The organism is Nocardia sp. NPDC005978 (genome assembly GCF_040614455.1).
Taxonomy (GTDB): Bacteria; Actinomycetota; Actinomycetes; order Mycobacteriales; family Mycobacteriaceae; genus Nocardia.
The window spans coordinates 1-57,671 of record NZ_JBEXUS010000003.1 but is presented as its reverse complement, the minus strand read 5'-3'; the positions used below and the strand labels follow the sequence as shown (position 1 = coordinate 57,671).

The following is a 57,671-nucleotide window of genomic DNA, read 5'->3' as shown; positions in this document are numbered from 1 at the left end:
GGCGGCGCGCTCGGCGCCCGCGGCCGGATCCAGGGCCAGCACGGTGCCCTTCGCGGCGGCGTCCTTGCGCTCGACCTGCACCACTACGAAGCCTGCCGCCTCCAATTTCGCCTTCGCCGCGGCGATCAGCGCGCCCACCACATCCGGCACGGTCACCGTGGGCGGTTTGGCGGGGCTGTAGGAGGTGGTCGTGGTGGTGGGGGTCGGGCGGTAGCTGGTCGCGGTGACTTCCACCGTGGTGGTCGGCGGCGCGTCCGTCGTGCTCGACTCGTAGGTGACGCTGCTGACCGTGGTGGTGGTCGGCAGCGTCCGCGTCGTCGAATCCGACTGCCGGGACTGGAGATACGCCAGGGCCACCACCACGATCAGCACCGCGACCAGCGGCGGCACCCAGACCGCCTTGTTCCGTACGCGGGTCGCGCGCGGCGGCGGGTCGTGCGAATCCGGCGGTTCCGCCGCGGCGGCGGTATCGAGCAGCGTGGGCGGGGAATCCGCCGCGGCGAACCGCGGAACGGGCTCGACCCGCGGCGCCTCGCGCTCGATCTGCGGCAGCTGGCGAGTGGGCGGCAGCGGCCGGCGATTCGGCCCCGACACCTGACCGGCGGCGGGCGCGGCCGGACGGGCCGGTGCCGCGGTCGAACCCGCGCGGCCGGCCGAGGCACCCGGCCCTACAGGTTGCGGCCCCTGCCGATTCGGCTGCGCGGCGTCCCCGGCGTGCTGCGCGCCGGGCTGTTTCGCGGGGGCGACCGTGCCGGTGTACTGCACCCCCTGCCTGTTCGCTGCCACGGTCGTGGGCGGTCCCTGCCGCGTCGCCGGGGTAGCCGAACCGCCGGACGGCGCACCCTGCCGAGTCGCGGGTTCGGCGGGCAACGCGCGCTGCGCCCCTTGCTGATTCGCGGGTGCGGCCGCGCCGGTGAGCTGCGGGGACGGGGTCGGGCGGGCCGCGATGCCGGTGGGCTGTGGGGCCTGGCGGGGCGGGTGTGAGGTCGCGCCCGGGAACTGGGGGCCGGATGGATGGTGTCCGGTCGGTGGTGACTTCGGGAGGGTGGGCTGGGAGCGGGGGTCCGTGACCGGGGTGCCGGAACCCTTGGGCGAGGGCGTGATCGGGTCCGGGCGAGCGGTCGTGCCCGCGGGAGATTGGCCGGGGTGGGAGGTCGGGCCGGAGGTCGGGTGGACCGGCTGCGCGGTCGTGCCGGGGTGGGCGGCCGGGCCTGCGGGAGGTTGGCCGGACTGGGCGGTCGTGCCGGGGTGGGCGGCCGAGCCTGCGGGGGGCCGGCCGGGGCGAGAGGTGGTGCCGGGGTGGAGGGTCGGGACGGAGGTCGGGTGGGCGGGTTGCGGGGTGGCGGCGCTCGTGGGGGTTGGCTGGGCACGGTTGGGGTGGCGGGGTGCGTCTTTGGGGGCGGGGGCGGCGCTGAGCAGGTCGGTGCGGGGCTGGGTGGGGTAGCGGGGGTGTGAGGGCTCGCGGAGGGATTGCAGGGCCGCGCGGGCCAGCTGGGTGCAGTTCTCGTAGCGGCCGGCGGGGTCCTTGTGCAGGGCGCGGGCGATGACCTCGTCGAAACCCGTTGGCAGGGTGGGGATGTGGCGGGTCGGCCGGGGGATCTCGCCGTAGGCGTGGTTGTACAGCAGCTGGCCGACGCTCTTGCCGGGGAAGGGCAGTCGGCCGGTGAGCATGTGGTAGAGCGTGCAGCCGAGGGAGTAGACGTCCGCGCGGTGGTCGGCGTCGCCCGGACCCGTCCAGCGCTCGGGCGCGGCGTAGTGGAAGCTGGCCAGCACCTCGCCGATGTCGGTCAGCTGCCGGCTCTCGTCCAGCGTCTTGGCGATGCCGAAGTCGGTGAGCAGCACCCGTTCCGGCTGTCCGCGGGTCAGCAGGATGTTGGCCGGCTTCACATCCCGGTGCAGGATCCCGGCCGCGTGCGCGTGGTCCAGCGCGCCCGCGGTCTCGGTGATGATCCGCACCGCGCGCCCCGGGTTGAGCGGGCCCCCGCGCAGCGCCACCGACACGTCCTCGCCGTCGACGTAGGTCATGGCGATCCAGAGCCGGTCATCGTCCTGCCCGCGCGCGTACACGGTCACGATGTTCGGATGATCCAGCCGCGCAACGGCATCGGCCTCGCGCCGGAATCGCGCGTGATGCTCGGCCCCGCCCCCGCCCGGCACGGTCAGCAGTTTCAGCGCCACGAAGCGCGGCAGATCCCGGTCCCGGGCCTTGTACACCGCGCCCATCCCGCCGGCGCCCAGCGCCTGCACGATCTCGTACCCGGCGAATTCGTCACCCGCCCTGAGCGACCCTGCCACCTGCGATTCCCCCTCGGCGCCATGGACCTTCGCCCTGCCTGCCCGCGCTGTGCGACCAGCCGTAACCATTCCGCCTGCACGTCGGGACACGATGCGGACACTGGTTCATCGACACGACCCCCCGAAAGGGTTAACAACCCCATCATCCACCACTACCAGGACAGCTCCCGGCAGTGGTTCGCCTCATCGGGCCCCTCGGTCTGCAGGGTCGCGTGATCGATGTGGAATCGGCTGGACAGCAACTCCTGTGCGGCGCGCAGCACCGGGCCCGTCGGGTGCGGCGGTGTCACGGTGAGGTGCGCCGACGCCACCTCCATGCCCGAGGTCAGGGTCCACACGTGCAGATCGTGGATGTCCGCCACCCCGGGTATCGCCCGCAGGGCGGCGGTCATCTCGTCCACGTCGAGCCCTTCGGGACTGTGCTGGAACAGGATTCGCAACGAGCGCTTGGCCAGCACATAGGTGCGCGGCAGCACCCACACGCCGATCGCCACGCCGATGATCATGTCGGCGTACCGCCATCCGGTGGCCAGGGTGATGGCCGCGGAGAGCAACACGCCCACCGAGCCGATGAGGTCGGCGAACACCTCGAGGTACGCGCCGCGGATGTTGAGGCTCTCCTGCGCGCCCGAACGCAGCAGCAGGAACGAGACGATATTGGCGATCAGCCCCAGCGCGCCCACGATCAGCACCGGCCACCCCGGCACCTCCGGCGGCTCCCCCAGCCGGGCGATGGCCTCGTACAGCACGTAGATCGCCACGCCGAACAGCAGCAGCGCGTTCGCCAGGGCCGCCAGCACCTCCGCGCGGTAGTAGCCGAAGGTTCGCGTCGCGGTCGGCCGACTGCGCCGCGCCAGCAGAATCGCCGACAGCGCCATGGAGATGCCGACCACATCGGTGAGCATGTGCGTGGCGTCGGAGAGCAGGGCCAGGGACGAGGTGGCGATCGCCACCACGAACTCGACCAGCATGAATATCAGGGCGATGGCGAGTGCGAGCACCAGGCGGGGCAGGTATTTGCCCGAGGCGCTGGACGGCGTGACGCCGTGCGAATGATCATGTCCCACGCCGACCAATATATGCACGAATGCGCATGAATGCAATCAGCTGTGTGGGGATGTCGTGGAGGTATCCCCGGGTCCGGCCGCACACACGGCAGACTGGTGTGCGTGACCGATTCGTCCCAGACCCGCGCCGCCGCGACCGGCCCCCCGCCGCCCGCGGGCGCGCTGCGCCCCATCGAACTCGCGACCGGCGCGGTCCTGGGCGGCGCGACCGTCGGATTGGTGACCGTCGGTTCGCTGGTTCCGTTCGCCGCCGCGCTGCAACTGGTGGCGGCCGTGCCGATCGGACTGCTCGCGCATCGGCACCGCCTGCGCGCCCTGATCACCGCGACCATCGCCGCGACCCTGGTGACCTTCGTGGCCGGCGGACTCGTGCCCGCCGTGAACCTGGTCGGCGTCGCGGTGGTCGGCGGCATCATCGGCATCGTCAAACGACGGCACGGCGGCCTGCTCGCGGTGCTCGGACTCTCCCTGCTGACCGGCCTGCTGGGTGCATCGTTCTCCGTCGGAATGCTGTTGCTGTTCTCCCGGGCGCGCCAACTGCTGTTCGACAGTATCGCCAACACGGCCAAGGGCCTGGAGAACATCGCGGCGCGCCAGTCGGCGCTCGAGCCGCTGGGCCGGGGCATCGCCGAGGCCACCGAGTACGTCCTGCGCTGGTGGTGGCTGTTCGCCGGCGGCGGCGTGGTTTTCGCGATGCTCGCCAGCGGCGTCATCTCCTGGTTCGTACTCGGCTCGGTGCTGGACCGGCTGGCCTGGCTGCCCGGCCGCGACGACCTGCTCGACGCGCCCGCCGACGACCGCCCCATCGCACCGCTGCCGATCACGTTGCGCGAGGTCGCGTTCCGCTATCCGAACGCGCGCACCGACGCCCTGCACGGCATCGACCTGACCGTCCGCAGCGGCGAGTTCATCGCCGTCGTCGGCCACAACGGCTCCGGAAAGTCCACGCTCACCCGGATTCTCGCGGGCCGCCCGCCGACCGGCGGCACGGTCACCCGCCCCGGCGCGGCCGGACTCGGCCTGCGCGGCGGCACCGCCATGGTGCTGCAGCGCCCCGAGAGCCAGACCCTGGGCGTCCTGGTTCGCGACGACGTGGTGTGGGGCCTGCCCACCGGCCACGCCGCCGAGGTCGACATCGACGGGCTGCTGCGCGAGGTCGGCCTCGAGGACATGGGCGGGCGCGAGACCGCCACCCTGTCCGGCGGGCAACAGCAGCGTCTGGCGGTGGCCGCGGCCCTGGCCCGCAAACCCACGCTGCTGCTCGCCGACGAAGCCACCTCGATGATCGACCCGGAGGGCCGCCGCGACCTGGTCGCACTGCTCGCGGATCTGCCGCGCCGCCACGACATGGCGGTGGTGCTGGTGACCCACCACGAAGCCGACGCCGCCGCCGCGGACCGGGTGATCCACCTGCGCGGCGGGCGCACCGTCGACCAGCTCCCAGCCTGGCCGCGGCCGGTCCGCGATCAGCGCCGGCGGCCCATGGGCAACCCCGTGCTGGAACTGCGCGACGTCCGGCACACCTACAACAGCGGCACCTCGTGGGAGGCGCCCGCCCTGCACGGGGTCGACCTGAGCGTGCGGCGCGGGGAGGCGCTGCTCATCGTGGGCGGCAACGGTTCGGGCAAATCCACCCTGGCCTGGATCATGGCCGGGCTCACCCTGCCCAGCTCCGGCAGCTGCGAACTGCGCGAACTCACCGGCAGCAAGCCGGTGCACAAGCGAATTCGCGCCGTGCAGTTGGCCTTTCAGCATTCCCGGCTGCAGTTGCAGCGCCAGACCGTCGGTACCGAGATCGAGGACTGGGGCGGCAACGGCACCGCCGCGGTCGCCCGGGCGCTGGACGCGGTGGGGCTGGACCGGGCGCTGGCCTCGCGGTCCATCGAGGAACTCAGCGGCGGTCAGGCCAAACGCGTGGTGCTGGCCGCGATGGTCGCCAGCCGCCCGCAGGTGGTCGTCCTGGACGAGCCGCTGGCCGGACTCGACCCCGAAGGCCGCGCCGGAGTCGTGGAACTCATTGCCCGGCTGCGGGATTCGGGCCTCACCCTGATCGTCATCTCGCACGACATAGCCGACGTCGCCGCCGTGTGCGACCGCATCGTGCACCTGCGCGCGGGCCGCATCGCCGAGAGCGACACCGTCGCCGCGCCGCCCGCCACCCACGATTTCACCGGAGGATTCCGATGAGCAGCGTCGTACTGCGCGAAGTGCCGGTCGACAGCCCGGTGCACCGGCTCTGGGCCGGCACCAAGATGATCGGCGCGTTCGCGGTGAGCGTGCTGCTCATGTTCGTGCCGTCCTGGCCGCTGATCGCCATCGCCGTCGCCTTCCTGGTGCTGGTGTGGGTGCTGGCGAAACTTCCGCTGGGCACCCTGCCGCGCTTCCCGTGGTGGTTCTGGGCGGGCATCGCGCTCGGCGCGCTCATCAACGCGCCGGTGGGGATGACCGCGGTGCTGTCGTACACCAAGGTCGTCATCTTCGGTTTCATCCTGCTCGGGGCCTCGTTCCTGATCGCCTGGACCACCCCGATGGGCGAGGTCGCGCCCGCGCTGGCCAAACTCGCCGCGCCACTGCGCCGGATCGGCTGGACCCGGCGCGGGGTGCGGCACCGGATCCCGGTGGACGAATGGGCGGTGGTCATCGCGCTGACCCTGCGCGGCCTGCCACTGCTGCTCGAGGAGATGCGCATCCTGCGCGCGGCGCGCCGGCTGCGCCCCCGCGATTCGGTGATGAAGATGGCCGAGCAGAACCCGCTCGTCGACATCCTGACCGCCGCCATGGCCGTATCCAGCCGCCGGGCGGGCGAACTCGGCGAGGCCATCACCACCCGCGGCGGCACCGGCGAACTCACAGCACGCCCGGGCGCGCCGGGCCGCGCCGACGTGGTGGCCTTCGCGATCATCGCGGCGGTATACGTCCTGGGATTCGGTATCGACCTGCTCATTTGACCAACACCGGTCCCGAAAATGATTCGACGTGTCGGTCCGGCACGCTAACGTGGTGTCCAAGAACGCGGGGTAGCGCAAAAGCACGGGGGCTCAACATATTTCCGGCTGGAACGGAATTGTTCGTGTTGGGCGTGCGTTGGCCCGGAAACCTGATGAAGATTGGACACAACACAATGCTGCGCAAATTCACCGCTGTCGCCGCACCCGTCGTGACCGCCGTCGCCATCGCGGGGGCGGGGATCGCACAGGCCGAGCCGGGTACGCCCGACATCGGCTACGAGGCACGCCTGGTCGGCAACACCGTGGTCACCACCCTCACCGACGGCGAGTTCGAATACGCCGGAAACACCGTGAACATCAAGGACACCGCGGGCAACACGGTGGTGGCCCTGCCGCTGTCGTTCGTCGCGGACGGCCTGGTCCACCCGCTGCCGAGCACCATCAGCGACGACGCCCGGACCCTGTCGCTGACCGCGGTCAAGGACGCGGCCGCGACCCGGCCCGCCGCCGTGCAGGAGATCGCCTCGCCGATCGAGAACCAGAAGGCGATGGCGAACTTCTCCAGCCAGTTCGGCATCGCCACCGCGGTCGGGGCCTTCATCGGCACCGCCGTCGGCGCCCTGATCGGCGCGCTGATCAGCTCCCCGACCGGTCCGGGCATCGTGGCCGGGCTGATCACCGGTGCGGCGGTCGGCAGCATCATCGGCTCGCTCGCGGTGGGTGGTCCGACGCTGTTCGTCGCCGGTATCGAACTGATCTCCACCCTGGCGGCCGCCCCGGGCACCACCAAGTGGGCGAGCGTCAGCGAGTACTAGCGATTACTCCGAATCACTTGGGGCGCGGTTGATTCCGGCCGCCCCCGAGGGTTCGCGACGCGGGTCCCGATGATCACCGGCCCGGGAGGTGTCAGCCCACACCGACCCGGGCGGGTGCGTCGGGAGCCGAAACACACGGGGGGATCAGCGCACGTTGCAGCCCGGCGTGGCCGGAATCCCCGCGAACCGGTCCGACAGATAGCCCAGGACGCCCAGAGATTCGACGACCGCGGCGGGATTGTGGCCGGAGATGCCCGAATGCACCGCGGTCAGGTTCGCGCCCTGGGTGCAGTAGTTCTCCACCAGGCCGCTGAAGCCCTCGACCGGGATCACGTCGTCCTCGACGCTGTGATAGAGGTACAGCGGCACGTCGGGTGCGTTGCCGCCCAGTTCCTGACGCAGGGTCGCGGTGCGAAATGCCGGGTGCCACAGCAGATTCGGGGTGTCGGAGTAGTCGTCGAGCTGTCGATTGACATATCTGGCGACCAGATCCGCTCCGCACGCGTTCGCCTCCCGCACCAGCAGGTCGCGGCCGTTCTGATTCAGCGCGTCGTACAGGCCGGAGCCGGGATCGTTGCGCGCCAGCGCCACCAGGATCAGCACCGCCAGACCGGCCTGCCCCTGACCGTTCACCCGCTGCGCGATGGCGGCGATGTCGGCGGGCACCCCGCCCGCGGCCACGCCCGCGAACCACAGGTCCGGGGCATAGCTCGCGCGCTGCTGCATGGCCCACAGGGTCGCGAACGCGCCACCCGAATAGCCCCACGCCCCGATCGGGCTGGCATCGGTGATCCCCAGCGGTGGAAAGGATTTGGCGGCGCGGACGCCGTCCAGGACGCCGCGCCCGGAGTTCACGCCGTCGAAGAAGCGCGATTGCGGACCCTCGTAGTCCGAGACCACGATCGCCCAGCCGCGGCGCAGCATCTCGGTCAGGAACGGCACGTCCAGCAGGGTGTTGACGATGGAGAAATCACGGCCGCCGCGCAGCGCGTACGAAGGCGCGCAGCGGGTGCCGAGACTGTCCTCGGCGACCTGATAGGACAGCAGCGGGCGGGTGCCCGGGCCGAACCAGGGCAGCAGCGGGGCCAGCACGGTCGCCATGTCCGCTACGGCCGCACCGGCGGAATCGGTGCTGCGGTACTGCACCTGCCAGCCCGCGACCGGCAGCGGCAGGCCGAACACCGAGATGGGGCGCGAGTTCAGTACGGCGCCGTTGTCCGCGGCCCCGAGCCCGGCCGGCGCGGCGTAGAACGGATCGTCATCGGGGAACGGGACGTTCGCGTGCGTGAGCGGCATCGCCACCGCGGCCGCGACCATCGCCACCAGCGCGACCAGGACGATCCGGCCCCACATTCGCACTCTGTCCGCACCCCTTCGCGCGCTGTTCGAGATTCCCCTGACCGATGCGACATCCCACCGCATATACACGCCTCCAGCGTCCCTTTCGCCGACGCTCGGGGCACGAGAAGACGCGCGTCACGCCGTCCTCCATATTCCAGCGCATCGGAGTTTCAAACGTACTGCCCGGAATACCCGCAGGTCAACGTGCTCCCGCGCGTCGCAGCTACGGCGAGGCGACCGAAATACACTGCCTCACAGGCGGATCGAACGGCCCGTTCGGAGCGCACCACACGCACCCCACCGTCGCGCGATTCATACCTATTGCCCCGGTTCACACACTCACCGAAACTCGCAAACCGGACATCCGTCGTCAGAGTACGACGCCGCGGCGCCCGGCCTCCGGCGACACAGCGACACAGCGACCCGATCGGTATCGACTCGAATCGATGCGCCGCCCCGGCGGCTCGGATCGCGACACCGCCGCCTCCCCCGCGGGCGAGCGTCCCGGTCCGGCCGTCCGCCCCGCCGCGGATCCGATGCCGGTCGGCCTAGCCGAGTGGCAGTCGCCGGTTATCCACAGTCTTCCCGGGGTGTGGACCGGGGGTTGTGGATCAATGAAGGGTCCAGATGCGGGTTACTGGATATTTATCCACAGGCCAGTGGGCGGGATGATGGGCCGATGCTGTTACGCCGGGTGATCGCCCTCTACGTCGGGTTGTGGTGGTACGGGCTGTCTATGGCGATCATGCTGCGGGCGGCGCTGGGCCTGGACCCCTGGGACGTGTTCCACCAGGGCGTCGCCGACCACGTGCCGCTGAGTTTCGGGACCGTGGTCGCCATTACCGGTGCGGTGGTGTTGCTGGCCTGGATTCCGCTGCGGCAGCGGCCCGGACTGGGCACCGTCAGCAATGTCGTGGTCATCGGCATCGCGGTGGACACCGGGCTGTGGCTGCTCCCGGAGGTGGACGGCTTGCCCGCCCGGATCGCGGCCATGGTCGCGGCCGTCGTGCTCAACGCCGCCGCCACCGTGCTCTACATCGGTGCGGGCATGGGGCCGGGTCCGCGCGATGGCCTGATGACTGGACTGGTCCGGCGGACCGGCCGCCCGGTGTGGCTGGTGCGGAGCGGCCTGGAGGTCACCGTGCTGAGTATCGGCTGGCTGCTCGGCGGCAGCATCGGCGTCGGCACCCTGGTCTACGCCTTCGGCATCGGGCCGCTCATCCACCTGATGATCCCGTTCGCCGATCGCTTCCTGCCCGGATTCCATCCCGAGCCCGCACCCGCGGCCACCGCGCCCGGCCCGGCCGCCCCGGCCCCGGCCTGACCTGGACCGCGTTCGCGCGCGACCGGACACGCGTAGGGTGGGCGGGCGAAAGTTGTTGTGGGAGCTATCGATAGCGGAGAGCGATGCGGCACGGTAACGGTGTTGAGATTCCGGAGACGCTCGAGGACGTGTGCGCGCCCGAGCGCATGGCGCTGATCGTCTACGACATGCAGGTGGGGGTGCTCGGGCAACTCGAGCACGGGCCGCAGATCATCGAACGCGTGGTGCGGGTGGTCGAGGCGGCGCGCCGCGGCGGATACCCGATCATCTTCCTGCGGCACATGTTCCTGCCGAAACGGCTGATGGGCGCCTTCGCGCTGCGCATGGCCATGAGCTGGCAGCAGGTCGACTCGGTCGAGGCCGTCGTGCCGATCCTGCAGCGCGACACCCCGGGCTTCCAGCTGGTGCCCGAACTGCAACCGCGCGCGGGCGAGATCGTCTTCGACAAGACCTCCATGTCGGCCTTCGAGGGCACGCCCCTCGCCTCCACCCTGCGTGATCTGGGCATCGGCGCGTACGCCATCACCGGCGTCGCCCTCGAGATCGGCATCGCGCCGACCGTGACGCACTCCACCGACCTCGGGTTCGTCCCGATCGTGGTGCGCGACGCCGTCGGCGGCAAGGACGAGGCCGGATTGGCCCGCGCCTGGGACGAATTCGCCTTCCAGGGCCATGTCATCGAGACCGATGTGGACACCATCGCACCGCTGCTGGAGAAGTCCGGCTAGCGCTCGCCGTCCGGCGGTGCGCTCGGCGTGAAGATCCAGGCCTGCCCGTGCTTGCCGGGCAGGTAGACCGAGTCCCGCCGTTTGGCGATCACCCCGGGCGCGTCGTCCGCGCGGGCGCGGGCCAGGGCCTGCGCGCCGGAGCCCCGCAGGGGCGCCGGGACCACCAGGACGGCCGCCGCGCCGGTCAGTGCTTCCAGTACCCGCCGGCGATCGTCATAGCGCTTGCGCAGCAGTGACGTGCCGTTCAGGAACAGGATGTCGGTGGCCACGAACACGGCCCGGCTCGGATCCGCCCGCAACAGTGCGGAATCGGCGCGGCCCTGCTCGTCGAAGACGACGGCCGCGCCGTCGAGCACGACGCGATGTCCGGCCAGCGCGGGACCGAGTTCCGCCAGGGCCGGGTACTTTCCGGTGACGGTGCGCCCGGTGCGGCCGCGCAATCGCACCGTGCCGTCCTCGATCTCGGCGATCAGCCGCACGCCGTCGCGCACGAGGTCGAAACTCCAGTGCGCGGCGTCCAGTTCCGAGACGTCACCGTCGGTGGCGCGCATGGGGAGCAGATCGCGCGGCAGCGCCGCGCCTCCCGGTGAATCATGTTGCCCGCCAGCATCTTTCGAGACACCCGCGGACTGATCCTTCATCAGGTGCATGAGCCACTGTTTACCCTCGGTCCGGATCAGCGCGTAGCGCCCGTTCAGCCGTTGCCCGCTGAACCGTACGATGACCTCGTCGTCCCGCCACTTCTCGGTCTCGTAGGTCCCCGAATCCCAGATGCCCATCTCCCCCGCGCCGTACTCGCCGCGCGGGATGGAGCCGTGAAAATCCAGGTATTCGAGCGGATGATCCTCGGTGTGCACCGCGAGCCGGTTCTCGTGCGTATCGACCGGCGGCCCCTTCGGCACCGCCCAGGACACCAGGACGCCGTCCCGCTCCAGGCGCACGTCCCAGTGCAGCCGGCGGGCGTGATGTTCTTGCACCACATAGCGATTCCCGGCACTCGGGGCGGGCGGCGACGCGGGGACCGGTTCCGGCGTGCGCGCGGCATCCCGCATGGAACGGTAGGTGTGCAGCCGATCCGGCTGCGCGGCAACGGAATCCGTTTCCAGCGGCGGGTCCAGTTCGGCGAGCGGATCACCGTCGCTCGCGAAGCGGCGCAGTACTTCCTCGAAGCGCAAATGCCGCAGCTTCTTCCGATCCGCTATCTCGTCCCACTCGCGCGGCGCGGCCACCCACGGCTCCTCGCGCCCGCGCAGGGAGTAGGGCGCGATGGTGGTCTTGGCCGGATTGTTCTGGCTCCAGTCCAGGAAGACCTTGTCCGCGCGCGCGGCCTTGGCCATGGTCGCGGTCACCAGTTTCGGGCGCAGCTGTTGCAGGTTCGTCGCCACCTGCTTGGCCACCGCCGACGCCCCGTCCGGACCCAATTCCCGGTCCAGGGGCACATAGATGTGAATCCCCTTGGAGCCGCTGGTCACCGGGAACGCCCGCAGGCCCACCTCGGCCACCACATCGCGCAGGATCAGCGCCACCTCGGCGCACTGCGCCAGCCCCGCACCCGGTCCCGGATCCAGATCGAAGACCAGCCGGGTGGCCGGTCCCCGGGCCGTCCCCGCGAAACGCCATTGCGGCACATGCACTTCCAGCGCGGCCTGCTGGCCCAGCCACGCCATGCCCGCCACCGAATCGATGAGCGGATAGACCACATCGCGGTCGGAGTGCGCCAGGGACCGCCGCTCGATCCACTTCGGCGCGTGCTCGGGCAGATTCTTCTCGAAGAACGCAGTCTCGCGAACCCCGTTCGGCCAGCGCTTGCGGGTCACGGGGCGCTGCGCGATATGCGGCAGCAGGGCCGGGGCGATGGCGGTGAAATAGTCGATGACCTCGCCCTTGGTGGTCCCGGTCGCCGGGTACAGCACTTTGTCGAGGTTGGTGAGCCCAACCTCGACGCCCCCGAAATCCCGCCGGGACCTCATGGGGTGCAGTCTAGGGCCGGGCCGCGCGAATTCCGGGCACCCGGCAGCGATCGAGCGTCCGGCCCGGCATGCGGCCCGGCGACAACGCCGACGGGCCGCTCGGTCACCGGCGGCGCAGCGCGATCCGCCGGACCCGAACGGCCCGTGAGATGTGCGGCGGCGGACTAGGCCGGCGGCTGGTTCTTCGGCGCCTCGTCCGCGGCGGGCGGCACGGGATCCGGCGCCGGCGCGGGCTCCGGTTCGGCCACGGCCTCGGTGGGGGCGGGGGTCGCGGCGGGCTCGGGAGCCGCTTCCGGGGCGGGAGCCGGGGCATCGGCTCCGGCCGCGGCGTCGGCCGGAATCGCGTTCTTGACGGCCTCGGAACCCTTTTCGATCTGCGAGGAGTACTTTCCCCCGGTCTTGCCGTCGATGAACGTACCGGCCTTGTCTACCGCGTTCTCAATTTTATCGGCGTTCTGGGCCGCCACTTCCTTGCCCTTGCCGACCAATCCCTTGAGCGTGTCAATCAGACTCACAGCTGCTGCACTCCTTCACTCTCGGTCTTCGGTCATTCGCGCACATCCTCCCACCACGAATCCCGTGGTGGGAGGCCAATCGGGTCGATCCGCTGACCCGGTTTGGGCACGGCGACCTCGGTACCGGCCTCCTGCGCCGCCGCGACCAGCCGCCGGACGGGCTCCGACCAGCCGTGGAACGCCAGATTGAAGGTGGCCCAGTGAATCGGCACCAGCAGGCCGTATCCGGCGTCCCCGACGCACAGATCGGCGTGCGATCGGACCGCCTCCTCCGGATTCATGTGCACATCCGGCCAATGCCGATCGTAGGCGCCGATCGGCAGCAGCGTCAGATCGAAAGGTCCCAGGCGCGCGCCCGCCTCCGCGAACGCCTTGGTGTAGCCGGTGTCGCCGCCGAAGTAGACGCGGCGGGTCGGACCGGCGATCGACCAGGACGCCCACAGCGTGGTGTTGCGCACCAGACCGCGGCCGGAGAAATGCCTGGCCTCGGAGCAAGTGATCACCAGGTCGGTGCCGTCGTCGCGATTGCGGTTCAGATCCGAGAGGGCGACCGAAGCGGCCCAATCCAATTCGACGACCCGATCCTGGGGCACGCCCCACTGGCGCAGGTGCGCGCCGATGCCGATGGGCACGATGAAGACCGCGTCCTGCCCGGTGACGAGGGCGTCGACGGTCTCGCGATCCAGATGGTCGTAGTGGTCGTGCGAGATCAGCACCGCGTCCACCGGCGGCAGCGCCTCGATCGGGGTCGGCACCGGATGCAGCCGGGCCGGGCCGACCAGCGGCGAGGGCGAGACGCGCTCGCTCCACACCGGATCGGTCAGCACGCGGTAGCCGTCCACCTCCACCAGGCAGGTGGCGTGGCCGTACCAGGTCACCGCCAGATCCGCGGCCTGTTCGGGCAGCGCGGGCGTCTGCACCGGGATGCGGCCCGGCGGGCGGCCCGAATTGCGTTGGGTCAGAAGTTGATACAGCAGTTCCAGACCCGAGCCGGTGAGCTGACTGCTCGGCTCGGTGTTGTGGAACTGCCCTTTGCGATAGGTCGCCGCACCCGTGGCGGTCGGGGCGATGGCCGACATCGACGCACCGATGGCGGAGGGAATGCCCCACGCCGCCCGCACCAACCAGGAGATACCGAAAGCACCAGCTGCCATACCCACCAGTTTCCGCGAATTCGCGGTCATGCGCCCCCCGTTCATCGGCCCTGGAATTTCGCGGGACGCTTCTCCATCCGTGCCACTCGCGCCTCCTGCGCATCTTCGCTGGTCCAGGCTGCGCGCAGGGCATCGGCCTGCGCGTTGGTGTCCTCGCCGCGGGTGGCGTCGTCGTTGAAGACGAGCTTCATGTGCCGCAGCGAGAGCGGGGCGAGCTCGGCGATGTGCTTCGCCCACATCTGGGCGTCCGCGAGCGTGCCGATCTTGTTGGCGAATCCGAACGTGTAGGCGTCCTGCGCCGAGATCCGTTCCGCACCCAGCAGCACCGTGCGGGCCGGGCTCGAGCCGATCAGCGACGATAGTCGGCGCACGGTCCAGCGATCAACGGAGATACCGAGTTTCGCCGCGGGTACCGCGATGAACGAATCCGAGGTCATGACCCGCAGATCCGAGGCCAGGGCCAGCTGCACCCCGGCGCCGAAGGCCCCGCCGTTGATCGCCGAGATCACCGGCACCGGCACGGTCTCGATGGCGTGCAGCATGGCGAGCAGGCCGGACAAGAAACTGTCCGAGTAGACACCGTCCAGATCCGCGCCGGCACTGAAGAGCGGGCCCTGGCCGGTCAGCACGATTACCCGCGACGTGGCCGCGGCCTCGTCGATCGCGGCGTGCAACAAGCCCACCAGCTCTTCGTTGAGTGCGTTCCGCCGTTGCGGACGCTGCAGTTCGATGGTGACGACCTCGCCATCGCGGCTGACTCCGAGCATTTGTCCTTCCCCACTGAGCTGCGTACCCGTGCTTTGCTTCACTCTAAGCGGGCGTACCGTCGGGTCCGTGACAGCAACACCCGATGTCGACATCCTGGTGATAGGCGCCGGGCAGGCCGGATTGTCGGTCGGCTATCACCTGCGCCGCCTCGGATTGACGCCCGAACGGGACTTCCTCATCGTCGACCACTCCCCCGCGCCGGGCGGGGCGTGGCAATTCCGGTGGCCGTCACTGACATTGAGCACCGTGAATCGGGTGCACGATCTGCCGGGCATGTCATTCGCGGAGACATTGGCCGCCGATGCGGTGGGCGCGGGCGACGTTCAGGCCGCGACGGCCGTGCCGCACTATTTCGCGCTCTACGAGAAGCGGTTCGATCTGCGCGTGCTGCGACCGCGCTCGGTGCGTGTGGTCTGCGACCGCGCGACGGGCGCGACCTGCCCCGATGCCGAAGTGGACGGGTTGCTGCACGCCGAGACCCGGGCGGGCGGTGCGAACTCGGGCGCGAATTCAGACCAAACAGTTTCTATTGGCGGCGCGGACAGGACCATTCGCGCGCGCGGTCTCGTCAATGCCACGGGCACCTGGGACAAACCCTTCATTCCCTATTACCGGGGCGCGGATACCTTCGCGGGACGGCAATTACACGCGCACGACTACCGCGACGCCGCCGAATTCGCCGGCAAGCACGTGATCGTGGTGGGCGGCGGCATCACCGCCGTCCAACTGCTCGACGAGATATCCGCGGTGACCAAGACCACATGGGTGACCAGGCGCGAACCGGTGTTCCGGGACGGCGCGTTCGCACCCGAGGACGGGCGCGCGGCCGTGGCGCTGGTCGAGGACCGCGTCCGGCGCGGCCTGCCGCCCGGGTCGGTGGTGTCGGTGACCGGCCTGCTCGAGACCGATCGGGTGCGCGCGGCCCGCGCCCGCGGGGTCATGGACCGCAAACCCATGTTCGACCACATCGAACCCGGCGGCGTGCGCTGGGCGGACGGCGAGTTCCAGGCCGCCGAGGTGATCCTGTGGGCCACCGGATTCCGCAGCGCCCTGGACCATCTGGCGCCGCTGCGCCTGCGCGGGCCGGGGGGCGGCATCACCATGACCGGGCGGCTGGCGACCCAGGTCGCCGCCGATCCGCGCATTCACCTCATCGGGTACGGGCCCTCTGCCAGCACCATCGGCGCGAATCGCGCCGGGCGGGCGGCGGCCGCGGAGATCACCGAATACCTTGGCCTGCCGGTGAATTGACGCCGCAGGCTGGTCCGGCGCGCCAAAGGTCGAAGGCCCCTGCGGCGCGCCGGCGCCGCAGGCTACTCGGGCGCGCCCGCGTCGAAGGTGTCCGGATCCGGGCCGAGGCGGGAGCCGCGGTCCAGGCCGGTGATCCGCGCGACCTGCGCACCGGTGAGCTCGAAATCGAAGATCTCGAAGTTCTCCGCGATACGAGAAGGCGTGGCCGACTTGGGAATCGCCACGTTGCCCAGTTGCATGTGCCAGCGCAACACCACCTGTGCGGGGGTGCGGCCGGTCTCCTGCGCGATCGCCAGGATCTCCGGATCCTCGAACTCCGCGCCCCGGCCCAGCGGGCTCCACGCCTCGGTGATGATGCTCTGCTCGGCGTGGAACTTGCGCAGCTCGTTCTGGGTCAGATAGGGGTGCAATTCGATCTGATTCACCACCGGGGTCTCCCCCGTCTCACCGATCACACGCTCGAGATGTGCGCGCTGGAAGTTCGAGACCCCGATGGAGGTGACCCGGCCCTGCGCCTTCAACGCCTGCAGGGCGCGGAAGGTGTCGACGTACAGATTGGACCCGGCAATCGGCCAGTGAATCAGATACAGATCCAGCACATCGAGCCCGAGCCGCTCCATGCTGGCGTCGAACGCGCGCAGGGTCGCGTCGTACCCCTGCTCGGAATTCCAGAGCTTGGTCGTGACGAACACCTCGTCCCGCGCCAGCCCCGACTTCCCGATGGCCCGCCCCACCTCGGCCTCGTTGCCGTACACCGCCGCGGTGTCGATGCTCCGATACCCCACCCCCAGAGCGGCGCTCACGATCTCCACCGTCTCGTCGGCGTCGACCTTGAACACCCCGAATCCGAGCTTGGGCATGATCTGCCCGTCCCCCAGGACGATAGACGGCACTGCGCTGGTCTCGCTCCGGTAAGTCACCATTCCGACGGTAGGAGCCCTTTCCGCGCACGTCAACCACGCTCCCCGGCGTGTTAGCCCTGGCAGAGGCTTTGTGAAGTAGCTAACTTTCAGCTTCCACGGTTCGCGTCGGCAGGCCGACTACCGGGGGTCCAAGCAGATGGGACCCAGAATCGGCGGGTCGAGCTGGCATCGGGTGAAGGACCCGGAATCAATGAGGAACTCCCGAAATCCGGGGATGACCCCGCCCGACGGACCGGAGCCCACTGCCAGCAGATCCAGGAGGAGTTTCGTTTCGAGGGTGCCCGAACCCGAGGAGCTACCCGCCGATCCCGACCCCGCCACTTCCGCGGGCGCGGTGTCAGCCGACGCAGCGACGGAACCGCTCATGAGTGCCGCGGTGGCGATCGTGCCGATCATGAGTAAACGAGCTGTCGAACGCATTGGGCCTCCAGGTAATTCGTTGCAAGTGCTGGTTCGAGTAGCGGCCGGCTGCGCGGAGCCGGCCGACGGTTTACTGGGTGCCCAGGCAAGGGAACGTTCTCGGCGGGTCGAGCTGGCATCGGGTGAAGGAGCCGGAATCGACGAGGAGTTCCCGCAATCCGGCGATGGCCTGGTCGCCGCCCGGGCCGGAACCCGCTTGCAGCAACCGCAGGAGGTCTCCCACGACCAAGGCGACCGATGCTTGCGACGAGCCGGCGGCCGATCCCGAATCCGCCACCTCCGCGGGCCGGGTGTCGGCCGACGCCACGGCGCCGCCGCTCGCGAACGCCGCAGCGGCGATCGTGCCTATCAGGAGTAGACGAGCTGTGGTGCGCATGGGAGAACCTCCGTGATTCGACTGCGGCGTGACCCCCTGGCGCACGCGGGTAATTGCTGTCACGGAGGAAATTAGTGCGGGACAGCGAGTTCGGGGAGCCCCCGAAGTCGGTGGCGGCAACAATCCCGGCGGGGGCGTCAGGGGGTGAGCAGGCCCAGGCGGCGGTAGCGGTTGCGGCGCAGGGACTGGAGCTCGGGGACCGGCTTCGTGGTCAGGTCGGCCAGGGCGGCGGCTATCGCGGACACCGTGCGCAGGGCGAAGTCGACGGGTTCGTCGGCGGCGTCGGGGTATTCGGGGATTATCGCGTCGACTATGCCGTTCGCAAGGAGGTCCTTCGACCGAATGCCCTGGGCGGCGGCGAGTTCGGGGGCGTGCAGGGTGTCGCGGTAGACGATCGCGCTCGCGCCCTCGGGCGGGAGGGGGGCGAGCCAGCCGTTGGCGGCGGCCAGCACGCGGTCGGCCGGCAGCAGGGCCAGGGCGCCGCCGCCGCTGCCCTGACCGAGCAGGACCGAGACCGTGGGGGTGTCGAGGGTGACGAGATCGGCCAGGCAGCGGGCGATTTCGGGAGCGAGACCGCGTTCCTCGGCCTCGCGCGAGAGCGACGCGCCGATGGTGTCGATCACCAGGACCAGGGGAACGCGCAGTTCGGCGGCCAGGTGCATGGCGCGCCGGGCCTCGCGCAGGGCGGCGGGACCCATGGTCTGATCGGCGGATTGGCCCGCGCGATCGTGGCCGAACAGGATGCAGGGCTGACCGCGCAGCGAGCCCAGGGCGTGCACCACGGTGCGATCGGCCTCGCCCTGCCCGGTACCCGAGAGCGGGACCCGATCGGTGGCGTGCCGCAACAACTCTCGGACGCCGGGCCGATCACCCCGGCGCGAGACCAGCACCGACTGCCAGGCGGGCATGTCATCGGCGCCGCGCAGCGCGGGCCCGTACAGCTCGCTCCCGGCGCGCAGAACCCCGATGCCGGTGTCGAATTCCCTGGCGTCGCCCTGATGTTCGGGCAACGCGGCGGCCGGCCCGCACAGCACGTTCAGCGCGCGATGCGCGATGCGGCGGAAGACACGCACCGGCACCACACCGTCGATGACCCCGTTGCGATAGAGGTTCTCGGCCGTCTGCACCCCGTCCGGGAAGTCCCGGCCGTACAGCGCCCTGTAGACGCGCGGCCCCAGGAACCCGATCAGCGCTCCGGGTTCGGCGAATGTCATGTGCCCCAGCGATCCCCACGAGGCGAACACGCCACCCATGGTCGGATTGCGGAGATACACCAGATACGGATGCCCGGCCGCTCGATGCGCCGCGACAGCTCCGGCGATCTTCACCATCTGCACGAAAGCGACTGTGCCCTCCTGCATTCGGGTGCCACCCGAGGTCGGCGAGACGACCAGCGGCAAGCCGAGCTCGGTCGCGCGCTCCACCGCGACGGTGATCCGCTCGGCCGCGGCGACGCCGATAGAGCCTGCGAGAAACCCGAACTCACACGCGATCACGGCGACCAGCCGCCCGCGCAGCAACCCGGAACCGGTGAGCACCGACTCGTCGGTGCCCGCCGACCGCTCCGCCTGCGCCAGTTCGGCCCGGTACCCGGGCGCGGCGTCGACGGCCACCGGCGGTCGATCCCAGCTCTCGAAAGAACCGGGATCGAGCATGTCGCCGAGCCACTCGCGCGCCGAGATCTTCACGCGCGCGAGCATAGTTGACCCCGACGTCGCTGCGGTCAACGTCGGCGGTCGCGTCCCGCTAGTACCCCTGCACGACCTTGCGCAGGGCGTATTCGGTCACCGCGACGAGCGCCTGCTTCACCGGCTCCCGGCGACGGGCGTCCATCGACAGGATCGGGGTGTCCGCCGGCACCGCCAGCGCCTGGCGGATGTCCTCGACCGGATACCGTGGCGCGTCGTCGAATTCGTTGATCGCCACCAGGAAGGGTAGGTTCCGCGCCTCGAAGTAATCGACCGCGGCGAAACTGTCCTCCAGCCGGCGGGTGTCGACCAGCACCACCGCGCCGATGGCGCCGCGGATGAGGTCGTCCCACATGAACCAGAAGCGGTACTGGCCAGGTGTACCGAACAGGTACAGCACCAGATCGTCGGCGAGGCTGATGCGACCGAAATCCATGGCCACCGTGGTGGTGGCCTTGGACGGCACTCCGGTCAAACTGTCAACGCCCACACTGGCATTGGTCACCAAAGCTTCGGTGCGCAGCGGAACGATCTCCGAGACGGCACCTACCAGGGTCGTCTTGCCCACACCGAAGCCGCCGGCGACCACGATCTTGGCCGACGTGGGCTTGCTGGTGCGCGTATCGACCTGTGTCGTCGAATCAAATACGCCGGAGTCCACTGAGAACCCTTTCGATCAGCTCGCGACGTTCATCGTCGCTGGAATCGTCTTTCAATGTCGCCGAAACCCGCACATGGCCGGCTTCGATGAGGTCGGCGACCAGCACCCGGGCGACCCCGATGGGAATGCCCAGGCGCGCTGCCACCTCCGCGACAGACGGCGATTCTCTGCACAACTCCACGATGGACGTTTCGATGTTGGTGAGTTCGAACTGCCGCTCGAGGGCGACCGGATGCGATGCGACGAGCGCCTCCAACGCCAATTCCACCTTCGGCCGCGTGCGACCGGCGGTCAGCGAATAAGGGCGAACCAGGCTGGGTTCGGCGCTCCCAACGCGTTCGTTGTCTATGTCCATCCCGCCATCAGGAACCCATCGTGACGCGAGGTGTGGCCTGAACCGTCTGGCCCACTCGCTCGACCAACAACGCCATCTCGTAACCCACCTGACCGATGTCACACGAGGTATTCGTGAGCACCGCGAGGTACGAGCCGTCGCCGACTGCCATGAGCAGCAGGTAGCCGTGTTCCATCTCCACGACGGACTGCAGCACCGTGCCGCCCTCGAACAGATTCGACACACCCACCGACAGGCTCGCGAGGCCCGCGGTTACAGCGGACAGCTGCTCGGCACGGTCCACGGGCAGCTGCGCGCTCGCGGCCATCAATAGGCCGTCGGCCGACACGAGAACCGCGTGCGCAACGCCGGGAACCTCATTGGCGAAGTTCGAAACCAGCCAATCCAGCTGACGCTTCGTACCACCTAGATCGGGGTTCATCGGTCTCCTTTATCTCCGGTTAGGTTCATTTCTTTCATTGCGCGGCCATCCCGGACACCTTGCTGATGCCTTGCCAAACTCGACCTGATGGATTCTGGGTCGCGATGGGCGGCCTTGTCAGCGTTTCCGTTGACACCGCCCGGCACGAGTCGGTTGCCCGGATCACGTTGCGGCAGACCCGCGGCGGTACGCCGCTGCGGTTCGGCCTGCACCGCGCGCTGTGCGGCCTGCCAACCCTCATCACCGGGTGATTCGAAGGAGGAGGCCACTTGGGACCGGTCCGCACTCGGATCCGACAGCCACGCCGACATCATCTCAGCGAAGATCGGCGTACCCATCGACGCCTCGGACTCCCCGGCCGGCTGCAGCCGGGTCTGGAAGAACGAAGCGGCCTTCTGCGGATTGGAACGGAAGCTGTGGCGTCCGCGATCCTTCGGATCACCGGACTCCTCGCCCTGGGACAAACCGGACGCGGCCGGATCCCGCTGCGGCAGACCGACACCCGGCAGCGGCGCCGGACGCTGCGGCAGACCCGCCCCCGGCTCCCGCTGGGGCAGACCGCCACCGGGGGCGCGCTGGGGCAACCCGCCGGACGCCGGATCCCGCTGCGGTAGACCGCCGGTCGCGCCACGCTGCGGCAGACCACCCGGAGCCTCGCCACGCTGGGGCAGACCGGGAGCACCGGCCTCGCCACGCTGGGGCAGACCGCCGAAGGGGTCCGGCTGCGCGCCGGGGGCGCCGCGCCGCGGCAGACCGCCCGCGTTCGGATCCCGCTGCGGCAGACCGGAAGCACCGGCGTCACCGCGCTGCGGGAGACCGTTCTCACGCTGCGGCAGGCCGTTCTCGCGCTGCGGCAGACCACCGTCGCGCGGCGGCAGGCCGTTGCCGGGCTCACGCCGGGCCGGGCCCGAATCACGCTGCGGCAGACCACCGGCGGCGTCGCCGCGCTGCGGCAGGCCGTTCGGGGCCTCGCCACGCTGCGGCAGCCCACCCGGGCCGCGCTGCGGCAACCCGTTCGGCTCACCGTCACGTGGCGCCGGGACATCACGCTGCGGCAGGCCCGGGGCACCGGCCTCGCCGCGCTGCGGGAGACCACCGTCCCGCTGCGGCAATCCGTCACGTGCGGGCAGCCCGCCCTGCGGGGCGCCGTTCTGACCGGCCTCGCGCTGCGGGAGCCCGGAGGGACCCTGCGGGGCGGCGCCGCGCTGCGGCAGTCCGCCCTCGCGCGGCGGCAGGTTGCCACCGGCGCCGGGGCCCTGCGGGCCGCCCAGCGCGGAATCACGCTGCGGCGCACCGTTCTTGCCCGGATCACGCTGCGGGAGCCCGCCCGCGGCCGAACGCTGCGGCGGCAGACCCACACTCGGCTCCCGCGACGGGGCGCCGTTGGAACCGGGCTGCCGCTGGGGCAGACCACCCGTACCGGGGTCCCGCGGAGCGAGCCCGCCGGCGGACGGATCGCGCTGCGGCAGCCCGCCCGGGCCGTCGCCGCGCGGTGCGAGACCGCTGGGATCACGCTGCTGCGGCGGCACGGGGCCGCGCTGCTGCAGACCGCCCGGCTCGCCCGGACCGCCGGGCGCACCCGGACCGGCCGGACGCTGGGGCATACCGCCGGGAGCGCCCTGGCGGCGCATCATGTTCGCGGCCAGACCGCCGCCCGGGCGGGCCGGACCATCGCCCGGCTGCCGCGGCGGCAGGGACGCGCCCGGCTGTGCGTCGGCGCCGGGAGGAATCTGCGCGCCCGGCGCGCGCTGGGGTAGGCCGCCCGGCGCACCCGCGCCGGGAGCCGCCACCGAATGCTTCATGGTCGGGCCGTTGGTACCCGGCTGCCGCTGCGGCAGACCGCCGCCGCCGGGCTGGCCGGTACCGGCCAGGCCGGCCGGAATCTGGGTGCCCGGGCTGCGCTGCGGCAGTCCGCCGGTGTTCTTGGCAGCCGCCGGAGCCGGGGCGGCCGGGGCCGGCGCCGGGCCCTGGCCGGCCGGAATCGGCCCGCTCACACCCGGATCCACGGTGACCATGACGTTGCCGGTCGCGGTACGGGTGACCGCGCGCATCTGCATGGAAGCGGGGGTGCCGCCCTGGTTGCCCGCGCCCTGCGGGGCCGGAGCCTGCTGATTCGGCTGCGGCGGTACCGAAATCGCGCCGCCGCCGGTACCGACGATGAGCGCCTTGGGCACGTGCACGGTCACGGTCACGCCGGGATCGCGCGCGGTGTCGAACGTCGGGCGCAGCCGCACGGTCAGGCCGTGCCGCTCGGCCAGCCGGCCGACCACGAACAGACCCATGTGGCGAGCGGTGTCGGGGCCCACCTCGGCGGTGGTCTCGAGTCTGCGGTTGATCTCGGCCATCTCCGCGGGCGGCATGCCGATGCCGCGGTCGGCGACCTCGATGAGCAGACCGGTGTCGTGCGCCTGCGCGAACGTGAACTTCACGTCCGTCTCCGGCGGCGAAGCGCGCAGCGCGTTGTCGAGCAACTCGGCGAACAGGTGCGCGAGGTCGGAGGCGGCGGGTTCGGTGAGCGAACCGCGCGGGGTGGCGCCGAGCTTGACGCGCTCGTAGTCCTCCACCTCGGAGATGGCCGCGCGCAGCACGTCGGCGATCTCGACCGGCGCGGACTTGGTCCGGCGCTGTTTGGTGCCGGCCAGAATCAGCAGGTTGTCACCGTTGCGGCGCATACGCGCGGCGAGATGGTCCAGGCGGAAGAGGTTTTCGAGCAGGCGCGGGTCCTTCTCGTCGTACTCCATCGCCTCGATGAGGGTGAGCTGATGGTCGACGAGGGACTTGGAGCGCCGGGCCAGGGTCTCGAACATGTCGTTGACCTGGGTACGGATCGCGGCCTGATCGGCGGCCAGGCGCAGCGCCTGCCCGTGGATGTCGTCGACCGCGCGGGCCAGCTGGCCGATCTCCTCGTCGGTGTGCACCGGCATCGGTTCCAGCGGCACGTCTTCGGGGTCGGCGCCGTCACGCAGCGCGGTGACCTCTTGCGCGAGGTCGTATTCGGCGACGCGGAGCGCGGCCAGGCGCAGGCGGCGCAGCGGGACGATCATCGCGCGCGCGATCAGCACGGCCAGCGCGAGCGCGCCGAGGATGGTGGCGATGACGACGATCGAGTACCGGACGGCGTCGCCGCGCGCGGTGGAGGCGAGCGAGTCGACTCGGGCCACGATGTCCCGGGTCGCGTTGGTGCTGATCTCCTGGTACTTGCCGATACTGACGACCAGCGAGTCCTTCAGCTCGGTCGCGGGCAGCTGCCCGGCCTGCGCCTGCGGGCTGGTGATCAGCTGCAGCCGGGTGTCGATCTGACCCTGCAGGTCGGAGATGAGCGCGTCACCGTCGGGGAAGCGGTGGCCGATGACCCCGAGCATCTGACGCTCGGTGCTGATCGAGATCTGGATGTCGCGCAGGCCGTCCTTGGTATTGCTGCGCAGCACCTCGGCGAAACCGGCGATCTGACCGACGAGCACGACGCGGGTGTTCAGGGCGTCGACCAGACGTAGTTTGGATTGGTCGACGGACTTGTCGGCGATGGTCGAGACGATGGTCTCCACGGTCCGGACGCTGTTGGCGCGGATCCGCTCGATCTGATTGGTGCCCTCGACGGTCGTCGCCAGGGGTGCGAGCCCCTGCGCCAGTACCGCCTTCGAGGCGACGATCATGTCTTCGAGCGCGGCCTTCGCGGTCGGCATCGAGTTCAGCTCACCCGTCGCCCGCTCGGCGAACTTGATGGCGGTGTCCAGCGTCGCCAGTTCCGGCTCGGTCGTGAACGACTGGGTTCCGATCTTCACCATCTGCCCGCCGACCACCTGACCGGCGGCCGCGCTCAAACCCGTGATCGCCGGAATGACGGCGACATGCTCGACTGCGGTCGACTGCCTCGTCGACTCTGAGAACTCTGCCGAGATCCTCGACGCACCCAGGACGACAGCGACCAAAAGCGGGACGGCCAGTACTGCCGTCACCTTCCATCGCAGGTCCCAGTTGCTCAGCGCCCAGCGCTTATTGCTGCCGGACGACCTTGCGGCGTCACGCATCTCCCACTCACTTTCCAAACTGGCCCCAGCCACGCGCCATCGGCGAGCCTCCGCGATCGCACGCGGGGCCCGGCGAGCGGAGCGAGGCGAGAACTGCGGCTGGCCGAGAAATTGCGTCCAAGACGGCCGAAATATGTGACATGCGATTCTAACGGATCAATAACTTCTTGTGTGACCTCTTGGCAACCACCGGTCTCTGACCAGCCGTTTGCAGGCAAAATCAAAGGTCGCGGCGTCCGCCCGGACGTCGCGTGAAGTCTGCCACAATCAGGCTGATCTATCGAGGCGGGCATCGCTGCCCTTCACATGCGTGCTGATGCGGAGCTAGGGAGTCACGGGGTTGAACGCGAAGCAGGAGTACCGACCGGCGTATCAATTGAGCCTGGTCGACCCCTCGGAGTTCTGGCGCACCGCGGCCGAATACATCAGCTGGGACGTACCGCCCGCCCAGATTGTCGACTCCACCGCCCGCCCCACGACGCGGTGGTTCCCGGACGCTCGCCTCAACACCTCCTACAACGCACTCGATCGGCATGTGCGCGAGATCACAGATCCGGACGGCACTTTCGGCGGTCAGGAGGGGGGTCGCGCCAATCAGCCCGCCCTAATATACGACTCCGCTATGACCGGCGCCAGGCGTGTTTATACATATGCCGAATTACTCGACGAAGTCGCCCGATTTGCCGGATCCATGCTGCGCCTGGGTGTTCGGACGGGCGATCGAGTCGTCATATATATGCCGATGATTCCCGAGTCGGTGATCGCGATGCTCGCCTGCGCCCGCATCGGTGCTGTCCACTCTGTCGTTTTCGGCGGTTTCGCGGCCCACGAATTGGCCGCCCGCATCGACGACGCCGAGCCTGTGCTGATCATCACAGCCTCCGGCGGCCTGGAGCCCGGCCGCCGCATCGAGTACCCGCCCATCGTGCTGCAGGCCCTGGACCTGGCCCGGACCACCGCGCCGCGGACCGTCCTGGTCAAACAGCGCGACGGGTTTCCCGCGATCCGCTTCCCCGCCGAGCAGGCCGCCACCGACAGCCTGCCCGCTTCGTCACAGACGGTGGCCGCGCGCTGGCTGGACTGGGACGCCGCGCTGCTCGGCGCCGAACCGGCCGAACCGGTTTCGCTGGCCGCGACCGATCCCCTCTATATCCTCTACACCTCCGGAACCACCGGTAAACCCAAGGGCGTGGTGCGCGACAACGGCGGGCACGCGGTGTCCATGGCCTGGTCGATGCGCAACATCTATGACGTCTCGGGCGGGCAGGTCATGCTCACGACCTCCGACATCGGCTGGGTCGTCGGGCACTCCTACATCGTCTACGCGCCGCTGCTGGTGGGTGCGACAACCGTCCTTTACGAGGGCAAGCCGATCGGCACCCCCGACGCCGGCACCTTCTGGCGGCTGGTGCAGGACTACCGGGTGGAGGTGATGTTCACCGCACCGACCGCGTTGCGCGCCATCCGCCGGGCCGATCCCGAGGCCGAGTTCGCGCACCGGCACGACATGTCCACCCTGCGCGCGCTCTTCTGCGCGGGCGAGCGCCTGGATCCGGCCACCTACGAATGGACCGCCGGGACCCTGCTGAGCGGGAATCCGGAGTGCCCGGTCGTCGACCACTGGTGGCAGACCGAGACCGGCTGGCCCGTGTGCGCGAATCCGCTGGGCCTGCAACAACTCCCGATCAAGGTCGGCTCGGCTTCCGTGCCGGTGCCCGGCTACCGGCTGCGCGTGCTGGACTCCGACGGCAACGCGGTAGCCCCCCATACAGAAGGAAACATCGTCATCGGGCTGCCGCTGCCGCCCGGCGCCCTGACCACCCTGTGGCGCGACGACGCCCGGTTCGAGCGCTCCTACCTGGCCGCCTATCCCGGGCACTATCTGACCGGCGACTCCGGGTACTTCGACGAGGACGGGTACCTCTACATCCTGGGCCGCAGCGACGACGTGATCAACATGGCCGGGCACCGGCTCTCGGCCGGCGGCATCGAGGCCGCGATCGCCGGGCATCCGCTGGTCGCCGAGACCGCGGTGGTCGGGGTGCCGGACGAGCTCAAGGGGCAGCGGCCCATCGGGTACGTGGTGCTCAAGGCCGGGGTCGACATCGACGCCGACCAGTTGCGCGCCGAGGTGATCGAGCGGGTCCGCGACCGGGTCGGGGCCATCGCCACCCTCTACGACGTGGTGCCGGTGACCGCGCTGCCCAAGACGCGCTCGGGCAAGATCCTGCGCCGCACCATGCGCCAGATCGCGGCGGGCGGTGAGTACGAGGTGCCGCCGACCATCGAGGACGCCGCCATGCTGCCCACCCTGGAACGGCAGATCCGCGACGCGGTCACCGTCATGGACGATCGGGAGCGGATCCGCGCGGCCGACGCGGCCACCATGCCGTTCAGCCGGATCGAGCCCGAGACGCCCACGGCTCCCGCCGCACCTGCCGAGGACCCGGCCGCCACGTCCTGACCCGGGCCGCCACGCCCGGCGCCACCCATAGGGTTTTCTCAGAAAGGGCTCACGCCCCTCTCGAGCGGGTGCCCTAGCGTCGTGCGGGCGCGGATCACCTGATCCGCGCGCAGCCTAGAAAGGTCGATGCATGAGTTTCGTCCGTAGTCGCCGGACCGGAGCGGTCCTGGGCGCCGGCGCCCTCGCCACCCTCGCCCTCGCACTCGTTCCCGCCACCGCCTCCGCCGGCCCCCTGGATATGGCCGCGCCCCTGCTGAATTCGACGTGCAGCTTCGCGCAGGTCGATGCCGCACTGCACGACAAGGCGCCCGCGCTGGCGTCGATGCTCGATCAGAACCCCGCGCAGAAGGCCGAACTCGAAGCCAAGTTCAACCAGCCGATCGAACAGCGGCAGGCCGAGTTCGACGCCTACGTCCGCGCCAACCCCGAGGCCGCCGCCCAGGCCGAGGCCAACCCGAACGCCTCCGGCATCGGCGCGACGATCCAACTCGTCGCCGACACCTGCCACAACTACTGAGGCAGAGACTGCGAGAATGGAACCCGTGGGCGAACGCGGCGAGGTACCTACTGTCTTGGTCGTCGATGACGATGAGGACGTGCTCGTTTCGGTCGAACGCGGGCTCCGGCTCTCCGGCTTCCGGGTGATCATCGCCCGGGACGGGGCGCAGGCGCTGCGCGCGGTCACCGACGATCCGCCCGACGCGGTGGTGCTGGACATGAACATGCCGGTGCTGGACGGCGCCGGCGTCGTGACGGCCCTGCGCGCCATGGGCAACGAGGTCCCGATCTGCGTGCTGTCCGCGCGCAGTTCGGTCGACGATCGAATTGCCGGCCTCGAATCCGGCGCCGACGATTATCTCGTAAAGCCTTTCGTACTCGCGGAATTGGTGGCGCGTATCAAGGCGCTGCTGCGCCGCCGCACCGATACCCCGGTCTCCACCATTCCCGGCGCTATCACCGTCGGGCCGCTCGAAGTCGATGTCGCGGGATATCGCGCACTGCTGCACGGCACGGAAATCGAGCTCACCAAAAGGGAATTCGAGTTGCTCTCCACATTGGCCCGCAGTGCCGGTGTGGTCTTGAGCCGAGAGCGACTGCTGGAATTGGTGTGGGGCTACGACTTCGCGGCCGACACCAATGTGGTGGACGTGTTCGTCGGATATCTGCGGCGCAAGCTGGAAGTGGATGGCACACCCCGGCTGCTGCACACCATTCGAGGCGTCGGATTCGTCTTGCGCACCCCGAAATGAGCCCGGCCCGGCGGCGTGCCCGGCGCACCTTCTCGCTGCGCGCACGCGTGGCGGCCGCGGCGGCGCTGGGCGCGACAATCATTGTGGCCGTGCTGAGTTGGTTCACCATGTACGCCATCGAGCGCAACAACATGACCCAGGCCGATCAGCAGCTCGCGCTCACCTCGCGGGTGGTGCTCATCGAGCCGGTGGTCGCGGTGACCGTGCTCGGGGTGCTCGGGCCCACCAACGACCTGGCGCTGACCGTGCGCAACGACGACGGTTCGATGGCCAGCACCTCGGTGCAGCTGCCGGCGCTGCCGGTCGGCAGCCATACCGTCACGGTCGGCGACAACACCTATCGCGTGCTCACCACCACCCTGAACCAGCCGCCGGGACGCATTGTCTCCCTCGGCATTCCGACCACCGAGACCGAGCGGGTCACCGCCACCCAGCGGCGCTGGGTGCTGTGGGCGGCCGGGCTGGCGGTGGCGGCGGCGGCCGGACTGGGCTGGCTCTTCGGCGGGCGGGCGGTGCGGCCCATCGAGAATCTCACCCGGCAGCTGAGCAGGCACGGCGAGCCCGGCGGGCCGCTGCCGGTCGACGGCGCGGGCGTGCGCGAATCCGAACAGCTCGCGGACGCGGTCAACCTCATGCTCGAACGCATAGACCGGGCCCAGGCCGAGACGGCCGCGGCGCTCGAGACCGCACGCGATTTCGCGGCGGTGTCCGCGCACGAGCTGCGCACCCCGCTCACCGCGATGCGCACCGATCTGGAGGTGCTGCGCACCCTGGACCTGGACGAGGCGCAGCGCATCGAGATCCTGACCGACCTGCACCGCGGCCAGAACCGGGTGGAATCCACCCTGGCCGCGCTCGAACGCCTGGCCGCCGGGGATCTCACCCACGAACGCGATCACGTGGACACCGACGTGGCCGAGCTCTGCGATGCCGCCGCGCACGACGCCATGCGGCATTTCCCGGAATTGAAGGTGCTCATCGACACCGACGCCGAATTGATCACCCGCGGCCTGCCCACCGGGCTCCGGCTGGCAGTGGACAACGCGCTGGCCAATTCCGCGCGGCACGGGCACGCCACGCTGGCGCTGCTGTCCGCGCATCGGGATCTGTTCGGGCACATCGTCATCACCGTGGACGACAATGGCCGCGGCATTCCGGAGCACGAGCGCGCGGCGGTCTTCGAACGCTTCGTGCGCGGCAGTCTGGCCAGCAAGGGCGGCTCGGGACTCGGCCTGGCGCTGGTGGCGCAGCAGGCGCAATTGCACGGCGGCCGTGCCTACTTCGACGAAGGCACCCTCGGCGGTGTACGCCTGGTGCTCGAATTGCCCGCGCCCGGAGCGGGATTGCCGCCGAACTTCACCGAACTCTCAGAAAAACGCCAGAGCTAGCGCCAATTCGGCCCTCTACGGTGTCAACCGTGTTCGGAAAACGCGCTCGCTGGATCTTGTTCGTCACGCTGCTGGCAACCGCGGTCACCGCGGGCGCGGTCGCCCTGCTGCGCGACGCGCCCGCCCCCACCGGGGTGGCTCTCGTCAACGGCGACACCGGTCCCATGGGGCAGCGCATCGCGATCGCCCTGCAGGACGGCGGGGTGCGGGAATGGGACGTGGTGCAGGAGGCGAGCACCGCGGACTACGCCGCCGTCATCACCCTGCCGCCCGACCTGTCCACCGCCATCACCTCGCTGGCCACCGACAAGCCGCAGCGGGCGCAGGTCACCGTGAGCACCCACGAGAACGCGGACGAGGCGCTGGTGACCGACGCCGTGCACGAGGTGACCCGGCGGATCAGCGCGACGGGGCTCGACACCGTGTTCGCGGCCATGAACGCCGCCCGCGGGTCGGTCACCCAGGTCGCGCTGACCACGCAGATGCTCGACATGGGCGTGCAGGCCGCCGCCGCGGGCGCCGAGCAGTTCAGCTCCGGCGCCGATGACATGCTCGGTTTCCTCGAGCAGGCCAAAGCCGGTGCGGGTCAGCTGACCTCGGCGATCGCGACGCTGAACGACACGGTATCGGCGGCCACCACGCAGGCGAATCAGCTTGCGGCGGCGCTGGATTCGACCGGGGTGACGGTCGGGCAGGTCTCCGGGGCGGCCGATCAGCTCAGCACCGGCATCGATACCGTGGTGCCGCTGCTGCAGGGGCTGCCCTTCGCGAGCGATCCCCGGCTGGCGAGCGTCATCACCCAGCTGCAGGGTCTGCAGACGGTGGCGGGGCAGGCGGGCGCGCAGCTCTCGGGCGTGGGCGAGCTGGTCGGGGCGACGGTGACCCCGGAGACGTCGCTGGGTCAGCTGCTGCGCGACGCGGCGACCCGGCTGGGTGAGGCCAGCGCGCAGTTGAATCAGGGCGGCTCGCTCGCGGCGAGCATTCCGCAACTCGCCGACGAGGGCAGCGCGCAGTTGCAGGGCGCGCTGCAGGCGCTCACGGCGGGGGTGACCCAGTTGCAGGCCGTCACCACTACCCTGGGCAAGCAGGCGAATCAGGCGCTGAGCGCGCTCCCCCAGCGCGGCGTCGCCCAGCAGTCGGTGATCGCCACCGCGCTGACCGATCCGGTCGACATCGTTCGAACCTAAGTTTCGCAAACAATCAGCAACATTCAGCGGTTCGCCGAGCTAAGATCATGTCCGAATTGTTCTAATCGATCCGTTTTCACAACTCGCTCCCGCCCTGCCCCGCGCCACGGCTCCACCCCAGCGCCCCCGGTACCGGAGAGGAAACGATCGTGAGCATGATGCTGGCCGCGCACGACATGTACAGCACGGTCCTGGCCCAAATCGGCAATCCCACGGCGGAAACCCCGCCCATGGCGGACAAGATGATGAAGATGTTCCGCTACTTCACCTGGTTCACCCAGATGTCCGGCATCGCCGCCATCACCTACGGCGGCGGCAAGTTCGCCTGGGAGAAGTGGGGCGGCGGCGCCGGCTCGCCGAAGATGGTCGCCAACGCCATGATCGGCGGCGCGACGGCCACCAGCGCCGGCACGATCATGAACACGATCGTCGGCTGAGGACGCCGGGGCCCCGCTCGAAACACGGCGCCCGCCTCGCGAACAGCGAGGCGGGCGCGATCGTGCGACGAGCTCGAGGTCAGCTCAGCACGTCCAGCAGGTCGATGACGAAGACCAGGGTCTTGCCCGACAGGTGGTGACCCGCGCCGGCCTTGCCGTAGGCCAGCTCCGGCGGGATGGTCAGCTGCCGGCGGCCGCCGACCTTCATGCCCGGAATGCCTTCCTGCCAGCCCTGGATCAGGCCGCGCAGCGGGAAGGTGATGGACTCGCCACGGTTCCAGGACGAATCGAACTCCTCGCCGCTGGCGAACTCGACGCCCACGTAGTGCACGTCGACCGTGGCACCGGGGGTGGCCTCGGCGCCCTCGCCCACGACCAGGTCCTTGATCACCAGCGTGGTGGGGGCGTCGCCCTCCTGGAATTCGATTTCGGGCTTGCTCATGGGTTGTCCTCTTCGATTAGGGGATCGGGATCGTTGATCACCTTATGCCTTGGCGCGTCGCCACCCCGTAATCAGGCACCGCGCGCGGGGCCGGGCGGGCACAGCGGCAATATGGACGATCGTGGCCGACGTGATCGATATCGAGGACCCCAGCGACCCGCGCGCCGACGACTTCCGCGATCTCGCCAACGCGGACCGGCGACCGGATCTGCCGGGCGGGCGCGGTTTGGTCGTCGCCGAGGGCACCGTGGTCGTGGAACGCATGCTGACGTCGCGGTTCACGCCGATCGCACTGCTCGGGGTCGCCCGCAAGCACGAGGTGCTGGCCGAGCCGCTGCGCGATCTCGACGTGCCGTACTACCGGGCGAGCGCGCAGGTGATGGCGGAGATCGTCGGATTCCATTTGAATCGGGGCGTGCTCGCAGTCGCCCGCCGCCCGCCCGCGCTCACCGCCGCCGAGGTGCTCGACGGCGCGCGCACGGTCGCCGTCCTGGAGGGCGTGAACGACCACGAGAACATCGGCTCGATCTTCCGCAACGCCGCCGGCCTCGGCGCGGACGCGGTGCTGTTCGGCGACCGGTGCTCGGATCCGCTGTACCGGCGCTCGGTGCGGGTGTCCATGGGCCATGTGTTGCGCATACCCTTCGCCCCGCTGCCGCCGTTGCCCCAGGGCCTGGACGTGTTGCGCGAGAGAGGTTTTCAGATCATCGCGCTCACGCCGGATCCCGCGGCGAGCAACCTCGCCACCGCCATGACCGGCGAGCGGGTGGCGCTGCTGCTCGGCGCCGAAGGCCCCGGCCTGACCGCGGAGACCATGGGCGCCAGCGATATTCGCGCGCGCATCCCCATGACCCCGGGCACCGATTCGCTCAATGTGGCGACCGCGGCCGCCATGGCCTTCTACGAGAGAGTGCGAACTCAGTGAGCTATCCCCCGGACGGACCCTACGGCTACGGCTACTCCGAACCCACCCCGTGGGCGATGGGCGTACCGGTCAGCGTGCTGGTGGCGGCGCTGACCGCGGCGGGGGTGTACTCCTTCGGCACGGCCCTGGCCGAGATCCATCCGCTGCTGGCGGCACTGGTGAATCTGATCGCTGTCGGCGGCGTGGCCCCGACCGCCTGGCGCTGGCGGTTCCAGCCGGTGACGCGCTGGGTCATCGCGGGCCTGGCCACCGGCGTGCTGCTGGGCTGGATCGCCCTGCTGGCCTAGGCGATCCACCCGCCACTCGGACGTTCGGCCCGTCCGGGCGGACGTTCGGCCCGCCGGGTACGGACGTTCGGCCCGCCGGGACGGTGATCGCCGTGCCGGCGCACGCGATCCGGTGTGCCCCACCGGCGCCGGGCTAGGACACATGGTGCCGATCGCGCCCGCCGCGCAGCCAGCCCAGCAGCCCGCGTCTGCCGTTGTGCTCCGCGATCGGCTCGGGTCCGGGATCGGCGGCGGGCGCCCGCCCCTTGGGGAAGAGCGAGAAGCCGCACACCTGGATCTGATCGGAGGTCAGCGGCTCCGCGGCACCCGCCTCGGTGGCGCCGGGACTCGCGAGCGGCCCGCGATAGCGGAAACCGAGCCAGAGCCCGTTGGCCGCGTCCGCGAAATCGGGTGGGTCGAAGGGCAGCAGCTGGGGATCCGGCAGCACGCCCGGCGCGAGCGCGATAGGGTGCTCCCCCGCCCAGTACGGCCGCTCCCAGACCATCGGCATGCCCTCGTCCTCCAGGATGTTGACGCGGCTGGCGCTGAACGAGCGCCGGAACTCCCCGCGCTCCCAGTACGCGAAAGCGCCCCAGCCCAGGGAAAGGTCGTAGGAGACGAGGTAGGTGTGCTCGGAGGCGAGCGGGCGGACCAGCAGTTCGGGCAGGGCCGTGGGCCGGGGCAGCGCGGCCTGCGCCGAGCACACGACGGTGACGCCGGGATAGCAGCCTATGTACGTCGATTCCGGATCCGGTCCGCCCCAGACCTTCATGGTGCCGGCTGCGGCGGGCACCACGTCGCGGTCGGGGTTGAGCTGTCTGGCCAGGGCCAGCGCCGCCTCGGGATCGGGCCCGGGGTGTGCGCGGAGCACGGCGGCGGGGTCGGGTGCATCGACGTACCAGAGCGAAGAGACTGTGGACGGCACTTACGGCACCTCCCGATTGTTGCGACCCAAGTTGGCAACTCTTGAGCAACACCCGGTGGCCGTTGTCGGCGTCGGCGTGGAGTCAACCCGGCAACCACCGCCACCACGTCAAAATCTACCCGCACCGGCGGCCGAATTGTCGCCGTTGCCCAACGTTGTTACCGGCGCGGCGAACTCGGCGGCCGACCGAACGAGAACGGCCGGGCGGCCGCCGCGGGCAGCGACCGCGGCGACCCGGCCGTGACCGGGTGTCCTTCGGTGTCGCGCGAACTCAGTGACCCGAGCTGCGCACGCCCAGCAGCACGTCCTCCCAGGACGGCATGGGCGCTTTGCCGCCACGCTTGGCGCGGTTCTGCTTGGGCGCGGCGGGTTTGGCCGCCGGCTTGTCCGCGCTCGCGGCCGGAGTCGAGGATGCCGCGGCGGCGGCCGGGGCGGGCGCGGGCTCGGCGGGCGGGGCCGCGGGCGCCGGAGCGGGGGCGGCCGGAGCGACGGGCTCCGGGGCCGGTTGTGCGGGCGCCTGGTGAGCGGGCGCGGTGTGCGTGGGCGCCGTATGTGCGGGCGCGGTGTGCACCGGAGCCGAATGCGCCGGTGCGGCGGGCGGATTCGGGGTCGCCGGGGCGGTGGGGGCGATCGGCGCGGGCGCCGGGGCGGCCGCCGTCACCGCGGGCACGGTGCCGTCGCCGACGGCTGCGCGCTGCTCGTAGTAGCCGTCCAGATCCTGCTGGCCGGCCGCCCGGGCCGACGCGGGCTCGTACTCGGCCCTTTCCTCGCGCGGGGCGGGGGCGGACACGGTCTCGACCACGGCGGACGCGGTCTGGTCCGGCAGGATGGTGGCCAGGCCGCGCAGGGCGCGGCCGAAGTCGGGGTCGATCAGGTCGGCGGCCGGATCATCGAGCGGCACCACCGAGCCGCCGTGCGCGTCGGGCTGGTAGCGCCAGTGCGCGGCGATGACCGAACGTCCGGCCTGCCACTGCAATTGGGCGACCCAGTAGCCCTTCTCGTCCTTCCAGGCATCCCACTCGGCGACCTCGATATTGTGGCCGCGCTCGGCGAACGCCGCGGAGACGATCTCGATCAGGGTTTCGATGGCCGGGCCGTCGTTGCGGACGGGATGGGCCTTCTGCGCCAGTTCGGCGGCACGGGCGCGTTCGAGCAGTACGGGGTACGCGAAACGCTCCACTCTGCTCGCGGGCATGCCGGACTCTTCGGTGACCTGCTCCACCGAGGCACCGGCACGGATTCGAGCCTGGATATCGCGTGGGCGCATCGTGGCTTCCGTTTCGATCTCGATTTGTCCGAACCGGGCAAGATCTCCGCGGGCAGCGGCGCGCAGTTTGTCGTCGGCGGCGAGGCGGTACTTCTGACCGCTCTCGGTATCGATGCACACGATGTGTGTGGAATCGGGCGTCAATCCGATTACTCGAAGTTCACGCACCGTTACCTCCTTGTCACTGCATCTAGCACAGTGCTGCTTCTATAAACAGCTGACAGGCTCGCGACACCGCCCACGTTCTGGAACAGTAGTGCACTTCTGTGATTCGTGGGGCAAGACACGCGGCGCGAAAATCTGTCGCCAGACTCTCGCGCCGCATATGGTGTCTCTTTCGGCACCCTCCGCTCGGAGCGGCGGGGCACCGAATCACGGGTATCAGCCGATGTTTTCGACGACCCAATCGATGCTGCGGGTCAGCTGCGACACGTCCTCGGGGTCGATGGCCGGGAACATGCCGACGCGCAGCTGGTTACGGCCCAGCTTACGGTACGGCTCGGTGTCGACGATTCCGTTGGCGCGCAGCACCTTCGCAACCTGTGCGGCATCGACCGACTCGGCGAAGTCGATGGTGCCGACAACCTGCGAGCGGTGATCCGGGTTGGCGACGAACGGGGTCGCGTATTCGCTGGTCTCGGCCCACGAGTACAGCCGCGAGGAGGAATCGGCGGTGCGCTTCACGGCCCAGTCCAGGCCGCCGTTGCCGTTCATCCACTCGATCTGGTTGGCGAACAGCAACAGCGTCGCGAGCGCCGGGGTGTTGTAGGTCTGGTCCTTGGTGCTGTTGTCGATCGCGATGGGCAGCGACAGGAATTCGGGGGTGAAGCGACCCGAGTTCTTGATCTCTTCCACGCGCGCCAGCGCGGCCGGGCTCATGAGCGCGATCCACAGGCCGCCGTCCGAGGCGAAGCACTTCTGCGGCGCGAAGTAGTACACGTCGGAATCGGCGATGTTCACCGGCAGACCGCCCGCGCCGGAGGTGGCGTCGATGGCGATGAGCGCGTTCTCCGAGCCCGCGGGACGCGAGACCGGGATGGCGACACCGGTCGAGGTCTCGTTGTGCGCCCAGCCGATGAGGTCGACCGAGGGATCGGAGGTCGGCTCGGGCGCGCTGCCCGGCTCGGCCTTGACCACGATCGGGTCGCCGATGAAGGGGTTGGCCTTGGCGACCGAGGCGAACTTCGAGGAGAACTCGCCGTTGGTCAGGTGCAGCGACTTCTCGCGGATCAGGCCGAAGGCGGCGGCGTCCCAGAACGCGGTGGTGCCGCCGTTGCCGAGCACGACCTCGTAACCGTCGGGCAGGGCGAACAATTCGCGCAGGCCGGAACGCACCCGGGCCACCACGTCCTTGACCGGCTTCTGCCGGTGCGAGGTACCGAACACCGAGGCGCCGGTATCCACCAGGGACTGCAGCTGTTCGGGACGCACCTTGGAGGGTCCGCAGCCGAACCGTCCGTCGGCGGGCTTGAGATCGTCGGGGATGGTCGGGAACGCAGAGGTCATGGCGACAAGACTAAAGCCTGCCGGTGCCGGGTGAATCGAGTGGGTGGGCCCCGCGGAGGGATCGGCGGCCGCCCCCGGGCAACCGGCGAGTATCGCTGTGGTGCGAGCCACACAGCCGTTACGGTTCACTGCCATGAACACGGCCGAGCACGGGAGATCAGGAGCCACCGCCGCCGAGTCCGACGCGCTCGCGAATTCGGCTGGGCCACAAGGTTATAGCCTGACGGCATCATCGAGCGGACAGCGCCGGGGCGGATTTCTGACGCGGCTGTCCACCCAATTCGGCTCCCGCGGTCTCGCCCGGCGCGGGCCCGATCTCGACGAGGCCGCGCGCCGGGAACTGCTACTGCACGGCAGCGAGGGCATCGCGACCGTGTTGAGCGTGCGAGCACCCGGCCCCGACTCCCCCGGCGCGGGCGATCGGCACGAGATCCGGGTCCGGGTGCGCCTGTCCGGCCGCCATCCCTACGAGACCCGGGTCCGCCAGCGGATGACCGCCGCCGATCTGGAGTGGACCCAGCCCGGGGACACGGTCGCGTGCCGCGTCGACCCCGGCGACCCGCACCGGGTGGTGGTCTACGTGCCCGCGCCCGGCGAGTCCGCCCGCGCCAACATCGCCAAGATCCTGAGCGACGGCCGCCGGGCACGGGCCGTGGTACTGACCGCGAGCCCGGTCGCGGCCGACTACTCCGGGCGCGAGGATCCGGTGCTGCGCCTGGATCTGGAACTGCGGGCGTGGGACGAGCCCGGTCCGTGGCGGGTACGGCTCACCACGCCGGTGCCGCTGGCCGCACTGGAGCTGATCGACCTGGGCGGGCGGCTGGAGGTCGCCTTCTTCACCGTGGACCGCGGCGAATCGGTAGCGGTGGACTGGGCCGTCTCACGGGCGCTCCCGCGCTGAGCGGCCCGCCCGGCGGGAACGACTGTGCGCGAGCGCTATCCGCATCGGCGCTCGGCCGCACGGCCGGACACGGACCGGCGCCCTTTCGGCTACGGCAGATGGGTGAACTGGAAACCCTTGTCGCGCAGCGCGGGCAGGGCGCCGAATAGCCCGGCGGCCGTCCCCGAGCGCGGGCGGTGCATGTGGGCCAGGGCGATGCCGCCGGGTTTGGCGGCCAGTAGGCCGGCCTGCACCTGGGCGGCGGTGGCGGTGGCGCCGTAGTCCGCGTTGATCGTGTAGCCGATCGGGGTCTCCCCCAGGTCCTGCACGATCGAGACGCCCAGATCGTCGTAGTGCGCGGTGCCGGGCCGGAAGAAGCGCGGGGCGCGGCCGGAGACGGCGGTCAGGCGCTCGTGGTTGAGCCACACCTCGTCCACCGCCTCCTGTACGGAGGCGGTGCCCTTGATCTCGTAGGCGGCGCGGCCGTTCACCGAGAGCGGCTTGTGCGCGACGCCGTGATTGGCCAGCTCGAACAGCGGGTTGCCCGCCAGCTGCTCGGCGCGCGCCGGGTTGGCGTCGATCCAGCGCTTGTTGAGGAACAGCGTGGCCGGAATCCGCTGCGCGATGAGCAGACTCAGCAGATTCTCGTCGATGTCGTTGTTGCCCGGGCCGCCGCAGGCGTCCAGGGTCAGCGCGAACTGTTTGCCCTGCGCCGCGAAGGAGGTGCGGACCCCGGACAGGTCCGCGCCCCATTGGCTCGGCTTGTGCCCGGCGTACTTGGCCACGACCGCGGCGGTGCCGCCGTCGGTCAGGGTGACCGGCAGACTCGCGGGCACCAGCCGCGGATCGGCGGGGTTGGGTTCGGATTCGAGAATGTGGTCGGACGAATTACCGTTCGCCACACCGCAGCCGGCGGTCACGAGTCCGGCAGCCAGGGCCGCGCCCGCGGCCAGGAAACCGCGACGCGGCAATCGGTGGTCCAGCACCGATGCAGGTTATGCGAATACAAACCCGGTGGCCAGCGCCGGAATCAGCGTTTTTCCAGATGTCGCTCACCGGCAACCGATTCGCCACCGTGCTGCGCGAATGCGGTTCCGGGGCGCGCGAATGCGGTTCCGGGGCGGCTTTTCTCACATCCGACCAGCCCCGGCGCGCAGGCGGGGCCGTCGTATACCAGACTGTGACCGGTTGGGTCGCCAGGTGGCCGAGCCAATCAGCGGCAACTGCCGCACGGTACGGCCGCACGGCTGATTCGTTCTTCGCACAAGGATTTACATTGACCTACCCGAACAACCCCTATCCGCAGCAGCCTCAGCAGCCCGGCGGATTCTCCTACCCCCCGCAGCAGGGCGCGCCCGGCTACGACGCGCAGCCGGGATACGGCGGCTACCCGCAGCAGCAGCCCCAACCGGGTTACGGCGCACCGCAACCCGGATACGGGGCGCCGCAGCCGGGGTACGGGGCGCCGCAGCAGCCCGCATACGGCGCACCCCAGCCCGGATACGGCGCTCCCCAGCAACCCGCCTACGGGGCGCAGCCGGGGTACGGCGCTCCCCAGCAACCCGCTTACGGCGCACCGCAACCCGGGTACTCGCCCTACGGCGCACCGCAGGGCGCCCTGGCCGACTGGGGCTCTCGCGTCGGCGCGTTCCTGATCGACGCGATCATCTTCGGGCTGCCGGGCGCGCTGCTGAACGTCATCGCGCGCGCCGCGTTCACCGAGCCGCTCAGCTGCGACTTCGACAGCACGAGCTACGAACCCTGCACCGGCGGCGGCCTGTCCGCCATCGGACTGGTGCTGCTCCTGCTGTCGATCGGCGCGAGTATCGCGGGCATGCTCTTCCAGGGCTATCTGGAAGGCACCTCCGGCCAGACTCCCGGCAAGAAGGCCCTCAAGCTGCGCGTGATTCGCGAGGCCGACGGTCAGCTGCTCGGCGCCGGGGCTGCCATCGGCCGCCGCTTCGCCCACATCCTCGACGCGCTGCCGTGCTACCTGGGCTTCCTGTGGCCGCTGTGGGACGACAAGAAGCAGACGTTCGGTGACAAAATCGTCAAGAGCATCGTGGTGAAGACCCAGTAATCCGGGGACCACCCGGCAATCCCCCTGAACACAGACTCGCGGCTCGCAGCGGAATCCCGCTGCGAGCCGCGAATGTCATTGCGTCCCGGGTACTTACCGGTGACTCACTTGCGAACGACGGTCTCCCAGCCGACCACGGTCTCGGGCAGGCGCGGGGCCGGGCCGGTGTAGATGGCGGCCGGGCGGACGAGCTTGCCGAGCTTCTTCTGCTCCAGGATGTGCGCACACCAGCCGGCGGTGCGGCCGCAGGTGAACATCGCGGGCATCATGTGCGCCGGGACCTCGGCGAAGTCCAGGATGACCGCGGCCCAGAACTCGACATTGGTCTCGATGGCGCGATCGGGGCGGCGCTCGCGTAGCTCGGCCAGGGCGGCCTGCTCCAGCGCGGCGGCGACCTCGAAGCGCGGGGCGTCCAGGCGCTGGGCGGTGGCGCGCAGCACGCGGGCGCGCGGGTCCTCGGCCCGGTAGACCCGGTGGCCGAAGCCCATCAGCTTTTCCTTGCGGTCCAGGATGCCCTTGACCAGTGCCCGCGCATCGCCGGACTTCTCGACGGCCTCGATCATCGGGAGCACGCGGGCGGGCGCGCCGCCGTGCAGCGGGCCGGACATCGCGCCGATGGCCCCGGACAGCGAGGCGGCCACGTCGGCGCCGGTGGAGGCGATGACGCGGGCGGTGAAGGTGGAGGCGTTCATGCCGTGCTCGGCGGCCGAGACCCAGTAGGCGTCGATGGCCTCGGTGTGCTTGGGGTCCGGGTCACCCTTCCAGCGGGTCATGAACCGCTCGGTGATGGTGGTGCACTCGTCGATCTGCTTCTGCGGCACGGCGGGCTGGTAGATGCCGCGCGCGGACTGCGCGACATAGGACAGCGCCATGACCGAGGCGCGCGCGAGGTTGTCGCGGGCGGTGTCGTCGTCGATGTCCAGCAGCGGCTGGTAACCCCAGATCGGAGCGAGCATGGCCAGGCCGGCCTGCACGTCGACGCGCACGTCGCCGGTGTGGATCGGCAGCGGGAAGGGCTCGGCGGGCGGCAGGCCGTGGCCGAACTCGCCGTCGACCAGGAGCGACCACACATCACCGAAGGTGACCCGGTTCGCGACCAGGTCCTCGATGTCCACGCCGCGGTAGCGCAGCGCGCCGCCATCCTTGTCCGGTTCGGCGATGTCGGTGGTGAACGCCACCACGCCTTCGAGGCCGCTGACGAAATCAGCTGGGATGACAGGGCTGGCCGCAGCGCTGGCAGTCATGTTGTGACTCTCCTTGCAAGTCGGGCCGCCCGGTCTCTGGGCGGCCACGCCGATCTCCTAGACCTTAACGCGCGCATTACTCCGGAGTAACCTCTGGCCCATGCCCGACCAGGAGAATTACGCCACTCCCGACCTCGACCTCTCGGCCCTGCGGGTGGAGTACGGCGTGGACGCCGGAAGCAACCATCCGGGCCGCGATACCGACCTCGACGAGAGCTGGCTGGCGCACGGCTGGGAACCGTTGCTGCGCAATTGGATCGAGCACGCGACCGAGGCCGGGGTGGTCGATCCCAACGCCATGGTGCTGGCGACGGTCGAGCTCGCCGAGACGGGTCCGCGACCGGCCTCGCGGACCGTGCTGTGCAAGGGGCTCTCGCCCGAGGGTGTGACTTTTTACACCAATTACGACTCCGCCAAGGGCCGCCAGCTGCTGGCGACCCCGTACGCGTCGGCCACCTTCGCCTGGCCCGCGCTGGGCAGGCAGGTGACGGTGCGCGGTCCGGTGCACCGGGTCGCGCCGGAGGTGACCGAGGTCTACTGGCGGTCGCGCCCGCGCGGCTCGCAGCTGGGGGCGTGGGCGTCGCGGCAGTCGCGGACCGTGCCCTCGCGCGCGGAGCTGGATCGGCAGCTGACCGACACCGAGGCCCGCTTCGAGGACGTCGAGTCGATTCCGGTGCCGCCGCAGTGGGGCGGGTTCCAGCTGCGGCCGGAGTACCTGGAGTTCTGGCAGGGGCGGCGCAGCCGGATGCACAACCGGTTGCGGGTCACCCTGGAGCCGGGCAACACCGATGTCGCGGCCATGAAGGTGGAGCGATTGCAGCCGTGACCGGGGGCGGACGGCCACCCTCGCGTCCCGTCCCGGGTCACGGGGGCTGAACGGTGCGCGGCGCCCGCCGGGTCACCCGTGCGCGCGCCCGAACGGCACTGCCGCACAACCGCATCGACGACGTCGTCCGACAAGGTAAAAACTCGTGGGATGAATCACGTCCAAATGATGGGATGTTTCTACCTAAACCCCTAGGCAGCTGGGGTTTTTCGCCGCTAACCTCACGCCGGTGAAGCTGCTCGCCGACATCACCCCCCTGAAGAACCCGGACTTCCGCCGGTTGTGGACCACCGGCGTGGTCACGGTCATCGGCGCGCAGCTGTCGGTGGTCGCGGTGCCCAAGCAGCTCTACGACATCACGCACAACTCCTCGTATGTGGGCCTTGCCGGGCTCTTCGGCCTGGTGCCGCTCGTGGTCTTCGGCCTCTGGGGCGGGGCGCTGGCCGATGTGATGGACCGGCGCAAACTGCTGCTCATCACGGGCGCGGGCACCGGCCTCACCGCGCTGGCGTTCTGGGCGCAGGCCGCGGCCGAGCTGAACAACGTGTGGCTGATCCTGGGCCTGTTCTCGGTGCAGCAGGCGTTCTTCGCGGTCAATCAGCCCGCCCGCGCCGCCATCTATCCCCGGCTGCTGCCCGAAGCGCAACTGCCCGCGGCCAATTCGCTGTCCATGACGGTCATGCAGTTCGGCGCCATCGCCGGACCGGTCATGGCGGGCATGATGATTCCGCTCAGCGGGCTGGCCACGCTGTATCTGCTCGACGCCCTGGCGCTGCTGGCCACGCTGTGGGCCACCTGGAAGCTGCCGCCCATTCCGCCCACCGGCGAGGCCAGGCGCGCCGGGTTGCGCGAGGTCGCGGACGGGTTCGTCTACCTGGCGACGCAGCGAATCCTGCTGGCCTCCTTCGCCGTCGACGTGGTCGCCATGGTGTTCGGCATGCCGCGCGCGCTGTTCCCGGAGATGGCGCAGGACAGTTTCGGGGACACCGAGACCAGCGGGCACGCCCTGGGGCTGCTGTTCGCGGCCATGTCGGTGGGCGCGGTGCTGGGCGGGGTGTTCTCCGGCTGGCTCACCCGCATCCGGCGCCAGGGCCTGGCGGTCGTGTGGCTGATCGTGCTCTGGGGGCTGGCCATGGTCGGTTTCGGCGTGGCCGTCGGGGCGGCGGGGCACGGCCTCACCGTCACGGTCGCCCTCTGGATCGCCTTCGCCTGCCTGGCCTTCGGCGGCGCGGTCGACATGTTCTCCGCCGCCCTGCGCACGACGATGCTGCAGTCGGTGGCGACCGACGAGATGCGCGGCCGGCTGCAGGGTGTGTTCATCGTGGTCGTCGCGGGCGGTCCGCGCATCGGTGATGTTGCGCACGGTTTCGCGGCAGCCGCCGTGGGTACCGCCGCGGCCGCGGCGGGCGGCGGCGTGCTGGTGGTGATCGGCATGGTGGTGGCCGCCCTGGTCTTCCCCGCTTTCATCCGCTACCGCGTGGCCCGGGCCCATTCGGAGGTGCGTGGCTGATGGCCGTGACCACGGCCGACGCGCGCGCTCACCGGCGGCCCGGGAGACACGCCCGGGTGTTGTGATCAACGTGGCCGATCGCGCGGAGGGGGCGGTTCATGCGGATAGCACATGACCGCACCGCACCTCACGTCCGAACGAAGCGACTGTGAGGTAGTAATCGACCACCCTCATTACTCGGGCGTACTGGACAGCGACTAGCGTTGAACCAAGCGCGTCGTCGCCATCCGCGTCCGATGCCTATGGTTTCAAGCCTGAGAGGGATCCTTCCGTGCCCGCTGAGAACATCATCAACGTCGACGCAGACGCCAAGCCGGTGTTGTCCTACCCCGGTGGCGAGTACCCCATGACGGTCGCCAAGGCGGTCGAGGGCAACGACGGGATCGACCTGGGCAAGCTGCTCGCCAGCACCGGGTTCGTGACCTACGACCCCGGCTTCATGAACACGGCGGCGACCAAGTCGTCCATCACCTACATCGACGGCGAAGCGGGCATCCTGCGCTACCGCGGCTACCCGATCGAGCAGTTGGCGGGCAAGTCGACCTTCATCGAGGTGAGCTACCTGCTCATCTACGGCGAGCTGCCGACCCCGGCCCAGCTGGACGACTTCACCAACCGCATTCGCCGGCACACCCTGCTGCACGAGGACCTCAAGCGGTTCTTCGACGGCTTCCCGCGCAACGCGCACCCGATGCCGGTGCTGTCGTCCGCGGTGAACGCGCTGTCGGCGTACTACCAGGACTCGCTCGATCCCCGCGATCCCGAGCAGGTCGAGCTGTCCACCATCAGACTCCTGGCCAAGCTGCCCACCATCGCGGCCTACGCCTACAAGAAGTCGGTCGGCCAGCCGTTCCTGTACCCGGACAACTCGCTGAGCCTGGTCGAGAACTTCCTGCGCATGACCTTCGGCTTCCCGGCCGAGCCGTACGAGGTCGACCCCGAGGTCGCCGCGGCCCTGGACATGCTGCTCATCCTGCACGCCGACCACGAGCAGAACTGCTCGACTTCGACTGTGCGCCTTGTCGGTTCGTCCGACGCCAACCTGTTCACCTCCGTCTCCGGCGGCATCAACGCGCTCTGGGGCCCGCTGCACGGCGGCGCGAACCAGGCCGTGCTCGAGATGCTCGACGAGATCAAGGCGAACGGCGGCGACGTCAAGGAGTTCGTACGCAAGGTCAAGAACAAGGAAGACGGCGTGAAGCTCATGGGCTTCGGGCACCGCGTCTACCGCAACTACGACCCGCGCGCCGCGCTGGTCAAGCAGGTCGCGGACACCATCCTGGCCAAGATCGGCGGCGACGACCAGCTGCTCGATATCGCCAAGGCGCTGGAAGAGGCCGCGCTCACCGATGAGTACTTCATCGAGCGTCGCCTGTACCCGAACGTCGACTTCTACACCGGCGTGATCTACCGCGCGATGGGCTTCCCGACCCGCATGTTCACCGTGCTGTTCGCCATGGGCCGCCTGCCCGGCTGGATCGCGCACTGGCGCGAGATGCACTCCGAGCCGCTCAAGATCGGCCGCCCGCGCCAGATCTACACCGGCTACGAGGAGCGCCCCTACGTGGGCATCAACGAGCGGTAGTGAGCTCGGCGACCTGAACACTCGAAACCGCCCCCGGATCTCCGGGGGCGGTTTTTCGTTCTCCCGATGATCTTTACGGGGCGCCCGGCGATTCTCAGGAAAAAGCCGATGCGAGTGGACCCGAATTCATGGGATGGTTCGGTCATGGCATCGAACATCACCCTGCGCTCTGCCACCGAGAAGGACTTCCCCGCGATCGTGCAGCTGGCCGAGATCTGCTTCGGCATGCGCTACGACCCGCCCGAGATCGAGAACATCCCCGGCATCTTCCCCATCGAGCGCGCGATCGTCGCCGTCGACGACGGGCAGATCGTCGGCCACACCGTGGACCGCGTCATGACCCTGACCGTGCCCGGCGGCGACACCGTGCGGGCGGCCGGCGTCTCCGCGGTCACCGTCGCGCCCACCCATCGCCGGCGCGGCATCCTGCGCTCGCTCTACATCGAGCAGCACGCGCGCACCGAGGCCGAGGGCCTGCCGCTGACCATCTTCACCGCCAGCGAGGGCACCATCTACGGCCGCTTCGGCTACGGCCCGACCACCGCGATGAACGAGGTGTCGATCGACCGGCACCGGGCCGAATTCCGCCCCACCACACCGGATCCCGGCGGGGTACGGCTGGCGACGCTGGACGAGTCCAGGGACCATCTGCGCGCGGTGTACGACCGCTGGCGGCGGCAGACGCCCGGCGGGCAGGATCGCCCGGACGCCAACTGGAATATCTGGTTCGCCGACACCGAGCGCTACCGCGACGGGGCCTCCACCCTGTTCGTGCTGACCCATCCGGACGGCTACGCGCTCTACCGCCGCAAGTGGGGCGAACACGAGAACGTCACCACCGTCGTGGAATTGCGCGCGGTGACCACCGAGGCGCACATCGCGCTGTGGCGGGTGCTGCTGAGCCTGGATCTGACCGACCGGATCGAGGCCTCGCTCACCGACGACGACCCGCTTCCCCACCTGGTGACCGATCCGCGCCTGGCGCGCGTCAAGGGCCGCTACGACGGCCTGTGGCTGCGCGTCATGGACGTGCCCGCCGCGCTCACCGCTCGCACCTACGGCGGCAACCTGGATCTGGTGCTGGGCGTGGAGGATTCGTTCCGCGACGCGGGCGGCGCCTTCGCGCTGCGGGTGCGGGACGGGGTGGCCGAATGCGAGCCGACCACGCGCCCGGCCGACATCGAACTGAGCATCGACACCCTCGGCAGCCTCTACTTCGGCGCGCACCGCGCCCGGGTGCTGGCCGCCGCCAACCGAATTCAGGCCAAGGACGGTGCGCAGCTGGCCGCGTTCGATCGGGCGCTGAGCACCGAACGCGACGCAGAGCTCGGCTGGTTCTTCTGATCCGGTGGCCGGAGGCGCAGTGCCACAGCGCAACTGATTCCGGGGGCGGCGCGGCCGGGCGGCAAAGACACTGCCGCCCGGCCGTTTCCGTCCCCGCTGTTCCGTCCCGCCGGGGTGGGTCCCCCGCCGGGTCGATCTCCCGGCCGGGTCGATCCCCCGCCGGGGTCCGGCGGGCTCGCCTACTTCTCGGCGATCTTCGCCCGGAACGGGCTGCCGGTCCTGTTGAACAGCGTCTCGCCGTCGGAGGCCCGTGACATCCGCACGGGGTCGGCGGTGAACGTGCCGCGCGCGACGGCGGCCGGGGAGCTGTCGCTCCGGCTCGAGTCGATGCGGGTGATCCCCGCGCTTTCCCATCCACCCCCGTCAGCGCCCGCCACCGATAAATCAGGGTTTTCCCGGTGGTCGGGGCGCGGCCGCGCTGGCATGCTGGAGGGCGTGAAGCCGATCCAGCTGATTCTGAACATCCTGTGGTTAGTCCTGGTGGGATTCTGGATGGCGGTGGGCTACGTGATCGCCGGACTCATCTGCTGCATCCTCATCGTGACCATCCCCTGGGGCATCGCGTCCTTCCGGATCGCGACCTTCGTGCTGTGGCCCTTCGGCCGCGAAGCGGTCGAGAAGCCCGGCGCGGGCGTGCCCTCGATGCTCGGCAACATCGTGTGGCTCGTGGTGGCCGGCTGGTGGCTGGCGCTGGGGCACCTGTTCACCAGCATCGCGCTCGCGATCACCATCATCGGAATCCCGTTCGCCTGGGCCAATCTCAAGCTGATCCCGGTGTCGCTGTTCCCGCTCGGACGCGAGATCGTGCCCAGCGACCGGGCCTGGGGCGCCGCCGCCTGAGACCCGCGGCGCGCGAGGCGGTTTCGAGGCGAGCGCGGTCCGATGCGCGCTCGCTCACTCCGATTCGGCGACGATGGTCTTCATGATGGAGACGGCCTCTTCGAGCACCGCGAGCTGATCCGGGGTCAGCCCGCCCAGCTGCTCGGTCATCCAGGCCTCGCGGGCGTGGGTCTCATCGGCGATGAGAGCGCGGCCCTGCTCGGACAGCGACACGATGATCTGGCGGCCGTCGGTCGGATGCGGATTGCGTTCCACCAGATCCATTTCCGACAGCGAGGCGATCACGCGGGTCATCGACGGCGGCTGCACCCGCTCCCGGGCGGCCAGGGCGCCGGGGGTCATGGCGCCATCGCGATTGAGCGTCGCGAGCGCGGAGAGCTGGGTCAGCGAAATCTGGGCATCGGCGCGCCTCCCCCGCAGATGTCGCGTCAAGCGCACCACCGCCAGTGAGAGTTCACCAGCGAGCGCTCGAATATCGGAAGGCGTTGTCACAGAGGCAAACGATACGGGACCACCCGCGCCCGGGACGGCGGTTCGCGGGGGTCCGCTCCACCCCTTCTCCCCGTACCGGACCCCGTACGCGCGGACGGGCGCGGAACCGACCGGTACCCCGTACTCGCCCCGGCCCCGGCCGCGCTCCCCCTATCGCCGCCCAGCACCCTCCCAGCAGCCCTGCCCGGTCGCCGGGCAGCGGATCGAGAGCCGGTGCGCCGAACCGTCACCCGGCCCGGCCGGGCGCACACCCGGGCGCGGGCCGCCCGGCCTTCCTGCTCGCGAAGTTCTAGGCTGGATCCCGTGAACCAGCCCGAGCCGCCCGCCGTGCCCGAGATCCCCGCACGCTTCACCGATCCGCGCCCGGTCCTGGCCATCGGCGGTCTCGGCTTCCTGCTCGCGACCATCGCCGTCTACGTGAACGACGACTGGGCCACCGCCCGCCCGGTCTGCCTCATGGGCATGGCCGTCGGCCTGCTCGGCTACACCCTGTTCGCGATCCAGCGCCGCGGCTCCCGCCGCGGCGACAAGGGCGCCCAGCTCGGCCTGGAGTAGGGGCGGGCCCGCCTCCCCGGGAACTCACCGCACCTCGGAGCCGGGCTCCGACAGGCGAGTCAGCCCGGCCATCACCGGGTCGAGTGTCACGCCGGGCAGCGAATCACCCAGCGAGACAGGCCTACCGCACCTCGAACTCGGCGCTGACGCCGGTGAAAGGGTGCAGGGCGCCGTCGGAGGTCAGGTTGTCGGCGAAGTGCTGGAAACGGTAGCGGCCGGGAGCGGTGTCGGCGGGGATGTCCCAGGTGAAGCGGGCCACCGACGCCGCGCTGTCGCGCTTGCTCCAGAAGAACTTGACCGGCCATTCGCCCTCGTTGGCCACGCGGGTCCAGCCGGAGCCGGTCGCGCGCTGGATCTCGAGGAACGTGCCGTTGCGGCGCGGGTTGTGCTTGGGGTGGGCCGAGACGAACTCGACCGAGGCCTGATCGCCCGGCGCGTAGGACCCGGCGGGCTGGGTCAGGACATCGCCGAAGGCCGCGCCTGCGGGGGTGGCGTCCGGTCCGGGGGGTGACACCAGGTTCGGCTGCATGCCGGAGACGTCGCGCGGGGCCGGGCCGCGGGGAACCGGCTGGTTCTGCGCGAAAGCCGTTGCCAGCCGGTGGAATTCCTGCTGGTAGGCCGGAAGGGTGTAGCGGCCGTACAGGGTCGAGCCGCCCTCGTACTGCTGCGCGTCGTATTCCTCCGGGGTGGCGACGTATTCGTGATAGGCGTTGGCGTAGCCCTGCATGAGCACCCGCTCCAGCGGCACGCCCAGCGCCTCGGCGACCGTGCGCCGGATACGCAGGCCGGCCACGACCGTGAATTCCGCACCGCCGCAGGCGAGATAGAGCTCTCCGATGCGCACCAGCTGGAGCGGCACCACGCTCGGCACCCACGCCACCGGCGGCATCAGGCCCAGCGGCGCCACGATCGCCTTGGGCGCCTGCGCGTCGGCCAGCCAGCCCGGCACCGGCGCGTTCGCGCCACCGAGCGCGTCCACGAACGGGTTTCGCACGCCCTCGGGGATCGGGACGCCCGGCAGACCCGGCCCGTCCTCCACGCTGCCCGCGATGAGCGAGACGCCCGCGCAGGCCGGCGCGGTGTGCCTGGGCTGGCCGCTGTCGGTCCAGCGCCCGTCCACCGCGGTGTCGGCGATGTCGATGTAGCAGAGCACGCTGCCGACCGGGCCCCCGATCGAGCGCGCGGCGCTCAGCGCCGACTTTCCGGCGTGGTACTGGCGCTCGCCGATGATGCGCGTGTTCTCGAACTCGTCCTCGGTCGGCCCGGAGGTGGGGCTCAGATTCAGATTCGGGGAGATGTCACCCGGATTGGTCTGCGGGAAGGCGGCCACGAAGTCGGCGCCGTCGAGATAGCGCACGCCGTGCTCGGTGTGCTCGAACGCGTACGAGGCGTAACCCTTGTTGTCGGCGCTGATGAGCCGGTTCTTGTTGCTCATCGAGGTGTTGTGGGTGGCGAACCAGGTGATCGCGCCGACCGGGCGGCCGCCGCGGCGCAGCGAGAGCACGGTGACATTCGGATCGATGCCATTGGGGAAGTGCGCCTTGTCGGCTTCGGGATTGCGATCGAAGGCGATCTTCGAGCGGTTCACACTGGCGTCGTGCAATTCGCCGTGGCCCAATTCCAGGGTGCCGGGCGCGAGATCGGCGTCCGCGGCGGCGATGGCCTCCACGATCGCGGCCACCTCGATGTCGTACACCTGCTGCTGGAAGCCGAGGATGGAGAGGTTGTAGGCGTAGTCGTGGGCCGCTCCGCCGCAGGTCGCGTGCGAGTGCGTGGAGGTCAGCACCACGTTCTGCTCGGTATAGCGGTCGCCGAAGCGCTGGGCCAGCGCCCCCATGACGCCGCGGTGCACGGACTGGAAGATCATGCCGTTGTCGGCGACGACGTAGGCCAGGCGCTGACCGTCGGTGACGAAGACGAACGCGCGCACGCGGGGGCGCAGATGGATGCCGGCGGTGTCCTGGCCGAACTGCGAGTAGCCCATCATGCCGCACTCGGCCGCAGGGCCGGTTATGTCGGAAATGCCCACTCCGACCAGGTATTCGCCGGATTCGGCGCGCGCCGCAGTCTCCGGTAGCGCGAGGTTCGCGGCCACCGCCAGCACGGCCGCGCCCGCGCCCGCTCCGGCGAGCACCGTCCGGCGCGACACCGCACGCGAAACCGGCTCGGTCCGATCGTCCCCGGCCGTTCCGTTGTCCGACAGCGCCATTCGCGCCTCCTCTCGTCCTGGGTGCGAGCGAACCATACAACTGGACATTCGTCCAGGCGAGATTTTCCGAGCACGCGAATTGACTGGGCGCTTCGCGGAGGCTTAACTCCCTGGAGTGTCCTCCCGATTGAGCGTCGAAGAACGACGGGCCCACCTTATCGAGGCAGCCATCGGCCTTGCCGAAAAAAAGGGCGTGGCAGGAGTTACCACGCGCGATGTGGCGCAGGCTGCCGGTGTTTCGCTCGGTGTGGTGCATTACTGTTTCGAAAACAAGGACCAGCTGATGACCGAGCTGGTCAAGGCGCTTTCGATGGAATTGCGAGATTCCGTCGACGCCAACGAAACGGTATGGCAAGACGTCGGAACCGGAAAAGAAGCGCTTCAAAAATTGGTGCGCGTCGCCCTGGAACTCATGTGGTTGAACATCGAAGCCACACCGGAACGCCAACTACTCACGTACGAAACGACTACCTACGCACTTCGCGAAGGTGAACAAACTCCGGCAAAACTCGCGATTGCCCGCGAGCAGTACACGTTCAACGACTCCACCCTCGGTGATGTCATCGAGCATGCCCGCGAAGCCACCGGCACCCAGTGGAACGTTCCCGTCGGCACGCTCAGCCGCTTCGTCCTGGCCACCATCGACGGCATCGTGCTGCGCTGGCTCGTGGACAATGACAGCGCCGCGGTCCGCGAGCAGCTCGATGTGCTCGCCGGCATGGTGAGCACGCACGCTTCCTGAATCGATTCCCCTGGGCCGCAAGCCCATCCACCGCATCCCGGCGCGGGCGGCTCTTCGGAGCCGTCCGCGCCGGACCAGTTTGCGGGCCGTTCGAGCGCTGCTCCGACTCCGGCGCAACCGCACGCCCGCGACCGCGCAGCGGGGGCCGGTCGGCACCGGCCCCCGGCGACCGGCTACGCGCCGCCGGTGATCAGGCGCGGTTGCGCCTGGGCGTGGGTCACATCCCCGTCCTGCCACAGGGTGACCGCCACCGTCGCCTCGTACGCGCCGCTCAGCCGCACGCGCAGGTCGTCGTGGATCACCAGCGCACCGGTGGGCGCGGTCACGCCGAATTGCAGGCGCAGCAGCACGCCCAGCGGTTCGGCGGCCCAGTCGGTGTGCCTGCCCTCGCCCAGCACCTCGGCGGTGACCGCCTGCGAGGCGAGCGGCAGATCCAGCAGGGCGGCAAGGGATTCCGCGTGCTCGATGTCGCCGGCCACCAGTCGCTCGGGTGGCAGCACCGCGCCGAACCACGGGCGATCCAGCACCAGGGCGTCCGCGCCGTCGATCACCGCGCCGGACAGCGCGCGCACCCGCTGCGGGGGATCCAGGTCCTCCACGTCCAGGGTGCCGTCGGCCAGGGCCGCGGACATCCGCCGGTGGGTTTGCGAAATAGCCTCGGGCGAGGGGGTTTTCGCGGGGTCGGCGAGCGCGTCGAGCAGTTCCTCGGCCAGGTGCGCGGTCATCACCTCGGGATCGGCCAGGATCGCGCGCAGCACGACCAGGTCCTGATAACCGAAACCGTCGAGCCGGGGTAGCAGGCCGTCGAAGTCGGTGTCGTCGGGATGCCGGTGGAAACCCAGTGGGACGCCGTCGATATGGGCGTAGCGGCGCAACCACCAGGCGGTGTAGCCGGCCCGGTCCGCCAGCAGCGGGCGGGTGTCGGGATCGGACAGCAACAGCCGCAGCGCATCCGGCCACGAGTCCTCGTCCACCAGGTCGAGGTCGCGGACCGCGCGCAGCTCCGGCGGATCCTCGGCCAGGCCCTCCCACCATTCCTCGGCGCCGTCGAGGTGATGGTCCGGGCCGGTCGGGTCGGCTTCGGCGATGACGGTGAAACCCCAGCCGACGCCGATCGCGCGCAGCGCCTGCTCGCCGTGCCGCGCAACGGTTTCCGGGTCGACGGTGCCGAACGGCGAATCCTCGTCGAGCAGGCTCGCCAGGGGTGCGCCGGGCAGCAGCAGTTCGTCCGCGGGCAGCAATTCACCGGTGCCGGAGGGCAATTCGATGAGGCTGAGCCAGGTGGGCAACGCGCCCGGGGTGGCGGTGGCGTGCCCGGCCAGGCTCAGCACCGCGTCGACGGTGTCCGGATCGCTCGGATCGTCCCCCAGGATCGCCTGCAGGCCCGGGTCGTTGAGCAGATCCTCGGCGGTGGCGGGGCGGGCGCCGAGCCGGCCGAGCAGCTCGTGCGCCGCCTCCGGGTGCACCAGGCGCGCCCAGTGCACGGGGGCGGCGCTCTCCATCTGGTCGTCGAGCACCACGGTGCGCGGGCCGGTCACGAGCCGCCCGTCGGCCAGCGGGACCGCCAGCGCGCCGAGCTCCTCGACCGCGAGCGGGTCGAGCACGAAGGGTTCGAGGGCGTCGTAGAACGAGTACCACCAGGTCGGTTCCCGGTCCAGGCTCGCCGAGAGCTCCGCGATGCGCGCGAGTCCGAGCCGGTGCACGTCCAGCACCGACAGCGCGTCGGCGACCGCGCGGCCCGACAGTTCCGGAATCACCAGCGGGCCCACGATATCGGCGAGCATGGCCGCCAATTCCTTTGTCACGCCCGTGAATACACTGGCCCGTCGTGGTCTCTCGACGGCGGCGGTCGGGACGATGGAGGTCGGGGCGGAGGGCACTGCGCCGCTGACCACGGACCAGGAGTCGGCCCCGAACTCGTCGTCCGCGGTGACGAAGTCACCATCGCGCGCCGCGTCACCATCGAACACAGCGTCGTCTGCGAACGTCGCGTTGCCAGCGAGCCCCGTATCACCAGCTAGCCCTGCATCGTCGGCGAGAGCCACATCGTCGGCGACCTTCGCCGCGTCGGCGGCAGTCGCGGTGTGCAAGTTGGCCTGCCCGGGGACGGGCTCGTCACCCGGCTGCGCATCGCCGATGCGGCGATCCCACTCGTCGGGGGGTGTCGCTGGGTGCTCCGGAGCGGCGGCCAGGGCGGCGTCGACGTCGAAGACCGGGTCGGCCACGGCGGGGGCGGCCACGGTGAGCACCGGCAGCCAGTCCTGGTCGCGCAGTTCGGCTATCAGCGCCTCGCGCAGGAGGTTGTCGGCCTCGCTGCGGGCGAAGGCGGGGGGCGGGACCAGCACCAGGCGGTCGGCGGGCGGGAGGGCGCGGGCGAAATCGGCGTAGCCGGTGGCCAATTCGGCCGGGCGTGCGCCGGGGAGCAGGCGGCGGCGGTCCGGCTGCATGGCGATGTCGGCGATGAGCAGCGCGGGGAGGGAGAGCTCCTCGTCCGAGCGGGTGGGGGCGCGCAGCACGTCGGGGCGCGCGGGTACCGGGCGGCCGGCCCGCAGGGGCAGCAGCCAGCGGGCATGTTTGGTGCGGTACTGCCACCAGCGGCGTTCGTCGGCGTCGGTCTGCGGGTCCGCGCCCGAGACGCGCAGTTCCTGCAGGCCGCCGTCGAGTTCGGTCACCGTGCTGCTGATCTCGTGGTCGCCGATGCGAATACTCGCCAGCGCGGGTAGCTCCAGCAGCAGATCCACCGCCTCGGCGCGCATGGTGGTGAGCAGGGCGGCGGCGTCCACGTCCTCGCGCAGGCGCAGCACCACCTCGCTGTCGAAGCCGACCGCCGGGCGTTCGTCGAGCGCCCAGGCCAGCCGCAGCGCGGGCGGCACGAACTCCGCCTCGGTCTCCGGGATGGCGATGCCCTGCGCGCCCAGCAGCGCCCAGGTTTCGGCCCGGGAGAATCGCACCGAGCCCCCGCGCGACCGGAATTCGATCTCCTCGGACACGGTCAGCACGGCGGTGAAGCCCACCCCGAACCGGCCCACCGTGGGCTCGGACCCGAGCTTGTTCGACGCACGCAACGCGGTCAGCGCGTGCACACCTGAAATGTCGAGTCCCACACCGGTATTGGCGACATGTAGCACTCGGCCCTCGAGCCACACCGCGACCCGCCCCGGCACCCCGGCCTTGGCCGCGGCGTCGGCGGCGTTCTGCGCCAGCTCGGTCAGCAGCCGATCCCGATACCCCGACCGCACCAGGTCGGCCTCGGTCGTGGCGTCCTCCCGCAACCGGGTCGGCGACCCCTGCCACGCGGCCACCACCCCGGCCCGCAGCGCAGCGGTATCGAACGGATCCCCCACTCCCCTGTCGCCGTTCACTCCACGCACCCCTTCCGCTCCTGGTCACACCGAACCGCGCACACCGCGGCAACTCTCGCACGACCACCGGCGGACCGGCCCCACGAACGGGAGCGACGAGTCCCGACCGGCCCGCACGGGGCGATCGCGCCTGAGCCTCACGTCGAAGTCCGGCCCGCGCACGTTACCGGCACGGCCGGGCGTGCACCCGGAAACCGGCGCGCGCGGCCCGGGACACGGACCGCGCGCGATGTCGAACGGATGGTTCTACTCTGCCGTAGCGCCCGAATCGGTCGGGGCGGACTCGGCATCGACCCTGACCTCGGCGACGGCCCAGGCGTCATCGGTCACCGAGTCGGGATCGAGGTCGAAGAGCCCGGGGGCGGGCTCGGCCGCGGCGGACTCGGGAACCTCGGGCGCGGGGCCGGATTCGACGCCGGCGGACGCCGCGGCGGGCTCGGCCCCTGCGGGTTCGGCGCTCGCCCCGGCGACAACCTCAGCGGCGGTCGCGGTCTCGCCGACGGCTGCCGACTCGCCGGCGGTCGCGGTTTCGACAATGCTCGCGGCTTCGCCAGCGGTCGCGGACTCGCCAGCACTCGCGGACTGGCCAACGCTCGCGGTCTCGACAACGCTCGCGGACTCGGCAGCACTCGCCGACTCGACAGCACTCGCGGGCCCGCCAACGCTCGCGGACTCACCAGCGGTCGCGGACGGGTCGACACCCCCGCTCGCGGTTTCGCCGGTGGCGGCGTCCGCAGCGGGCGCGGAATCCGCCTCGGCGGCGGCGGCTTCCGGCGCGGTCTCCGTGACCCGCGCCGATTCGGTTTCGGCCGAACCGGTTTCGCCGGGTTCGGGGGCGGCGGCCGGGCGGAACTCGCTGTTGGGGATCAGGTCCACCGCGGCGTCGTCGTAGGCCTCGTAGGCCGGGGAGCCCGCGCCGGTGGGGAGCTCGGTGTCCGAATGCGCGCCGCAGCCGTATTCGGTGTGCACCACGCGCCCGTCCGCGCCCATGGCATTGGCGCAGACGCCGAAGGCGGCGTGCAGGGCGCCGGCGAGGGGCACGAAGAAGCCGCAGCGGCCACAGGTCGAGGGCGCGGCGCGGGCCATGTCGGTGTCGGGGCCGAACTCGGAGAACCAGCGGTCGGCGGCGTCCTCGCGGCCGACGCGGCTCAGCACCTGGGTGCGGCCGAAACCGAGTTCGAGCACGACCTCGTCGATTTCCGGGTCGCCGGTGGCGAGGTATCCGGGCACCAGGCGCGGATCGTCCAGCGGCGGGGCGAGCAGGTCGCCGGGGGCCAGATCGCCGGGGCGAATGCGCTGATCCCACGGCAGGAAGTCGGGCGCGACCAGCGCCTCGGGACCGGGTAGCAGGGCCGATTCGCTCACCGTCACATGGCCGGCCTCCGGGGGCGCGGCCACCACGACCGCCCAGTGCCAGCCCCGATAGCCCGGCAGGGTGGCCTCGAAGTAATGCGTGGCCGCCGAATCACCCTCGGCCGTCACACCCACATGCATGCCCACGCCGAACGGCTCCAGCTCCAGGAGCGCACGGCGAGCCAGATCGACCGCCTCCGCCAGGATCGGCCGTACAACGGACTCCGAAACTCCAACCGCGCTCACGCCCTACATTTTGCCGTATGGAGCGCAAACGTCATGCACCGGTAGCGAGCGTCCCGGTCGCGGTGGCCGTCGCCACGGCCTTGGCCGCCACGACCACCGCATGTTCCGACCCCGGCGACACGCCGAGCCTGCGTGTCGAAGTGGTCTCGACCCGTCCGCACGACACCGCGGCGTTCACCGAGGGCCTCGAAGTGGACGGCCCCGTGCTGTACGAGAGCACCGGGCTGCCCGGCCGGTCCTTCATCCGGACCAGCGAGTTGGCGACCGGCAGGGAACTCGCCCGCGCCGATCTGCCCGCACCGCTGTTCGGCGAGGGCATCACCCGGGCCGGAAACCTGCTCTGGCAGGTCACCTATCGCGAGGAGATCGCCATCGCCCGCGATCCGTCGACCCTGGCAGAAATCCGCCGCACCAGCTACGACGGCGAGGGCTGGGGCCTGTGCACCCGCGACGGCCGCATCGTCATGAGCAACGGCAGCGACACCCTGACCTTCCGCGACCCGGTGACCTTCGAACCCACCGGCACGGTCACCCTGACCAGCCGTTCCGGCACCCGGATCAACGAACTCGACTGCGCCCCGGACGGTTCGATCTACGCCAACGACTGGCCCACCGAGACCATCGTCCGCATCGACCCCGACACCGGCGACGTCCTGGACGTCATCGACGCCTCCGGGCTGCTCCCGAAGCAGGACCGCACCCGCGACACCGACGTCCTCAACGGCATCGCCCACCTGCCCGGCACCGACCGCTTCCTGCTCACCGGCAAGAACTGGCCCACCAGCTACGAGGTCCGATTCGTACCGGCCGGGGACGAGTGACGGTCACGGCGCGAAGGTGAGTTCGCGCCGGCGGACGCTGCGTGCCGGTCCCGACACGAGGTCCGATTCGTACCGGTTGCGAACGAATGCGGGCCTCGGCGCCGGTGCGTTCAGGCCGGCGAACGTTGCGCGCCGGTTCCGGCACGAGGCCCGAATCTTGCTGGGCGGCGGTATGCGAAGGACCGGCACAAGGTCCGATTCGTTCCCGCCGGCCCCGGGGAAAATCCCGGCACGCGGTGCGTGAATGTCGCGATTGTGGCGGGTCGCACCGGCGGTAGTGCAGCCGCTGTCGCTCGGCACTGCAAGAATTGGGTACGTGCCAACTCCCCGTGACCCGAACGCCGACGCCGGTCGGTGGGGGGACGAGGAGTCTCCCGTCCTCGATCGCCACCCCGGCTTCGACCGCTATCCCCCGGCTAATACCCCGGACCAGCGCGTCCCGCCGACCCCGGACGCCCCCGGCGGCGCACGCGCGGC

47 protein-coding genes and 1 pseudogene (1 of these 48 running past the window's edge) are annotated in these 57,671 nt (G+C 70.3%); 24 read left to right on the top strand and 24 right to left on the bottom strand.

Going from position 1 to position 57,671, the window contains the following annotated elements; translation table 11 throughout:
• Positions 1-2,295, bottom strand: partial view of a protein kinase gene (locus ABZ319_RS02325; protein ID WP_354984474.1) — the 5' portion only. 270 nt of this gene lie to the left of the window's left edge; only the first 2,295 of its 2,565 coding nucleotides appear in the window; it begins with the start codon at positions 2,293-2,295; its stop codon lies off the left edge, out of view.
• A gap of 152 nt (positions 2,296-2,447) precedes the next feature.
• Positions 2,448-3,362, bottom strand: coding sequence for a cation diffusion facilitator family transporter (locus tag ABZ319_RS02320; RefSeq protein ID WP_354984473.1), 915 nt, complete (start codon positions 3,360-3,362; stop codon positions 2,448-2,450).
• A gap of 102 nt (positions 3,363-3,464) precedes the next feature.
• Between ABZ319_RS02320 and ABZ319_RS02315 the strand changes: the two genes are divergently transcribed.
• From ABZ319_RS02315 to ABZ319_RS02305, 3 genes are all read left to right on the top strand, one after another.
• Entirely contained in the window at positions 3,465-5,549 is a 2,085-nt protein-coding gene (locus ABZ319_RS02315; protein WP_354984472.1) for an ATP-binding cassette domain-containing protein, read from the top strand.
• Positions 5,546-6,310 (top strand): energy-coupling factor transporter transmembrane protein EcfT, encoded by a 765-nt coding sequence (locus ABZ319_RS02310; RefSeq protein WP_354984471.1) that lies wholly within the window; start codon positions 5,546-5,548, stop codon positions 6,308-6,310. The genes ABZ319_RS02315 and ABZ319_RS02310 overlap by 4 nt, the downstream gene beginning before the upstream one ends.
• 152 nt (positions 6,311-6,462) lie before the next feature.
• Positions 6,463-7,125 carry an ammonium transporter gene (locus ABZ319_RS02305; protein WP_354984470.1) on the top strand — a complete coding sequence of 221 codons (663 nt, stop codon included), beginning with the start codon at positions 6,463-6,465 and terminating at the stop codon, positions 7,123-7,125.
• 144 nt (positions 7,126-7,269) lie between these two features.
• On the opposite strand, the gene ABZ319_RS02300 is transcribed toward ABZ319_RS02305, so the two are convergent.
• On the bottom strand, positions 7,270-8,478 hold the full coding sequence (locus ABZ319_RS02300; protein ID WP_354984544.1) for a lipase family protein: 1,209 nt from the start codon (positions 8,476-8,478) through the stop codon (positions 7,270-7,272).
• A 667-nt stretch (positions 8,479-9,145) separates the two neighbouring features.
• Here ABZ319_RS02300 and ABZ319_RS02295 point away from each other — a divergent pair.
• Positions 9,146-9,790: a hypothetical protein gene (locus tag ABZ319_RS02295; protein ID WP_354984469.1), complete on the top strand. Its 645-nt coding sequence runs from the start codon at positions 9,146-9,148 to the stop codon at positions 9,788-9,790.
• 83 nt (positions 9,791-9,873) lie between these two features.
• Positions 9,874-10,518 carry an isochorismatase family cysteine hydrolase gene (locus ABZ319_RS02290; protein WP_354984468.1) on the top strand — a complete coding sequence of 215 codons (645 nt, stop codon included), beginning with the start codon at positions 9,874-9,876 and terminating at the stop codon, positions 10,516-10,518.
• On the opposite strand, the gene ligD is transcribed toward ABZ319_RS02290, so the two are convergent.
• The 4 genes from ligD to ABZ319_RS02270 form a co-directional block, all read right to left on the bottom strand.
• On the bottom strand, positions 10,515-12,488 hold the full coding sequence (gene ligD, locus ABZ319_RS02285) for a non-homologous end-joining DNA ligase (RefSeq protein WP_354984467.1): 1,974 nt from the start codon (positions 12,486-12,488) through the stop codon (positions 10,515-10,517). The genes ABZ319_RS02290 and ligD overlap by 4 nt on opposite strands.
• 164 nt (positions 12,489-12,652) lie before the next feature.
• Positions 12,653-13,003 carry an antitoxin gene (locus ABZ319_RS02280; protein WP_354984466.1) on the bottom strand — a complete coding sequence of 117 codons (351 nt, stop codon included), beginning with the start codon at positions 13,001-13,003 and terminating at the stop codon, positions 12,653-12,655.
• A 32-nt stretch (positions 13,004-13,035) separates the two neighbouring features.
• Positions 13,036-14,157 (bottom strand): MBL fold metallo-hydrolase, encoded by a 1,122-nt coding sequence (locus ABZ319_RS02275; protein WP_354984465.1) that lies wholly within the window; start codon positions 14,155-14,157, stop codon positions 13,036-13,038.
• A gap of 41 nt (positions 14,158-14,198) precedes the next feature.
• Entirely contained in the window at positions 14,199-14,924 is a 726-nt protein-coding gene (locus tag ABZ319_RS02270) for an enoyl-CoA hydratase (protein ID WP_354984464.1), read from the bottom strand.
• Between the two features lie 67 nt (positions 14,925-14,991).
• On the opposite strand from ABZ319_RS02270, the gene ABZ319_RS02265 reads away from it, so the two are divergent.
• Complete coding sequence (locus ABZ319_RS02265; RefSeq protein ID WP_354984463.1) at positions 14,992-16,176, top strand: NAD(P)-binding domain-containing protein; 1,185 nt, start codon at positions 14,992-14,994, stop codon at positions 16,174-16,176.
• A 62-nt stretch (positions 16,177-16,238) separates the two neighbouring features.
• Here ABZ319_RS02265 and ABZ319_RS02260 read toward each other — a convergent pair whose 3' ends face one another.
• From ABZ319_RS02260 to ABZ319_RS02230, 7 genes are all read right to left on the bottom strand, one after another.
• Positions 16,239-17,096 carry an aldo/keto reductase gene (locus ABZ319_RS02260; RefSeq protein ID WP_354984462.1) on the bottom strand — a complete coding sequence of 286 codons (858 nt, stop codon included), beginning with the start codon at positions 17,094-17,096 and terminating at the stop codon, positions 16,239-16,241.
• Between the two features lie 493 nt (positions 17,097-17,589).
• The gene (locus ABZ319_RS02255) at positions 17,590-17,895 is read right to left on the bottom strand and encodes a hypothetical protein (protein WP_354984461.1); all 306 of its coding nucleotides are present in this window, start codon (positions 17,893-17,895) and stop codon (positions 17,590-17,592) included.
• Positions 17,896-18,032: 137 nt separating this feature from the next.
• Positions 18,033-19,595 carry a carboxyl transferase domain-containing protein gene (locus ABZ319_RS02250; RefSeq protein ID WP_354984460.1) on the bottom strand — a complete coding sequence of 521 codons (1,563 nt, stop codon included), beginning with the start codon at positions 19,593-19,595 and terminating at the stop codon, positions 18,033-18,035.
• 46 nt (positions 19,596-19,641) lie between these two features.
• Positions 19,642-20,244 (bottom strand): ATP/GTP-binding protein, encoded by a 603-nt coding sequence (locus ABZ319_RS02245; protein WP_354984459.1) that lies wholly within the window; start codon positions 20,242-20,244, stop codon positions 19,642-19,644.
• Entirely contained in the window at positions 20,225-20,599 is a 375-nt protein-coding gene (locus ABZ319_RS02240) for a DUF742 domain-containing protein (RefSeq protein ID WP_067531005.1), read from the bottom strand. Before ABZ319_RS02240 ends, ABZ319_RS02245 begins: the two co-directional genes overlap by 20 nt.
• Positions 20,600-20,606: 7 nt before the next feature.
• Positions 20,607-21,020: a roadblock/LC7 domain-containing protein gene (locus ABZ319_RS02235; RefSeq protein ID WP_029930951.1), complete on the bottom strand. Its 414-nt coding sequence runs from the start codon at positions 21,018-21,020 to the stop codon at positions 20,607-20,609.
• Complete coding sequence (locus tag ABZ319_RS02230) at positions 21,017-25,048, bottom strand: ATP-binding protein (protein ID WP_354984458.1); 4,032 nt, start codon at positions 25,046-25,048, stop codon at positions 21,017-21,019. The genes ABZ319_RS02235 and ABZ319_RS02230 overlap by 4 nt, the downstream gene beginning before the upstream one ends.
• Positions 25,049-25,388: 340 nt before the next feature.
• Here ABZ319_RS02230 and ABZ319_RS02225 point away from each other — a divergent pair, with 340 nt between their 5' ends.
• From ABZ319_RS02225 to ABZ319_RS02200, 6 genes are all read left to right on the top strand, one after another.
• A complete protein-coding gene (locus ABZ319_RS02225) occupies positions 25,389-27,512 on the top strand; it encodes an AMP-binding protein (protein WP_354984457.1) in 2,124 nt (707 codons plus the stop codon).
• 130 nt (positions 27,513-27,642) lie between these two features.
• Positions 27,643-28,029 (top strand): hemophore-related protein, encoded by a 387-nt coding sequence (locus ABZ319_RS02220; protein ID WP_354984456.1) that lies wholly within the window; start codon positions 27,643-27,645, stop codon positions 28,027-28,029.
• A gap of 16 nt (positions 28,030-28,045) precedes the next feature.
• A complete protein-coding gene (locus tag ABZ319_RS02215; RefSeq protein WP_354984455.1) occupies positions 28,046-28,762 on the top strand; it encodes a response regulator transcription factor in 717 nt (238 codons plus the stop codon).
• Positions 28,759-30,150, top strand: a complete 1,392-nt coding sequence (locus ABZ319_RS02210; protein ID WP_354984454.1) for a HAMP domain-containing sensor histidine kinase — start codon at positions 28,759-28,761, stop codon at positions 30,148-30,150. Before ABZ319_RS02215 ends, ABZ319_RS02210 begins: the two co-directional genes overlap by 4 nt.
• A 29-nt stretch (positions 30,151-30,179) precedes the next feature.
• Complete coding sequence (locus ABZ319_RS02205) at positions 30,180-31,337, top strand: hypothetical protein (RefSeq protein WP_354984453.1); 1,158 nt, start codon at positions 30,180-30,182, stop codon at positions 31,335-31,337.
• Between the two features lie 155 nt (positions 31,338-31,492).
• Positions 31,493-31,774: a hypothetical protein gene (locus ABZ319_RS02200; RefSeq protein ID WP_354984543.1), complete on the top strand. Its 282-nt coding sequence runs from the start codon at positions 31,493-31,495 to the stop codon at positions 31,772-31,774.
• Between the two features lie 79 nt (positions 31,775-31,853).
• Here ABZ319_RS02200 and ABZ319_RS02195 read toward each other — a convergent pair whose 3' ends face one another.
• The gene (locus ABZ319_RS02195) at positions 31,854-32,216 is read right to left on the bottom strand and encodes an FKBP-type peptidyl-prolyl cis-trans isomerase (protein WP_354984452.1); all 363 of its coding nucleotides are present in this window, start codon (positions 32,214-32,216) and stop codon (positions 31,854-31,856) included.
• A gap of 121 nt (positions 32,217-32,337) precedes the next feature.
• Here ABZ319_RS02195 and ABZ319_RS02190 point away from each other — a divergent pair, with 121 nt between their 5' ends.
• A complete protein-coding gene (locus ABZ319_RS02190; RefSeq protein ID WP_354984451.1) occupies positions 32,338-33,141 on the top strand; it encodes an RNA methyltransferase in 804 nt (267 codons plus the stop codon).
• Positions 33,142-33,197: 56 nt separating this feature from the next.
• Positions 33,198-33,428 (top strand): DUF2537 domain-containing protein, encoded by a 231-nt coding sequence (locus ABZ319_RS02185; protein ID WP_354984542.1) that lies wholly within the window; start codon positions 33,198-33,200, stop codon positions 33,426-33,428.
• Between the two features lie 133 nt (positions 33,429-33,561).
• Here the strand turns inward: ABZ319_RS02185 and ABZ319_RS02180 are convergent, their stop codons facing one another.
• The 3 genes from ABZ319_RS02180 to serC all read right to left on the bottom strand — a co-directional run bounded on the left by ABZ319_RS02180 (position 33,562) and on the right by serC (position 37,105).
• Positions 33,562-34,332: a hypothetical protein gene (locus tag ABZ319_RS02180; RefSeq protein WP_354984450.1), complete on the bottom strand. Its 771-nt coding sequence runs from the start codon at positions 34,330-34,332 to the stop codon at positions 33,562-33,564.
• Between the two features lie 271 nt (positions 34,333-34,603).
• A complete protein-coding gene (gene sepH, locus ABZ319_RS02175; protein WP_354984449.1) occupies positions 34,604-35,767 on the bottom strand; it encodes a septation protein SepH in 1,164 nt (387 codons plus the stop codon).
• Positions 35,768-35,980: 213 nt separating this feature from the next.
• On the bottom strand, positions 35,981-37,105 hold the full coding sequence (gene serC / locus ABZ319_RS02170) for a phosphoserine transaminase (RefSeq protein ID WP_354984448.1): 1,125 nt from the start codon (positions 37,103-37,105) through the stop codon (positions 35,981-35,983).
• A 133-nt stretch (positions 37,106-37,238) separates the two neighbouring features.
• Between serC and ABZ319_RS02165 the strand changes: the two genes are divergently transcribed.
• Positions 37,239-38,006, top strand: a complete 768-nt coding sequence (locus ABZ319_RS02165; protein ID WP_354984447.1) for a hypothetical protein — start codon at positions 37,239-37,241, stop codon at positions 38,004-38,006.
• 89 nt (positions 38,007-38,095) lie between these two features.
• Here the strand turns inward: ABZ319_RS02165 and ABZ319_RS02160 are convergent, their stop codons facing one another.
• On the bottom strand, positions 38,096-38,971 hold the full coding sequence (locus tag ABZ319_RS02160) for a polysaccharide deacetylase family protein (protein ID WP_354984446.1): 876 nt from the start codon (positions 38,969-38,971) through the stop codon (positions 38,096-38,098).
• 290 nt (positions 38,972-39,261) lie between these two features.
• Between ABZ319_RS02160 and ABZ319_RS02155 the strand changes: the two genes are divergently transcribed.
• Complete coding sequence (locus tag ABZ319_RS02155; protein ID WP_354984445.1) at positions 39,262-40,065, top strand: RDD family protein; 804 nt, start codon at positions 39,262-39,264, stop codon at positions 40,063-40,065.
• A 104-nt stretch (positions 40,066-40,169) separates the two neighbouring features.
• On the opposite strand, the gene ABZ319_RS02150 is transcribed toward ABZ319_RS02155, so the two are convergent.
• Positions 40,170-41,309, bottom strand: a complete 1,140-nt coding sequence (locus ABZ319_RS02150; RefSeq protein WP_354984444.1) for a citrate synthase 2 — start codon at positions 41,307-41,309, stop codon at positions 40,170-40,172.
• Between the two features lie 100 nt (positions 41,310-41,409).
• Here ABZ319_RS02150 and pdxH point away from each other — a divergent pair, with 100 nt between their 5' ends.
• The 5 genes from pdxH to ABZ319_RS02125 all read left to right on the top strand — a co-directional run bounded on the left by pdxH (position 41,410) and on the right by ABZ319_RS02125 (position 47,414).
• Entirely contained in the window at positions 41,410-42,135 is a 726-nt protein-coding gene (gene pdxH, locus ABZ319_RS02145; RefSeq protein WP_354984443.1) for a pyridoxamine 5'-phosphate oxidase, read from the top strand.
• Between the two features lie 229 nt (positions 42,136-42,364).
• Positions 42,365-43,645, top strand: a complete 1,281-nt coding sequence (locus tag ABZ319_RS02140; protein ID WP_354984442.1) for an MFS transporter — start codon at positions 42,365-42,367, stop codon at positions 43,643-43,645.
• 271 nt (positions 43,646-43,916) lie between these two features.
• Complete coding sequence (locus ABZ319_RS02135) at positions 43,917-45,230, top strand: citrate synthase (protein ID WP_354984441.1); 1,314 nt, start codon at positions 43,917-43,919, stop codon at positions 45,228-45,230.
• A 144-nt stretch (positions 45,231-45,374) separates the two neighbouring features.
• Positions 45,375-46,574: a GNAT family N-acetyltransferase gene (locus tag ABZ319_RS02130; RefSeq protein WP_354984440.1), complete on the top strand. Its 1,200-nt coding sequence runs from the start codon at positions 45,375-45,377 to the stop codon at positions 46,572-46,574.
• Positions 46,575-46,997: 423 nt separating this feature from the next.
• Positions 46,998-47,414, top strand: coding sequence for a YccF domain-containing protein (locus ABZ319_RS02125; RefSeq protein WP_354984541.1), 417 nt, complete (start codon positions 46,998-47,000; stop codon positions 47,412-47,414).
• Between the two features lie 54 nt (positions 47,415-47,468).
• Here ABZ319_RS02125 and ABZ319_RS02120 read toward each other — a convergent pair whose 3' ends face one another.
• Positions 47,469-47,906, bottom strand: coding sequence for a MarR family transcriptional regulator (locus tag ABZ319_RS02120; protein WP_354984439.1), 438 nt, complete (start codon positions 47,904-47,906; stop codon positions 47,469-47,471).
• A 303-nt stretch (positions 47,907-48,209) separates the two neighbouring features.
• On the opposite strand from ABZ319_RS02120, the gene ABZ319_RS02115 reads away from it, so the two are divergent.
• Complete coding sequence (locus ABZ319_RS02115; protein WP_354984438.1) at positions 48,210-48,461, top strand: DUF2530 domain-containing protein; 252 nt, start codon at positions 48,210-48,212, stop codon at positions 48,459-48,461.
• Positions 48,462-48,582: 121 nt separating this feature from the next.
• On the opposite strand, the gene ABZ319_RS02110 is transcribed toward ABZ319_RS02115, so the two are convergent.
• The gene (locus ABZ319_RS02110; RefSeq protein ID WP_354984437.1) at positions 48,583-50,670 is read right to left on the bottom strand and encodes a neutral/alkaline ceramidase; all 2,088 of its coding nucleotides are present in this window, start codon (positions 50,668-50,670) and stop codon (positions 48,583-48,585) included.
• Between the two features lie 127 nt (positions 50,671-50,797).
• Between ABZ319_RS02110 and ABZ319_RS02105 the strand changes: the two genes are divergently transcribed.
• Positions 50,798-51,412, top strand: a complete 615-nt coding sequence (locus tag ABZ319_RS02105; RefSeq protein WP_354984436.1) for a TetR family transcriptional regulator — start codon at positions 50,798-50,800, stop codon at positions 51,410-51,412.
• A 173-nt stretch (positions 51,413-51,585) separates the two neighbouring features.
• On the opposite strand, the gene ABZ319_RS02100 is transcribed toward ABZ319_RS02105, so the two are convergent.
• Both ABZ319_RS02100 and ABZ319_RS02095 read right to left on the bottom strand, forming a co-directional pair.
• Complete coding sequence (locus ABZ319_RS02100) at positions 51,586-54,774, bottom strand: ATP-binding protein (RefSeq protein WP_354984540.1); 3,189 nt, start codon at positions 54,772-54,774, stop codon at positions 51,586-51,588.
• Positions 54,775-55,638: 864 nt separating this feature from the next.
• Positions 55,639-56,373 (bottom strand): annotated as a pseudogene (locus ABZ319_RS02095) (DUF3027 domain-containing protein); the annotation flags it as partial.
• Between the two features lie 17 nt (positions 56,374-56,390).
• Between ABZ319_RS02095 and ABZ319_RS02090 the strand changes: the two are divergent.
• Complete coding sequence (locus ABZ319_RS02090) at positions 56,391-57,194, top strand: glutaminyl-peptide cyclotransferase (protein WP_354984435.1); 804 nt, start codon at positions 56,391-56,393, stop codon at positions 57,192-57,194.
• Positions 57,195-57,671 lie beyond the last annotated feature (477 nt).

Coding starts and splice junctions, on each gene's coding strand:
- ABZ319_RS02235 (WP_029930951.1), bottom strand. CDS start 21,020: ATGAACCCCGATCTAGGTGGTACGAAGCGTCAGCTGGATTGGCTGGTT.
- ABZ319_RS02270 (WP_354984464.1), bottom strand. CDS start 14,924: ATGCTCGGAGTCAGCCGCGATGGCGAGGTCGTCACCATCGAACTGCAG.
- ABZ319_RS02310 (WP_354984471.1), top strand. CDS start 5,546: ATGAGCAGCGTCGTACTGCGCGAAGTGCCGGTCGACAGCCCGGTGCAC.
- ABZ319_RS02295 (WP_354984469.1), top strand. CDS start 9,146: ATGCTGTTACGCCGGGTGATCGCCCTCTACGTCGGGTTGTGGTGGTAC.
- ABZ319_RS02130 (WP_354984440.1), top strand. CDS start 45,375: ATGGCATCGAACATCACCCTGCGCTCTGCCACCGAGAAGGACTTCCCC.
- ABZ319_RS02230 (WP_354984458.1), bottom strand. CDS start 25,048: ATGCGTGACGCCGCAAGGTCGTCCGGCAGCAATAAGCGCTGGGCGCTG.
- ABZ319_RS02150 (WP_354984444.1), bottom strand. CDS start 41,309: ATGACTGCCAGCGCTGCGGCCAGCCCTGTCATCCCAGCTGATTTCGTC.
- ABZ319_RS02255 (WP_354984461.1), bottom strand. CDS start 17,895: ATGCGCACCACAGCTCGTCTACTCCTGATAGGCACGATCGCCGCTGCG.
- ABZ319_RS02240 (WP_067531005.1), bottom strand. CDS start 20,599: ATGGACATAGACAACGAACGCGTTGGGAGCGCCGAACCCAGCCTGGTT.
- ABZ319_RS02220 (WP_354984456.1), top strand. CDS start 27,643: ATGAGTTTCGTCCGTAGTCGCCGGACCGGAGCGGTCCTGGGCGCCGGC.
- ligD (WP_354984467.1), bottom strand. CDS start 12,488: ATGAGGTCCCGGCGGGATTTCGGGGGCGTCGAGGTTGGGCTCACCAAC.
- ABZ319_RS02290 (WP_354984468.1), top strand. CDS start 9,874: ATGCGGCACGGTAACGGTGTTGAGATTCCGGAGACGCTCGAGGACGTG.
- ABZ319_RS02215 (WP_354984455.1), top strand. CDS start 28,046: ATGGAACCCGTGGGCGAACGCGGCGAGGTACCTACTGTCTTGGTCGTC.
- pdxH (WP_354984443.1), top strand. CDS start 41,410: ATGCCCGACCAGGAGAATTACGCCACTCCCGACCTCGACCTCTCGGCC.
- ABZ319_RS02300 (WP_354984544.1), bottom strand. CDS start 8,478: ATGTGGGGCCGGATCGTCCTGGTCGCGCTGGTGGCGATGGTCGCGGCC.
- serC (WP_354984448.1), bottom strand. CDS start 37,105: ATGACCTCTGCGTTCCCGACCATCCCCGACGATCTCAAGCCCGCCGAC.
- ABZ319_RS02185 (WP_354984542.1), top strand. CDS start 33,198: ATGGGCGTACCGGTCAGCGTGCTGGTGGCGGCGCTGACCGCGGCGGGG.
- ABZ319_RS02195 (WP_354984452.1), bottom strand. CDS start 32,216: ATGAGCAAGCCCGAAATCGAATTCCAGGAGGGCGACGCCCCCACCACG.
- ABZ319_RS02200 (WP_354984543.1), top strand. CDS start 31,493: ATGATGCTGGCCGCGCACGACATGTACAGCACGGTCCTGGCCCAAATC.
- ABZ319_RS02305 (WP_354984470.1), top strand. CDS start 6,463: ATGAAGATTGGACACAACACAATGCTGCGCAAATTCACCGCTGTCGCC.
- ABZ319_RS02165 (WP_354984447.1), top strand. CDS start 37,239: ATGAACACGGCCGAGCACGGGAGATCAGGAGCCACCGCCGCCGAGTCC.
- ABZ319_RS02250 (WP_354984460.1), bottom strand. CDS start 19,595: ATGCTCGCGCGCGTGAAGATCTCGGCGCGCGAGTGGCTCGGCGACATG.
- ABZ319_RS02210 (WP_354984454.1), top strand. CDS start 28,759: ATGAGCCCGGCCCGGCGGCGTGCCCGGCGCACCTTCTCGCTGCGCGCA.
- ABZ319_RS02090 (WP_354984435.1), top strand. CDS start 56,391: ATGGAGCGCAAACGTCATGCACCGGTAGCGAGCGTCCCGGTCGCGGTG.
- ABZ319_RS02110 (WP_354984437.1), bottom strand. CDS start 50,670: ATGGCGCTGTCGGACAACGGAACGGCCGGGGACGATCGGACCGAGCCG.
- ABZ319_RS02275 (WP_354984465.1), bottom strand. CDS start 14,157: ATGGCAGCTGGTGCTTTCGGTATCTCCTGGTTGGTGCGGGCGGCGTGG.
- ABZ319_RS02125 (WP_354984541.1), top strand. CDS start 46,998: ATGCTGGAGGGCGTGAAGCCGATCCAGCTGATTCTGAACATCCTGTGG.